Genomic DNA, 51,514 nt, shown 5'->3' with positions numbered 1-51,514 from the left:
GGCGAGCATTGGGACGGGGTGGATGCGTTGTTCGCCAGGCCTTCATGCCTGGCGAACAACGCATCCACCCCGTCCCAATGCTCGCCATCCACCACGCCCGGGGCAATGGCGTTGACGTTGATGCCCTGCTTGATCAGGTTGAGCCCCGCCGATTGCGTCAGGCTGATCACTGCCGCCTTGGTCGCGCAATAGATCGCCACCAACGGCTCGCCACGCCGCCCGGCCTGGCTGGCCATGTTGATGATCTTGCCGCCGTGACCCTGGCGGATCATCTGCCGGGCGGCGGCTTGCAGGGTGAACAGCGTGCCGGCGACGTTGATCGAGAACAGCCGATCAAAGCTGTCGCGGGTGATATCGACGATGGGCGCCAGGTCGAACAGCGCCGCGTTGTTGACCAGGATGTCGAGCTTGCCGACCTGGGCGACCACGGCGGCAATCGCGCTGTCGATGGAAGCCTGGTCGGTGACGTCCATCGCTACCGCGTAGGCCTGTGGGCCAAGCTCGGCGGCAGTGGCTTGGGCCCGTTGCAGGTTGATGTCGGCGATGGCGACGGTCGCGCCTTCAGCGATATAGGCCTGGGCAAACGCGCGGCCAATCCCGCGCGCCGATCCGGTGATCAGCGCGCTCTTACCTTCGAGTCGTTTCATAAGGCAGGTGTCCTTTGAACATTATTTGGGATAGCCGGCGCGTTTCATTTCGCGCTCGGTGGTGGACTGCGCCTGGAGCAACGCCTGCTCGACCGACATGCCGCCCGTCAGCGCCGCCGAGAACAGCTTGCCGACGGACGTGCCGATGGCCTGGAACTCGGGGATGGTCACGTACTGGATGCCCACGTACGGCACGGGTTTGGCCGACGGGTGCGCGGGGTCGGCGTGCCGCATCATCTCCAGGGTCACCTGGGCAAACGGTGCGGCCTGGAGGTACGACGCGTTATAGGTGGACTGGCGGGTGCCAGGCGGTACGTTGGTGATGCCTTCTTTATCGGCGACCAACTGGATGTAGTCCTTGGACGTGGCCCAGGCGATAAAGGCCTTGGCGGCGTCCTTGTGCGTGGACGTGGCCGGGATGGCCAGCGACCAGGCGTACAGCCAGGAGGAGCCTTTGTCGGTGACTTCGGTGGGGGCCGCGGCGAAGCCTACGCTGTCGGCGACCTTGCTCTGGCTCTTGTCGGTGGTGAAGGAGCCGGCGACGCTGGCATCGACCCAGATCGCGCACTTGCCGCTGTTGAACAACGCCAGGGTTTCGTTGAAGCCGTTGCTGGACACGCCGGGCGGGCCGTATTGCTTGAGGGTGTTGACGTAGAAGTTGGCGGCGGCGGTCCATTCGGGACTGGTCAACTCAGGCTTCCACTGCTCATCGAACCAACGCGCACCGAAGGCGTTGGCCATGGTGCTCAGCAACGCGATGTTCTCGCCCCAACCGGCCTTGCCGCGCAGGCACATGCCGTATTGGCCGTTGTTCTTGTCGGTGAGCTTGGCGGCGAATTCACCGAGCTGCGTCCAGGTCGGGTGCGCCGGCATGCTCAGGCCGGCCTGCTTGAACAGGTCGGTGCGGTAGTAGGTGACGGTGCTTTCCCCGTAGAACGGCAAGGCATACAGGGTGCCGTTGACCGACAGGCCCTGGCGCACCGAGGGGAAGATATCGTCGGCGTCGTAATCGGCCGGCAATTGGGTCAGTGGTTCCAGCCAGCGCTTGGCGCCCCACAGCGGGGTTTCGTAGGTGCCGATGGTGAGCACATCGAACTGGCCGCCCTGGGTGGCGATATCGGTGGTGAGGCGCTGGCGCAGCACGTTTTCTTCCAGCACCACCCAGTTGAGCTGGATGTCCGGGTGCTGCTGCTCGAACACCTTGGAGAGGCGTTGCATGCGGATCATGTCGCTGTTATTGACAGTAGCGATGGTCACGGTGTCGGCTGCCTGGCTGGGCAAAGCCAAGGCCAGGCCGGAAAGCAGGAACAACGCTTGCGGAATCTTGGACATAGCGGTTTCCACCTGTTGTTTTTGTTGTTGAGGGCCGATTACAGCAGCTTGGGCCTAGCCCTCACAAACGCATGGCGCATGCGCGGCTGATACTTTTTTAACCGCTGGCTCAGGATCAAAAAAGTATCAGTGCCGGGCGAAACCTGGGGTAGCGCAGGTAGTGCCACCCGCGTATTTTGAGGCGACTGCACCCATAGAAGAGGCATCACCATGCCCGTCAGTCGCGCCAAGCTGTTCGAACACCGCCCCGCCGAGCTTGAGGTGATCCTGCCCGAGCCGCAGCACTGCTTTCGCTGGTTCGAGCACGACTACCCTTACGATCTGGCGCGCTGGAACCACCACCCCGAATTCGAAATCCACCTGATTCGCCAGGGCAGCGGCAAGTTGGTGGCGGGCGACTATATCGGTGCGTTCAGTGCCGGGCATGTGGCGCTGATCGGCCCGGACCTGCCCCACGACTGGATCGGCGAACTGGCGCCCGGCGAACACCTGGCCGGCCGTGACGTGGTGCTGCAATTCGACGGCGCCGCCCTCCTCGCCCTGCGCGACACCCTGCCGGAACTCGGCGACTTGCACGCGCTGTTCGAACAGGCCCGGCGCGGCCTGGAATTCAGCGGCGACACCGCCGTGCAGGCCGCACGCTTGATGGAGGCCATCGGCAACGCCCACGGCCTGCAACGGCTGACCCTGTTCCTGCAACTGCTCGACAGCCTGAAAAACGCTCCGGCGCAGCAGGTAAAGGCCCTGGCCAGCCCCTGTTACGCCCCGACCCTGGACGCACGCAGCGCCGAGCGCATCAACAAGGCCTTCGACTACCTGATGCGCGAACTCACCGGCGACGTGCGCCTCTCGGTCATCGCCCAACAGTTGGACATGAGCGAACCGGGCTTCTCACGTTTCTTCAAGCGCAACACGGGCCATGGGTTTATCGACCTGATGCGCAAATTCCGCGTGCAACGCGCCTGTCGGTTATTGCTGCAAAGCGAGATGTCGGTGGCGGATATTTGTTTTGAAGTGGGCTACGCCAACCTGTCCAACTTCAACCGGCACTTTCGGATCGAGATGCACCAGACGCCCAGTGAATATCGCCGCGAACCGCCGATACACCTGTTCAACCCCATCGAGAAAATGACACCCAGTCATTTCTGATCAAAAGGTCGAGTAATTCGGCTTTTTTCCATGACATTCAATCCATTAAGCAAAGTTGGTACAGCCTGTGCAACCGTTTGCGGTACGAACTTGACCGCCAAGTTCACCACGACCCGATGAATCGGGTTCAAACCGCGTACGAATAGGGACTTTCAATGCACCCCACCTCAAAGCCCCGTGCCTGCTTTGGTGTTTCCTTTCTACTGGCCGCCGTAACGGGAGTACTCAGCGCGCCCATTTTGGCGCAGGAAAAATCCGTGGATGACTCAGCACAGGGCGAAACCCTGAGCCCTGAGGCCAGCCCGGCGAAAAAAGGCGTCTATCTGTCGGAATGGTTCAACCAGGATCTGACACTGATCGGCAGTAAAGACATCAGCTTCGGCCCCAAGCCCCAGAATGATGTCTACCTGGAATACGAGTACTTCGGCCGCAAGGGGCCCTTCGAGTTGTACGGCTACATCGACGTGCCGAAGATCCTCGGCATCGGCAACAGTAACGACAAAGGCGCGTGGGACCATGGCTCGCCGGTCTTCATGGAGCACGAGCCGCGTATCTCCATCGACTACCTGGCCGGACGCAGCCTGGCCATCGGCCCGTTCAAGGAATGGTATGTGGCGTTCGACTGGATCTACGACCACGGCAGCAATAAGGCCAACCGCGCCAACACCCTGTACAGCGGCCTCGGTACGGACATCGACACCCATTCGCGAGTCAACTTGTCGGCGAACTTCTACGGGCGTTACCAGTGGGAAAACTACGGCGCCAGCAATGAGTATTCCTGGGATGGCTACCGCGCGCAGATGAAATACATCGTGCCCATCGGCAAGTTCGACAACGGTGCGTCGCTGACCTATATCGGTTTCACCAACTACGATTTCGGCTCGGACCTGCACAAGGACAACCCGGCGCGCACCGCCAACGCCCTGGTGGCAACCAACGTGCTGCTGTATTCCTTCACCCACCTGCGCTTCACCCTGGTCGGTCGTTATTTTCATAACGGCGGCAACTGGGAAGATGGCAGTGAGTTGAACTTCGGCGAGGGTAACTTCCGCGCCCGCTCCGACGGCTGGGGTTATTACGCCGGCGTGGGCTACCAATTCTGATCAAGGAGTATTAGATGAATACATTTACCCGTCTTTCGCTGGCCGTCGGCCTTGCCCTGCTGCCCCATGTAGTGCTGGCTGATTCTGCTGCCCCCATCAAGCCCAAGGTGATGCTGATCACCATGTTCGCCCCCGAGGCGCAAACCTGGATCGACCGCCTGGAACTCAAGCAGGAAGTGCCCGTGCCGGGCCTGTCCGCCGAATACCCGGTGATCCGCTGCAACACCCGGGACGTGTGCCTGCTGGTGACCGGCATGGGCCAGACCAACGCCGCCGCGTCCACCCTGGCCCTGGCGTTGTCGCCCAAGTTCGACCTGCGCCAGAGCTATTTCCTGATCGCCGGGATTGCCGGGATCAGCCCGAAACACGGCACCATCGGCACTGCCGCCTGGGCCCACTACCTGGTGGAGTTCGGCACCCAGTGGGAGCTGGATTCGCGGGATGCGCCCAAGGATTGGCCGACCGGCTACCTTGGTATCAACACCAAGGGGCCCAACGAAAAGCCGCCGCTGGACTACAAGACCGAAGTGTTTGAACTGAACCCCAAGCTGCAGGCCAAGGCGTTCGCCCTGTCGCACACAGTCGAACTTACGGAAAGCAAAGAGTCCGCCGCCTGGCGCAAACACTACCCCGCCGCGCCCGCCAACCAGCCGCCGCAAGTCACCCGCTGCGACACCCTGGCGGGCAATACCTGGTTCTCCGGTACGCGCCTGAGCGAACGCGCCGAGGTGTGGACCAAGTTGCTCACGGATAACAAAGGCGAGTACTGCACCACCCAACAGGAAGACAACTCCACGTACGAAGCCTTGCTGCGCGCCAGCCGCGAGGGGTTGGTGGACATCCAGCGCCTGGCCGTCGTACGTGCCGGTTCGGACTTCGACCGCCCATACCCCGGCTACAGCGAAGTCGACAACCTGCTCAAATACGCCGACCAGGGCGGGTTCGTACCGGCGCTGGAAAACCTGTACCGCACGGGGAACCCGCTGGTACAGGCGATCCTCAACAACTGGTCGGCCTGGAAAAAAGGCGTTCCAGAAGCCTAGTGCCGCTCAAAAAGTGTCAAGGCAGGAAGATGATTTTGTCCGCGCTGCCTTGGTTCACCTCCCCATAGCATTGCACCCCATCGACCAGCGCCACCTCGCGCAGGCCGGTGGGCAGCGGCAACAAGCCTTCGTCGAAAAAACGTCCGAACTGCTCCAGCATCACCGCGCACTGCTCACAGTTGTAGAGCAATGAATTGATCCCCACCACCGAGCCGCCCTTGCGATACAGGGCCAGGGCCGGCAGTTGTACGTGACCGTCCACCGGCGCGGCAATGATCGCGATGCGACCGAACGGCGCCAGGCCTGCCACGGCCGCCGGCAGCCAGAAACCGGTGGTGTCGAAGATCACATCGGCGCCGCCCTTGAACACCGCATTGACCTGCGCGCCCAGCGCCTCGGGCTTGCCCAACGCAATCGCGTCGAACCCTTGCCCCTGCAATACCTCGACCTGATCAGCCTTGCGCACCGCTGCCAACACCTGCGCACCCAGGACCCTCCCCAAGGCTAATGCCGCGCTGCCCACCGCCCCATTGGCGCCGATCACCAGCAAGCACGTGCCTTTGTCCACGCCACTGCGCTGCAGCGCATCCCAGGCCGTGGTGTAGGGCACACCCAGGCTGGCGGCCTGGGCAAAACTCAGGTGGGCAGGTTTGTGCGCCACGCCTTTGGCCGACACGGTGAGGTATTGGGCGTGGGAACCGTCGGCGAAAAAGCCCAGGTCGCGACCGGTGCCCCAGACCTCCTGCCCCACCAGCGCCTGCGGACCTTGCACCACCACGCCGGCGAAGTCGCGGCCAGGTATGCGCGGCACGGTGGTGTAGGGGAAACGCCCGAGTACGTTCTTCACGTCGCTGGGGTTGAGGCCCGCCGCCTTGATCCGTACCAGCACTTGATCGGCGGCCGGCACCGGCGTCGCGACGTCGACGAAGCTCAGGGCGGCAAGGTCGCCAGTGGTGGAAAATTGCAGTGCTTTCATTGCCAGTATCCATCGAAGGGAGAAAAGGAATCAGGACAACCAACCGCTGACCAACTGCCGGCCCATGGGCCAGAGTTTTTCGCCGAGCAGCATGCCCATCAGGCCCACCAGCGCAATGGCAGGCGGTGCGGGCGAACGGAAGTCCAGCGCGCCGTAGATCACGCCGACAAAGAGGCCAATGGCAAGGGAGATCAGGTAACTCATGGGGGCGACGCCTGTTGGGTTGATGGGCTTAGTGTAGGGAGCCCATCCCGGCAGCATCGGCCAAGGGCTTCAGGATTTCGGCCAACTCACGTACTGGGAAGGCGCCATCCCCAGTTCACGCCGGAACATGTCGCTGAAACTGCTCGGCGAATAGCCCAGGGAACGCGCGACAGCACTGACCGACTGGCCCTGGATCAGCTCGGCCACCGCCGTGGCCAATTGCACCTGGCGGCGCCATTCGGCAAAGCCCATGCCCAGGTGGTGCTGGAACAGTCGCGCCAAGGTGCGCACGCTGGCACCTGCCGCTTCCGCATGCTGCTCGAAAGGAATCTCCAGGGACGGCGCCGCCATGACCGCCTGGCACGCGCTGATCAGCCGGCGATCGGCCTCCACCGGCATGGCGATACGGATCTGCGAGCGGCGTGCCCGTTGCAACTCCAGCAGGGCCAGGCCGACCAAGGCGGCGTAATATCCCTCGTCACCGCTGTCGCCCTGTTCCACCAGCGTGACGATCAACTCACGCAGCAGCCCACCGACTTCAATCACTTGCACCTGGCTGTCCAATGTCGCCGCCAAGGCCGGACGCAAGTAGATATTGCGCATCTGCAAATCCGACACCACCCGGATGCCGTGCTCCACGCCCGGCGGCAGCCAGACCGCGCGCTGGGGCGGTACCACCAGGGCTTCACGAGGCGTCTCGACCCACATCACGCCGCTCATGGCATAGAGCAATTGGCCCCAGTCGTGGCGATGGGGCTCCACGTACAGGCCACGCGGGTAGGTGCGCGCCAAGGGTTGCACGGGGACGGCGTGATCACTGAGGTCGGGGGGTGCGGCCAGGGCCATGGGGAGCACATCTATCGGGAGTCAGCCGCCATGGTAATGACCACCGCCGGACAATCCGAGTGAATTTTTGCTGCCGAGGGCGATCACTTGCTTACACCACCAGGGTTGAGGGGCCAATGAATAACGCAAAACTGTTTGTGATCGACTACACCCTTCATGAGGAAGCCAAGTCATTCATTATTCGTCTGGAAAAGCTGGATACCTTGGAGGCCTGGCATTGGGCAAGCTGTGACGCCGGCGTGGGCCGTATCGGCCGTTTCGCCCGCGAGCGGGTGAAGAAAACCAGCCAGGAACAGGCCGAGAAATTCGGCATAAAAAACGTTCAATGGCGCCGCTCGGATGCGCGCGCCCAGGCTTGATCAAGGAGAAATGAGCATGGATTCAATCAACGGCAAGGCGCGCATCGATTACACCCGGGACACGTTGTTCGGGCCATTGGCCAAGCATGTCGAGTGCCAGGTGAGCGTGCAGCATAAGCCCGGCTGGCTGGTGCTGAAGGTGTTCCAGCCGCTGCCGGACGATTTGCATGATGCGCAGACCCTGGTGCTGGCCCTCGAAGGTCGACGAACCAGCGGCGTGGTAAAAGACAGCCGGCGCTTGTCCGACCACAGCCTGCGCCTGGAGCTGGAACCCCAGTAATCGATACGCAGGGAGCCCGCTATTCAGGCTCCCTGCGAACGTATTCAGCCTTTAGCCGACTTGGCGCACTCGCACCCCGTCGCCGCCGCACAAGGCTCGCCATGGGCATGGTGCTCGGCGCAGCCCTGGCAGCAATAGCCCTTACCGTCCTTCATTACCGCATCGACGCCCAGCACACACTTGCAATGTGGGCAGGCACAGGTTTGATCAGGCATGGCCAGACTCCTTCTTCATGGTCGTCCGGTGCGGCGGTTGCCGGCACCTTAAGCAGTGACTGCCAGGCCTCGGCGATGGTTCAAACCATCAGTCGGTGCGCGTATTGCTGCGGTACATGAACACCAAGGCCAGAGCCAGACACACCATCGCCAGGATGCGGCTGCTCGACAGTTCGACAGCCGGGTTGCCCAGCCAACCGAAGTTATCGATCAGCATGCCCATGCCCAATTGCCCTGTGATCACGGCCACGGTTGCCACTGCAGTACCGACCACCGGCACGGCCCCGACCATCACCATCATGTACACCACGCCGAACAATGCACCGGTCAGTTGCCATTTGGGCACGTCCAGCAGGCTGAGGACCTGGGCCGGTTCGAAGAAGAAAATCAGCAGCGCGGTGGTGAGCGCGCCCACTGCGAACGTCAGCAGACTGCTGCGCAACACGCCCACCGCCTGGCCGAGACGACCATTGATTGCCGCCTGCACACTCAGCACCGCACCGGCAGCAATCACCAGCACCAATAACAGAATCAGATTCATCGCCTTACCCTCGTGCAATCAGAACAAGTGCCGCCACAATCAACGCCAGGGCTATCCAGCGCTCGCCATTGACCCGTTTGCGTGCGGTGCCGAACCAGCCGAAATGGTCGATCAGCACGCTCTTGCCCACCTGGCCGGACAAAATCGCGATCATGGTCATGGCAATACCGATGTGCGGCGTGGCCAGGGTCAGCACCACCACATACATCGGCCCCAGGAACCCACCGATCAGTTGCCAGCGCGGCAACTCGGACAACGCCGGGCCCTTCTGCGGGCCGCTGAACAGCAGCAGCAAAAACAGAATCGCCGAGCCGACGCCGAAGATGCTCAAGGTTGCCCATAAATGCCCCACCTGGACGCCCAATGGCCCGAGCAACCCGGCCTCCACCGACAGGCCCATGCCCGCCAGGATCACCAGCGGCAACAACAGCAACCGTAAAAGGCTGTTTTTTGGCCTGGCTTGCGCCACACCCTCGATAGAACTGGCCTGCATACATCACCTGCGCGTCAATAAAGGAAACATGGCGCGCATTATCCGGTGGCCTGCCTGTGCGATAAATGGGAGTATGCCGACAACACCTTTGCGCACTACGCACAACCCGGAGGCCTGATGCAGGGCTTGAATGAATTGAGTTTCAAGGCGCTGCGCCTGTTCGTCGCGGTGCTGGATCACGACAGCTTTTCCGAAGTGGCTCGCCGCGAAGGCCTGGCGCCCTCCTCCATCTCCCGGCAGATCCAACTGATGGAACAGGCCCTCGGCCAGCAGTTGCTCTACCGCCACACCCGCGCGGTGAGCCCCACCGAAGCCGGGCGCCTGCTGGGGCGACACGCGCGCTTGATGCTCGAACAGCTGGAAGCCGCCGGCCAGGCCCTGCAGGAACAGGAAAGCGAACCCAGCGGCCTGGTGCGCATCAACGCGCCGATGGTGTTCGGCCAGCGTCACCTGTCACCGTGGCTGGGCGAGTTATGCCGGCGCTACCCGAAGCTGCAACTGGACATCCAGCAAACCGACACCTTCGTCGACCCGCTGCAAGACGGCACCGACCTGCTGTTCCGTATCGGCGTGCTCAACGACTCCAGCATGCAGGCACGCATCTTCGCCCCCCAGCGCTTTCGCCTCGCCGCCAGCCCCGCCTACCTGGCCCGCCAGGGCACGCCCCAGCACCCCGAGGAACTGCTCCATCACCAGTGCCTGGCCTACAAGGGCATCACCGGCCAGCAACGCTGGTTCTTCCGCAAAGGCCAGGGCGACTGGACACCCTACAGCGTCAAGGGCCCGATCACCGGCAACCACGCCGACACCCTCACCCACGCCGCCGAACAAGGCCTGGGCCTGGTGGTGTTTCCGTCCTGGCTGATCGGCGAAGGCCTGCGTGCTGGCACCCTGCAAGCGGTACTGACGGAATATGAAGTGGCGACCACGCTGGAGCCGCAGCAGATCGCTGCGCTGTGGCCGGGGAGCCGACGACTGTCCCTGAAGGTGCGCACGGTGATCGATTATTTTGTGGAGTGTTTTGGGACGGTGCCGTATTGGGATCGATGAGCGGTTGAGGAATTTTCCGAGTAGTAAAAGTAGGCTCGGTCTGATTTAACGGGCCACTCTATTTTGAACCGGGTGCATTGGGGCAGACTTTGGCGATGTCTTTTTGGAGAGATGCCATGGTTTTCATGTACCCAAAGCCGTCGCGCGCTGAACGTGTGGCGGCAACCAGCGGTCGGCTCGTCTTGGATAGCTCACCCAGTTTTGGCTATATTTGGCCAAAATACGCGGAGCACCTCATGATTACCGTACCCTTGGGCGAAGCAAAGAATAACCTGTCAAAACTGGTGGATGACGCCGCCGCCGGCAAAATTATCACCATTGCCAAGCATGGACGTGCGATGGCGCAACTCGTCCCCGTGGGGAAATCCAAAGGTCAGCGAATTGGCGCGATGAAAGGAAAGCTCGTTGTCCCCGAGGACTTTGATGCGCCCCTGCCAGCCGATCTGCTGGATGCGTTTGAGGGCAGCCATCCATGAGGGTGCTGCTGGATACCCATGTTCTGCTCTGGGCACTGACTGACGACCCGAAGCTATCCAGCAAAGCCCGACGACTGATCGAGAATGCCGCAGAGATCTACGTCAGCGCGGCAACCTTCTGGGAAATGGCGATCAAGGTCGGCCTTGGAAAACTCGATGCAGACCTGGACGAAATCCGGGAATACTGCCTTGAAAGCGGTTTCGTCGAACTGCCCATCACCTCGGAACACGCGATTGCCGTCAAGGATCTTGAGCCTCATCACAAAGACCCTTTTGATCGGCTTATCGTAGCGACAGCCATCAGTGAACCGATGAGACTATTGACCGCCGATACGCAGATTGCCCAGTACACATCCTTGGCAATCCTGGTATAGCCCGCACCCACGGCCTGGAACTCAGAACACCCACTGCCCAATCAACCACGCATTGGCGCCACTGATCAGCGCAAACAGAAACCACGCCAACACCCGAGTGTGCAGGCGATTGACGAACGGCCCCATCAGCTGCTTGTCGCCGGTCATGCGGATCAACGGGTACAACGCAAACGGCAACTGCAGGCTGAGCACCACCTGGCTGAGGATCAGCAGCTTGCCAATGGCCTGGTCGCCCATCAACCACACCCCGAGAAACGCCGGGATCAGCGCCAGCCCACGGGTGATCAGGCGGCGTTGCCAGCAGGGAATGCGCAGGTTGAGGTAGCCCTCCATGATCACTTGCCCGGCGATGGTGCCGGTAAAGGTCGAGCTTTGCCCGGACGCCAGCAAGGCGATGCCGAACAGGATGCTGGCAAAGGCGCCGCCCACCAGCGGGTCGAGCAAGCGGTAGGCGTCCTGGATCTCCACCACCTCAGTGTGCCCCGTCTTGTAGAAGGCGGAGGCGGCGAGTATCAGGATCGCGGCGTTGACCAGCAGTGCCAGGGCCAGGGAGCCAATGGTGTCGATCCGGGCCAGCTTGACCGCGTCCTGTTTGCTGGCGAGGTCTTTGCCGATCAGGCGGGTTTGCACGATCGAGCTGTGCAGGTAGAGGTTATGGGGCATCACCGTGGCGCCGAGAATACCGATGGCCAGGTACAACGGCGCGGCATCGCTGATGGCCGACAGGGATGGGGTGAAGCCACTGAACACATCCGGCCAATACGGTTTGATCAGCACCAGCTCAATGAAGAAACACACGCCGATGGTCGCCACCAGCGCCAGCATGATCGCCTCCAGGCGGCGAAAACCACGGTTTTGCAGGGCCAGGACCAACAGCGTATCGAAGGCGGTGATGACAATACCGGTGGTCAGGGAAACGCCCAGCAGCAGGTGAAACGCCAGGGCGCAGCCGAGTACTTCGGCGAGGTCGGTGGCGATGATGGAGATTTCCGCCAGCACCCACTGGGTGCGTGCGGAGCGTTTGCTGTAGCGCTCACGGCACAGTTGCGCCAAGTCCTTGCCGGTAGCGATACCCAACCGCGAGCACAGGCACTGCACCGCCATCCCCGCCAGGCTGGCGAGCAATACCACGAACAACAGGCTGTAGCCGTAGCGCGACCCGGCTTCGATGGCCGTGGCCCAGTTGCCTGGGTCCATGTAGCCGATGGAGATCAGCAGGCCGGGGCCGGCGAACATCAGGATGCGCTTGAAGAAGGACGCCTTGGGGTCAACGGCAACGGAGCCGGCCACTTCCGGCGGGCAGAATGGAGCGGTAGCGATTTTCGGCAGGCTGAATTTCACGCGGTATCCCAGGCAAACATACTCGACAGGGGCTCAGCTTATCAGTCGGACGCAACCGTGCGCATCACCGTCTCCCGAGGCAGGTCAAACGCCTCCACGACCTGTACCACCAGGTCCATCTCCTGGTTCAAGGCTTCACGCTCCATGCGCTGGCGAATCACCCCGATCACCAGCACGGCCAGGGTGGTGATCGAGTACGCCGGGCCGGAAAACGCCCGTACACCGCTCACCAGCAACATCGCCGCCGCCAACGCCTGGCCGACCACCGGGATCGCGGAGGCCGCACCACGACGCAGGATAAACCCGGTCAACCCGGCCAGCGCCGTGCCGCTCAACGCCGTAGTGGCTGTTCGGCCGACATCGAAACGGCTGAACAGACCCAGCTCCTTTTGCGCCGCCGCCTTGAGTTCAGCGTCGAATACCTGGCGGTCGGCGTGGCTGAGTTTGTCCTTGTACTGCTCGAGCAGTTTTTCCGCGACCTGGGCTTCGAGGTCAGCCAGTGCCACCGTTTCAACGGGCTCGGCAAACTTGATTCCCAGTCGCTGCGCCACCTCTTCGGCAATCTGCCGATAGTTCACGCCATGGCCACGGGCAAGGTTCATAAAGCTGTCGCCGCCCATGCGCTGCAACTCGATGGCCAGCTTGAGCGGCTCGCGTACCGTGGCGTCAATCGACGCACTGCGCTTTTGCGCCATCAATTCGGCCAGGAACGCCAGCTCCTCCGGCCGCGCCTGCACCAGGGCCGCAAGCAAGTCGGTGTCCTCTTCGGCAAAGCGTACCTCGCTGCTGCGCTGGTCGGCGCGGATCACGCCGCGCCGCTCATGCAAGAGGTCGGTGTACTGCACCACGGTCTGCAACTGCGGCCAGTACGCGGCATGATCAAAGGTAGCCAGGTGCACATTGGTAACCTTGGCCTTGAGTGCCGGCGTCACCGGGATCGCATACCGGCCGATGCACCGCTCGGTGTCCGGCTTCATGGCCAGGGCCCAGTCCTTGCTGGAGTGGCAATTGATCACCCGCCCCTTGAGCGGCGCACACACCTCATCCCAAGGGCTGGACGTACAGATCGCTCCGCCCATCAACAGCAGGTTGTCCAACGGCAGTTCCCGTGCGGTATCCGGGCTGGCAAGCAGGCTCTTGACCAGAATCCGCGCCCCCAGGGAATGCCCGATCAGGTTGATACGCCGCACCTGCAGCGTCTCGCCATGCAGGTAGCTGGCCAGCTCCGGCAGTAAGCTCCTGGCCACTTCCTCCACCCGCGCCTCGACGCTTTTGTAGTGGTCGAGAAAATAGGCAATCGCCTTGCCCACGCCGACGGTCGCGGCACCGATGCTGCCACCACCCAGCATCGCGGCGATCACCTCCTTGAAGGGCGCAAACAGGTTTTCCAGAAAATGCCCCGCCGGCCAGAACAGCATCAGGTTGGTCGAACCCTCGATACCCGCCAGCTGTTGCTTGAAATTGCCCAGCTGTTGCCGGTTAAAGAACGCCGAGTAACCGTGAACATAGAGATTGAGCACATCGCCCTGAGGCTCGCCGCACAATACGAACGTGGGCTTGCGGGTGCGGTGCATTTCATCCCACTGGTGCTGCATGGGCCGGTGACTCCTGGTAACGAGGGACGGCGATAATAACAAAGGGAGGCCTGTAGAACGGTGAATCCTGACCGGCGTGGCGGTCGCGAAGGCTCAGAACTGCGCCGCAGCCTTTGATTTGGCCAGGTAGCGCGCCGGCGAATCCCCCAGGTTGCGCCGGAACACGGAGGTGAATGCACTGGAACTGCTGAACCCCAATTCGAACGCGACATCGGTGATGGACGTGCCATGGCTTAGCCGTGCGGTGGCTTCCAATAGGCACACCTGCTGGCGCCAGGACACGAACGTCATCCCCGTGCCCTCGTAGAAATGGCGGGTGAAGGTGCGCCGACTCATGTTCGACCAATCAGCCATCTCGTCGAGGGTGATTTTCTGCGTGGGCGCATCCAGGAAGCGCTGACACGCTCGCGCCAGCCGCGGCTCGCACGGCAATGGCGCGCTGAGTGGCAGCTCGGGCATGGCTCCGATTTCATCAATCAACAGCGTCAGCACGCAGTGATGCCTCACGCTGGGTAATGCCGAGGAGTCGATAGCCAGCGCCGCCTCCAGTAAATGCCTGAGCAGGGGCGACACTTCAAACACCTGGCAGCGGTCCTGCAACCGCGCCCGCTTAGCGGCATCGGTGTCCAGGTAGGTATTGAGCATCACCACATCCCCGCGCATATGCATTTCATGGGGCACACCACCCGGCACCCAGATCGCCCGTTGCGGCGGTACCACCCAGTTGCCGAGATCGGTGAACATTTTCAGCGCGCCGGTGGAGGCATAGGCGAACTGCCCACGTGAGTGCGTGTGCCGCTCAAAGACGGTGCCGCAAGGGTATTCGCGCAGCGTTACCACGGCTTCTGGGCTGGCGGAATCAAAGGTCGGAATCATGGCCCGATTCTGTCAAAAGATGGCCTTGCATAGCAAGCGGGCCAACCCGCCACTCCCCTAACATCAACGCCCTCGAAAAAGCGTCATGACCAAGGGAACATTCCATGCTGAAAAAACACCTGGCGCTAGCCGTGCTCGTCACCCTGGTATGGGGGGTGAATTTCCCCATCACCAAACTCGGCCTGCGCTCGGTCGACCCTTTTGTCCTCACGGGCATCCGCTTTTCCCTCGCCGCCCTGCCGCTGGTGTTCTTCATCAAGCGCCCCGCCGTCAAATTCAGCTACGTAGCCGCCTACGGCGTCATCTTCGGGCTGGGTATGTGGGGCGTGATCAACTATGGCATCGAGAGGGGTGTGAGCCCCGGCATCGCGTCATTGATCATTCAACTCAGCGTATTTTTCACCATGGGCTGGGGTTGCGTGTTGTTCAGGGAAACACTCCGCGGGACGCAAATGGCGGGGGCATTTATGGCCCTGATCGGCCTGGCAGCTATCATCTCCACCCGAGAAGGCAGCCACGCAGTGCTGGGTGTGATGTTGATCGTACTCAGTGCGCTGGCCTGGAGCGTGGGTAACGTCATCATCAAGAAGTCGGGGGTCACTGAGGTCTTCTCGTTCATGGTGTGGGCCAGCCTGTTTCCGCCGATCCCGTTATTTCTCATGGCTTGGCTGATGCATGGCAGCGCGCCGTTCGAAGGCTTGCAATCCAGCCTCGACATCATGGCGATCCTGTCCATTCTGTTTCAGGTGTACCTGGCGACGCACTTTGCCTACTGGGGCTGGAACTCGCTGCTCAAGCTGTACCCGGTGTCCACGGTGGCGCCACTGTCGTTGTTGATTCCGGTGTTCGGGATCAGCAGTTCGATGCTGCTGATTGGCGAGCGCGTTCCCGCGCCAGACCTGATCTCGATTGCGATCATCATCGTCGGCCTGGCCGTGGGTTTATACCGCAAGCCGGTGTGAACCGCCCGCCGCCAGACACACACTGGCGTGTTGTCCCCTCAAACGCAGCAAAAACACAATTTTCGAAAGGTAAAAAGCGCTCTAATACCCTCCTGTCGATTGGTTTTAAAGATCCTGGAGTTCGCAATGCCCCATGAAGGCAATCTGTTACAAGCAGCCGTGGTGTTCCTGCTCGCCGCCGTGCTGACCGTGCCCCTGGCCAAGCGCCTGCAATTGGGCGCGGTGCTGGGCTATCTGTTTGCCGGCGTGATCATCGGTCCGTCGGTGTTGGGCCTGATTGGCAACCCGCAAAGCGTCGCGCAGTTCTCCGAACTGGGCGTGGTGTTGCTGCTGTTTATCATCGGCCTGGAGCTGTCGCCCAAGCGTTTATGGGTGATGCGCAAGGCGGTATTTGGCGTCGGCCTGGCCCAGGTGCTGCTCACCGGCCTGGTCATGGGAGCGGTGGCGTTGTGGCTGTTTGGCCAGTCGTGGAACAGCGCAATCGTGCTCGGCCTTGGCCTGGCGCTGTCGTCCACCGCGTTCGGCCTGCAAAGCCTGGCCGAGCGCAAGGAGCTGAACCAGCCCCACGGGCGCCTGGCGTTTGCGATCCTGCTGTTCCAGGATATCGCCGCGATCCCGTTGATTGCCATGGTGCCGCTGCTGGCCGGCAGCGATCATCCGACCACCGAAGCCCAGGGCCTGCAACACGTCCTGCAGATCCTCGGCAGTATTGCCGTGGTGATCATCGGCGGCCGCTACCTTCTGCGGCCGGTGTTTCGCATCGTCGCCAAGACCGGCCTGCGCGAAGTGTCCACCGCCACCGCCCTGTTGGTGGTGATCGGCACCGCCTGGCTGATGGAACTGGTGGGTGTGTCCATGGCCCTCGGCGCCTTCCTCGCCGGCCTGCTGCTGGCGGACTCGGAGTACCGCCACGAACTGGAATCCCAGATCGAGCCGTTCAAGGGCCTGCTGCTGGGGCTGTTCTTTATCAGCGTGGGCATGGGCGCCAACCTCAGCCTGCTGCTCAGATCACCGCTGGTGGTGATCGGCCTGACCCTGCTGTTGATCGGTTTGAAGCTGCCGCTGCTGTACGCCGTGGGCCGCATGGTAGGTGATCTCAACCGCGAAAGCGCCCTGCGCCTGGGTGTGGTGCTGGCGGCGGGCGGTGAGTTCGCCTTTGTGGTGTTCAAGATCGGCCGCGACCAGGGCCTGTTCGAACCGCACCTCTACGACGTGCTAGTGCTGACCATCACCCTGTCCATGGCCGTCACCCCGCTGTTGCTGCTGGTCTGCCCCAAGCTGTTCAAGCCCAAGGTCAAGCCGGTGGAAGTACCGGAGGAATACCGCACCATCGAAAGCGATGCGCCGCGCGTGGTGATCGCCGGCATGGGCCCGTCGCGCGGATCCTGCGCGCGCAGAACATCTCCTTCATCGCCCTCGACACCTCGGTGGAAACCATCGAGCTGACCCGCAGTTTCGGCGGCATGCCGGTGTTCTACGGTGATCCGCAACGTCCGGAGATCCTGCACGCCGCCAAGGTCGACCAGGCCGAGTTCTTCGTGATCGCCATGGACGACCCGGAGATCAACATCAAGACCGCCGAACTGGTGCGCAACCTCTACCCGCACATGCAGATCATCGCCCGTGCGCGTAACCGCCAGCACGTGCACCGCCTGGTGGACCTCGACGCCTCGCCGGTTCGCGAGACCTTCTACTCCAGTCTGGAAATGAGCCGTCGCACCCTGGTGGGCCTTGGGTTGACCCAGGCCCAGGCCGATGCCCGCATCACCCGCTTCAAGCACCACGACCTGCAAGTGCTCGCCGCCCAGCACGCGGTGTACGACGATGCGGCCAAGGTGATGCAAACCGCCCAGGAAGCCCGGGCGGAACTGGCGCGACTGTTTGAGATGGATCGGCTTGAGGAAGAGTCCGACAAGGTGTGAGGCTAAGGGCGAACGATATTGCGAATTTTCTGACAGAATGTGCCGCAATCTCGTTCACCCCTGGAGCGCTTCATGGCCACGTTCACCAAGACCGCTATCCTGCTGGCCCTCGCGCTGACCGCCGGCAGCGTCTTCGCCGCCGCCAAGCCGGCCACGCAAACCATTTCCACCTTGGGCGGTAAGTTCAACTTCAATCTGCCCAAGGCTTACGCCGCCGACACCCTCCCGGCCGGCAAGGCCGAGGACGGCACCGCTGATACCCAAGGCACGATGTACGCCAACCAGACCACGAAAAGCGTGGTGATCGTCGCCGAAACCGTGCGTAACGACGGGGTGAGCATCAAGGACAACGACCCGCAGTTCCTCGATGGCGCCGTGGCCGGCTTCGTCAAGGACCAGAGCGCTGCCCTGCCCGACTTCAAGAAGCTGAGCGAGAAGAAACTGACCTTCAAGGGCCTCGGCCTGCGCCAGGTGGACAGCACCGCCACCCAGGGCGGTGGCAAGACCTTGAACTCCACGTTTCTCGGCGGCTCCGGCAACCACTTGCTGGTAATCCAGGCGATCTCGCGGGCCGATGATACGAAGGGGCATGCAGAGCTGGTTAAGCAGATTACCGGCGGCAAATAACAAAGAGTCCTGACAACGCCCATCAAATGTGGGAGGGGGCTTGCCCTAATGCCAGTCAGTTAAGCGTACATCGCCTCCTGTAGGAGCGAGCTTGCTCGCGAAAAACGTCAACGATAACGCGTGCTTCCTGAATGAACGCGGCGTCTGTGAGTTTTTCGCGAGCAAGCTCGCTCCTACAAAAAGCCTTAGCTGACTGGCATTAGGGCAAGCCCCCTCCCACCTTCATTCAGCGCGCTCACTTCAAATTTGTTTCCAGCCACGCTTTCAAGTCCTGCACTTCCGCCTCACTGACGGTGTGGTTCATCCCCGGATAGCCATGAAACTCCGGCTTCAACCCAAGCCCCACCAACACCTCATTCGCCCGCGTCGCCGACGCATACGGCAGTGCCTGGTCCAGGGTGCCGTGGCCGATAAAGATCGCCAATTTGTTCAAGCGCTCATCCGGCTTCAGCTCAGCCTTGAGCACCGGCAGCACGCTGCCACTCAATGCCGCAATGCCGCGCACCAGCTGCGGGTCGCGCAAGGCCACCTCATACGACATGATCGCGCCCTGGCTGAACCCCACCAGGAACACCCGGTCAGGCCGGGTGTGATACTTGGCGGTGGCTTTGCCGACAAAGTCCTCGATCAGCTTGGCGCTGCTCTGCAAATCAGCGGTCACACCATCGTAGTCACCGTCACCCGGCGCCTTGGTAAACCAGCGAAAGCCATTCGGCTGCACCGGCGTCGGCGCACGGGCCGACAGGTAGGTCCAGGTGGACGGCAGCGCGTCCTTGATGCCAAACAGATCTTCCTCATTGCTACCGAACCCGTGCAGGAAAATCACCAGCGGCTCGTTGCGCGCATCGCCCTGGGTCTGTTCCAGGTACGCCAGCGGCAAATCGGTGTGCAGCTCGGAATCAGCGTGGGCAACGCCGGCCACCAGGGTCAGTGCGAGGGCAAGCAGTTTGAGCATGGGACGTTACCTCAGGGTTTGCGCAACAAGTAAGTGTCCATGATCCAGCCATTCTCCAGGCGCGCCGCCTTGCGCACCCGTTCGATCTCTTCAGCCACTTCACTGACTTTGCCGCTGATCAGGATCTCGTCTGGCGTGCCCAGGTAAGCACCCCAGTAAATATCCAGGTCCTGATCGGCCACCGTACGGTAGGAATCTTCCGCATCGAGCATGACCACCAGGGTATCGGCATCGCTGGCCTGCCCCGCCGCCAATCGACGCCCGGTGGTGATCTCGATGGACTTGCCGATACGGTTCAACGCCACCTTATGCTGGGCCGCCAGGGCCTGCACGCTGGTGATACCGGGGATCACTTCGAATTCAAAGGCGCAGCGGCCACTGGCCAGGATCGCCTGCAAGATGCGGATAGTGCTGTCGTACAGCGCCGGGTCGCCCCAGGCCAGGAACGCACCGACTTCACCGTCGGCCATTTCCTCGTTGATCATGCGCTCGAAAGTTGCCTGCTTGTCGCGGTTGAGGTCCTGCACAGCAGTCGTGTAGTCGATCTCGCCACGTACGCGCTCGGGGCACTCGGCCTCGACAAAGCGGTAGCCAGGTTCGGTGATGTAGGTCTCGCAGATCTCGCGGCGCAGGTCGATCAACTTGTCCTTGCTCTGGCCCTTGTCCATCAGGAAAAACACGTCGGTGCGGTTCAGCGCTTTCACGGCCTGCATCGTGATGTAGTCAGGGTTGCCGGCGCCAATGCCGATGATCAGGATGCGTTTCATGGGTTGCTCTCATTGCGGGGCGTGGATTTTGCCATGTTCACGCACTCAGGCGTGAGTTTCCAGGCGCAGGCGCCACACCGTGTTGAAGCGCAGTTCGGTAGCGGACAGGGGCTCGACATCGATCCGGTAGAACATCGACACCGGAAACTGCATGACGTGCAACATCGCCGCGCGGATCACAAAGGGATGGGTAATGGCCACCACGTGCCCGGGTTGCGCCTCAAGCGTTTTCATCCACGCCGCGACCCGCGCGCAAATCTGCTCGACCGACTCGCCACCGTGGGGCGCACGGGTGCTGTGGGTCATCCAGTCCATTAACGCATCGCTGCGTAACTGACTGATGGCCTGGCCCTTCCAGTCGCCAAAGTCGCCATCGCGCAAGGCCTCTTCAATCACCGCCTGACTGCCGAACAACCCTGCCGTTTGCCAGGCGCGTGCCTCGGGCGCGCACAGCAGACGCGTTTTCTTCTTATAGCGCCCGGCCAGGGACAGCGCCGCCGCTTGCCAATCCATGACCACGGACTCGTTATCGGGAAAACGCCCGTACTTTTGAGCGGGTGTGGCGGCATGGCAAATGAGGCTCAAGCGGGAGGCCTGCATCACTGCTCACTCTGCATCGGGATAGCGCCTCGTATAAACCTGATACACACGTGCGGAACCGCCGAGTTTAACCATACCACTCCCTACAAGCCACGCGTCATACGTCGGACGCAGCAAAGTGCAATTACGGTGTCGTTATTTCCCTGCCCATTACGAGAAAACCTCATGATTATCACGCCCCAGGCGATTGTCGTACAGCCGCACCCGGTCTCACAGGAGGCCGGTCAGAACAATGGCGCGTCAGAACATCCAAGAGCCAAACGATCACTTACTCAAACTGTCACACAGTGGCCTGTGAATCCGCAGCCCTCCCCAACGGATGCACGTTTTCAACGCATCCAGAAACAAAGCAAACACCTTGTGGAGAAAAGCGACAGTGAAATGGCAAGCTAGTATTGCGCCGCATTGATGTTGCTGGAAAGTCGCAAAAAGTCTGTGATAAAAAACGGTGATCAACTTCCAACGATCACTGACATTCCACCATTTTCCACCTTCGGCCAGGCGTGGGCACTCTTCACTCAAGCACTCACTCAAGAGCCGTTTGCACGCTATGCCAGGGAAAATAACATCGATATTTCCACGATCAGATGGTTCCCCCACGCGGATGATATGGAATGCAGTATCAATGGCAAAATTCAACTCTTCTCGAGCAATACGCCCGGCTGGAAAGAAGCCAGCGCAGGTGTTGCAGCGGCGGCAAAAGAAGTAGCCGCCGGTCGACTTGAATCGTTTCTGTACACCGGCGCACGCAACGCGCCCATTGACGTGGTGAGCAACTTCTATGGCGAAGCCTTCTCGAACTTTCCAAACGACCTGCCCAGTGCGATACGCGACTTGCAGTACAACAATAAATTCAAAACCCTGATGCCCTTAAACGGCCCACTTACGCCGCAAGCCACGCGCGTCAGGACGGCACAAGCCGAAGTAGAGAACGCCATCGCCATGGCAACCTATAACCACACCAGGGGGGTAGCTGACGCAAACCGCACACCGACACCTTCGGAACGTGTCGAGGAAGCCGACCGGGAACTGGCGCGCATGCTCAGCAGGCTGGTGACAGTCAAAGCCATGGACCCCCGCGCCGACGCGACCAAGGGGGTCCTCATCGGTACCCCTGAAGATTCGTCCTATGTACAGGCAGCACAAGCCTATAAAGAGGCGCTCTCCAGCGACGCGTTCAAGCGCTTCATGCAAGCACACAGCCTGGATATCGAAAGTGTAGTGATCCATTCGGATGGGCGTCTGTCTGCCTGGGGGCCAGACTCAGACGGCCGCATCAAATGGCTCACACTTCCCGCTGAACATAAACAGTGGGCAGCCCTTCAACCTGCCATCTTGAAAGTGGCCCGCGAGATAGGAGGTAGCGGGCCGATGGCCTTGCCGAACTACAACTACGGAGACTATCTCTACCCGATAACGGGCATTATGGAATTTTACGGCGTACGCGAGCATTACGGCTCACCGCAGTGGGCCGAACAAAACGCGGGGCTCATTCGCGAGGGTTTCCCTGCCCTGGTCAAAAACAATCCTCCGAACGACGGCCCCTCCCTTGTGGTTCGCGAACGCCAACAGGCAGCCAAACAACGCTTGGCGCGCAGTTCAGGACTCCGATCCCCAAGCGTCCCGACGCCCACGTCGCCGTTCAGACGCAACCTGGTCGACTCGGCTATACCCGCGCCACCACCCGTTGGGCCCGTGAACATCATCAGCCAGCGTTTGTTTGAAGGGGAACCAAACAGGCAAGCAGTGGTAGCCGGATTGCTCAAGGACGCCATCAGCAAGGCATCGCCTGCACTGAATGTGGATGTCCAGCAGTTGGCCTTCGCCGTCCCCGATCCGGCAAATCCCGGTCGTTTCCTGGAAACACCGCTGATGGAGTTGGCCATTAACCACGTCGACGGCGCTGATGTTCCCGTGTTCAGCAATGACGGCAAGTTTGTCGACACCCGCGCGGACGCACAGGCGCTTACCGGCGAACCTGCTGGCACCGCGCTCGACATCGATAAAGCGGCTGTCCAACAGGCTATCAGCCAGTTGCCAGGCAAACTGGAAGACGCACTTCAGACAGCTAAGCTCGATTATTGGGGCCGGCCACCGTTCAATGACCCCATCCCTGGTTTTGGCACCGACACTTCGGTCAGTAACACCCCCATTTTCGCCGGAGACCGCCGGTTGATGCTCAGTGACCTGGTGCGTAACAACCTGCGCCTGGCCAGTTTCAAGCATCCAGGGCTGGATGACTTGCAAAGAGAAACCCTGGACATGCTCGTGAGGTACCCCCAGGGCTCAACACGCCCCAAACTGGCGGATGACTCCGAAGTGGTCGTGCACGTACTTGCCAGCACCGAGAATAACCATTCAAGCTCCACGAAGCTTCAAACCCCCAACCTGGTTATCGAACGCAAGGTCGCAGAGCGCACGATCGTGCTGGTCTGCGAACCGAGCGGCAAGGTAACCCCTTATGCCTCCCTGGCTGCGGTCAAGGATAAATGGGACGAAAACCTCAAACAGGCCAGGCCGCAAGAAACATTCAGCACCCGCTTGACCAAGGTCGACGTCGATGCGTTCTATATCCAGGCGAACATCATCATCACCGGACATGAAGCACAAGCGGCGGCAACCGAGCCAACACTGCTCAACACACCGCAACCGAATCGTTCCCAGCACCCATTACCCGACTGGATAAAAAACACCTCCGACGTCAATCACTTCATCTTGCACGACCTTGCCCTGGAACTGGCAAGTTATATGTACCGCCACAAAGAGCACACCTATAACAGCGGCATCCCGGACATCCGTACTTTTATCCAGAACCAATTAAACGCGCTCTCACCGCCTCCCGTCCCCTATGACATCAATGACGTGGAAGTGGTATTTCACACGCCGTATGGCGGCACGGGGGCCGGGTTCGGATTCGGAGCCGTCCAAACCAGCCGGATGTCCCTCAGCGACGCCTTCATTCAAAACCTTGCAGGACTACCAGGCGGTCGCATAGAGGTTCGTCACAAACCAACGGGGGCGCTGATACCCGCGCTGGGGCGAGAGGGTGCCCTCAAAGCGCTGATTCAGAAAATCGATGTCGGCAAAAACTATCCCGAGCTGCTCAAAGGCGAGTTGCTTGACGACCCCGTCAAAAAAACAGAGCGTCAGTTACGCTTTGCGCAACAAGTGCCCATTGAGCTGAAGATGAAGGCCCTGGAACTGACTGCCAAAGGCGCTGAAGGTTTCGATAACGCCATGGGTTACCGCTACCTCCAGGCAATACTTGACCCCACGCCAGGACACAAGTATGTCAATGGCAACGAGATCACGATGCGCCCATTGGCGTTCGTACGCGAGCCGGGCGCTGCACCCGATGTCGTCGAAAACATGTACTTGATTGAACCCAAGGACAGCACGGTCGGCCCGCATATTCTCTACCGCCCCTTGATGGCTGATGAGCCGTTGCTGCAATTTCCTTCGCGCCAGGCATTGATGGAGACACTGCGTAAAACACCGTCGCTTCAAGAGCAGGTTATTGCCTGGCTGCCTGATGAAGCGACCCGCGTCATCTATGATCACGGTGGCTTCAGCAAGCCCCACCTGCCGAGACTCCGAGTATTTCTCGATGAGTTCTCGATACCGCGCGCACCAGTTGCGCCTACACTGGCCGTCGACGGCGATGCCATCGACAGCCTGGCGGCGAAGCTGCAAACCGGGCAGTTGATGAACCACCTCTACGATGCCAACGCCAAGGCCCTGACGACATTGGCCGAGCAGCAGTCGGTCTCCAATTCGCAAAGCCGTTGGACGACTTTCAAAGAAGGCAGCTTCCTGCTACTCAACGCAATACTGCCGGCACTTCGCGGACCTGCGGCCGTTATCGGCCTGGCGCTGCAGACCCAGGGCATCCTCGGCGATCTTAAAACCTTGGCCAATGAAAAGGATGGCAACAAGGAAGCGGCCATGGCGGATCTGTTGGCCAACCTGGCATCGTTGGTGCTTCATACCAGTGTGCGGCGGCAATCCAAACCGGCAAGCATTACCCCACCGAGGCAGGTGCCAGGCAAACCGCCCATCACGGTCGTCGAAGACAACCATTTGCCCACCACGCAGGTAATAGCCTCAACCGAAACAGGTGGTACGCTCTATCGCCCCATCATTGAAGCCTTCGAAAAAGATGGATTACTGATCAGAACCCTTCAGCTCAGAAACGCGCATCTGGAATTTCATAACACCGGTGAGAACCTTGACAGCATTCGCGCGCAGGGCGATGCCAACAGAGGACATGGAGGGCTGCGCAAATGGAGCCTGGCTCAAGCAGACTTGCTGCCCAACTACTACAAAATGGGTGACAACGCTGGAGCCCTGCCGCGAAACATGGCCATCCTGGCGCTGCCGGAAAAACTCCAGGACAACATCACGGCCATACATGAAAAAGACGCCTTCTCTGGGAACATCCAGGCCGACACGCGATACCTGGGGCGGGAGAAGGCCCGTGAAGGCATGCAAGGCTTATTGAATGACCTGAAGAACCAACAAGGCGAGCACCCCGGCAGCGCGCTTGAAAACAGCGAAATACAGACGGTAGGCGTGCCACCCGATGCATTGGTCGGCCTGGTTTTCTATGGTTCGAACGGTCAGACCTGGGAGGCCGCCAAGCCACAGTTTCAGAAAGCCATTAACCGAGCCGGCCCCGAGTTCGATGGCAAGTCATACCCTGTCTTTACCTACAAGGTAGAGGGCGGAAAAACCCAACTGGAATACCTCGAAACATTGGAGGTCGATACCAAGGCCGGCTAGCGATACCCTTTTGCGCCCAATGCCTCGCTAATCAAACCACTCCCGCCGCCCCTCGAACGTACCGACGATCAACTCGACGATCATCTGCACCGCCTCGGGGTGGCGCACCTGCGCATTCACCGCCAGCCACACCTGGCGCTGCATGCTGTCCTCGGCCAACAACCCCGGCAACGCCACCAGCCCCCGGTCGAAGCTGCTCATGTAGTGCGGCAGCAAACCGATGCAGGCGCCGCAGCGGATCATCTCCAGCATCAGCGAATAGGCATGCACCTGCACCACCGCCGCCAGGCGCTGTTGCACCACCTGGTTCCATGGCTGCAGGGCCTCGACCTGGGCGTCCGGCTGCCATTGCACCAGCATGTAGTCAGCCAGGTCTTCCACGCTGTCCGGGCGCGTGGTCAGGCGTGAATAGCGCTTGGCGATATGCGGCAGGTACCGCAATCGCGCCAGCGCCCGCGGCGGTTCGGTGACAAAGCTCGGGCCGGGCACCGGGCCGTCGGTGTCCGCCAGCCACAGCACCACATCCACGTCCACCGCCTGCAGGGACAGGTGGCTGTCGAGGGAGATGATCTCCAGGCGCACGCTGGCATTGCGGCGCAGCAAGGCGATCAGGTCGCGGCCGAGGATGTCGTGCAGGATCGGCTCGGCCACCGCCAGGCGAATCAGCGGCTGTTCCAGTACCGGCAGGCGCCGTTCATGGGCCAGGGCGATCAGTTGGGCCTGCAATTGCTGGCCGTCGCGGCTGAGCACCAGGCCGTTGCCCTGGTAGCTGAACAGCGCATGGCGCAGGTGTTCCTCCAGCTGGGCCAGGCGCTTGCGCAACAGGGTTGCCTTGATATTCAGGCTGCGCGCGGCCTGCATGAAACAGCCGCAGCGCGCACTCACCAGAAAGTAGCGGGCCACCTCCGGGTCGATCTCGCTGGCCAGGGCCAGCCAGGCACTGCGTGGCTCGGTAGGTGCACGGTAAGCAGTGGGCCCCTGTGGGGCAGACGGTTCGAGAAATGCCATGGGAGACTCCCTGTCTGGTTGGTCTGTGCATCCAATGCGGGTTGAGGCGTGTTACTCCAGCACTTTGTTCAACTCGGCGCCGTCGATACTCAAGGTCGCGGTGTTGAGCATGCCTTCCAGGTAGGCCTTGGCGATCTGTTCCTGGCGCTGGGCGCGCAGGGCCTGGGTCAGGCGTTCACGCAGCTCGTCCAGGGTGGCGGTGCGCGCCGGTTGCTGGCCGATGAGCTTGAGCACATGAAACCCGGCCGGGCTCTGCACCACGTCCGAGACCGCACCGACCTTGAGCCGCGCCACCGCGCCGCGCACCTCCGGCACCAGTTGCTGCAACGGCTGCATCCCCGAATCGCCACCGCGCGCGGCGCTGTCGGGGTCCTGGGAAAACTGCGTGGCCAGGGCGGCAAAATCAGCCGGTGCGGCCTGGGCCTTGCGGCTCAGTTCCTGGGCCTGGCGCCGTACGGCATCGAGGTTTTGCGGGTCATTCACCGCGAGGAAAATCTGGCTCACCTGGTACAACGGCGGCGTCACCCATTGCGCCTTGCCGCTGTCGTAGGCCTGTTGCAACTCGGCGGCGCTGGGGTAGTCGGCCGGTACCTGGCTGACCGACAGCATGTAGTCGCGAAACACGATCTGCTCGGCGGCGGCGCGGGTCTGCTGCTCCACCTCCGGGCGCTGGCGCCAGCCCTGGGCATCGGCCTGTTCAAGCACGGCTTTTTGCGCCAGGCGTGAGCGGATCCAGGTTTCCAGGGCGCCACGGTTGCCGCGCAGTTGCTCGCGGGATTCGGCCGGCAGGCTGGCCAGCACGCTTTTCAGCTCCGCCAGGTCGATCTGCTGGTTGCCCAGGCGCGCCACCGCTGGCCCGCTCGGCGCGGGATTGATCACCGGCGCCGGTTGCTGCGCCGCCACCGGGTCGCTGCCCGGTCGCAGGCTCAACGCCACGGCCACCACCAGCACAGCCAGCGCCCCCGCGCCGAGCATCAGGGTTGGCTTTTTCACAGCACCGCCGCCTCTTCACCCACCGCGGCAGCCTGCAACTGCGCGGCCTGCTGGCTGTACTCACGCAGGTAGACGATAAACTCCTGCAACAGGCGATCCCACAATTCCAGCTGGCTGCGCAGGTGCGTGACGCCAACGCCGGCCACCACCACGTCCATTTCCATCAACAGGAACTCGCCCTGCACCGACAACCGTGCAAAGCGCCGCGAGGCGTTCCATACCGGGGCCAGGCCCTCGGGCAACTCGCCCTGTACCCGCAGCGCGCAGCTGTAGGTGAAGTCCACATAGCTGCCCTGCTCCGCCGCCGGGTTACCGAAGCGCACGGCAAAGCCGATGCCCTGGCTGGCGCTGAGCAACTGCACGATGCCGTTCTGTTCGCTCTGGTTAACCCGGTAGCCGGCGTCCTGCAACAGGTCGGTGAGGCTCTGGACGGTGACGCTGGTGATCAATTCGCTCATGGTGATCTCTTCCTTGTCTATCAGTGATTGGCGGCTGCCTGGGGCGCATCAAAACGGCTCTTGTACAGATCGTCGCCAAAACCCTGGGCCAGTTCCTCGAACTTGACCCGTGCGCTGCTTGCGAACGGCTGGCGAATGCTCATCACCTCGGCCACATCGATTTTTTCGTAGGCTGCGAGCAACTGCTGGGCCACGCCGTACATCTGTTGATTCTTGACTGAACATTGCTGCACTTGTGTGTCACGTTCGCTTAAGGCCGCCTGCAGGCGCGCGCGCTCGACTTCTTTACCCTTGGCCAGCACCAGCAATTCGTCATAGGCCTTCTTGAACTTGCCGATCTGCTCGTTGCTCGCCGCCACCTGGGCTTGCGCCTGGCTGTGCAGGCTCTGTTGCTGGCCGGCCAGTTGCTCAGCCATGCCACGGGCCTTTTCCAGCTCGGCGGTCAATTGCTTGATGTGCGCCTGGGCCTGTTTGGCCTGGTTTTCGGCGGCCAGCCGTGCGGCACTGGCCTGGGCCTGTTCGCTTTGCAGCGCCTGCAATTGCTGGGTGGTGCTGCGCAGTTGCGTACGCAGGCGCTCCTCCATGCCTTCGGCCGACGCGCCGGTACTCACCAGCAGCAGTAACAGCGCGCAGATTCGTGTGTTCATGTGGCGTCTCCCTGCGCATCAAAAGCGCGTGTTGAGTTCCAGTTGCATCACATCGACTTCGAACGGCTGGCCATACACTTCGGAGGCGCTCAACCAACGCGCACTGGCGTAGATGTTCTTGTCGATACCGTAGTTGCCGCCAATGAAATAGCCCTTGGCGTTGGTGCCGCCCAGGTGGAACGACGAGTCGTTGAAGCCGTCGGGCAAGGCGTCGGGCTGGATGTACTTGTAGCCGGCCAACACATTCCAGTCGCCGCGCTTGCGCATCTCCAGGGCGCTGCCGAGGGTGAACGAGACCATCAGCGCATTGCCGCCACTTTCAAACTGGCCGTTGCTGTTGATGTTGTTGACGATCTCGCCTTCGCTGCGCTTGAGCATCTCGCCCTTGTCGTAGGCCAGGTTGTGGATGAAGTTGGCCTGGCTGCGCAGCTTGAAGTCGCTGGGCAGTTCGCTGTCCCAGACCAGGTTGAGGTCCAGCACATCGAACTTGGACGCCAGGCCTACGTACTGCGGGTCGGGTGTGCGCGCAGGATCCGCCGGGTTGGTGGTGTTGTTGCGCAGGTTGAATACCGTGTTGCCTTTCTGCATGAAGGCCACGCGCGTGCCGTCGGTGTCGCAACCTGCCGCGCCCTGCCAGGTGGAGCAAGGGCTGGAGCGCTCGCCTTCGATGTCCTGGAACTGGTAGTAAGCCGCGGCGAGTTTGAGGCGGTTGCTGCGGTTGATCTTCCAATCCGCGCCGATCTGCCCGCCAAACAGCCATTTGGTGTCGCTGTCTTCCTTGTCGATACCATTGGTGCTGGCGGTGTCGGAGGTGTACTCCACCGGGAAGGCGCCGAGGGTACCGAACAGGCCCCACTCGCTGTTGAGGCTGTGGTTGAAGACCGCCGCCACGCCGTCGAAGTTGAGGTCGTTGGAATACATCATGTCGGTGGAATAGAACGGGTTGCCGATGCGCCCGGCGGTCAACGTCATGTAGTCGGTGGTTTTCCAGCTCAGGTAACCCTGGTCGAGCCAGATGTCCTTTTTGCCGAAGCCGCCGCCCAGGGTCTGGGTGGTGGACACCGGGTTATTGTCGGAGCCGGTAGCGATGCGAATGCCGGCGGTCCATTCCGGCGAGATCACCGCTTTCATGCCCAGGCGTGCCCGCAGGCGGAACAGGTTCTCGCGGTCCTCGCGGGTGTTGATCAGCGGTGGGAACTTGGTGTTGGAGTTTTTGTTGACGTCGTACGGGCCGGTGTCATTGAGCTTGGCAAAATCGGTGATGTTGTTGCTGTTATTGCCCGAGAAGTAGCGCGACTCGTCGCGCAGACGAATATCGCCATCAAAGCTGATGCGCGAGATCCAGTCGGGGAACGTATTGGGCTGCGCCCAGTTTTCCTGCTTGGCGGTGGACATGACTTCGGCCTTGACCTGGTCACGGATCTGGTCGCGCACCGCCTGCGGCACGTACTGCACGCGCACATCCCCAGGCGCGGTCGCCGGGCCGCTGGCAACCACCGGCGCGGCGTTGGCCTGGCGGGCCTGCTGGGCTTCCTTTTCGGCCTGGGCGATCAGCCCATTGGCGGTGTTCTGGGTCAGCACACCTTGCTGCACCAGCAGGCGAATCAGGTTGATGGTGACGTTTTCCGAAGGCGCAACCGGGGCTGCCGCGGCTTGCCCGACCAGGGTCGCGATGACCATGCCAACCGCCAGGGTCAGTCGATTCACGGGGGAAATCATGTGTACGCAACTCCTGTAAAAAACCGTAGGTAAGAGGTTTCGTGCAATCAATCCGGACGCCGGCCCTTGAGGGACAGGCGCATGGGCAGCGTCAGCGACGCCGGAGGTTTCTGGGTGGCGCGCGGCGCACGGATCAACGCCAGCATCTGGGCGTCGGTGTCGGCATCCCCGCTGGACTTGGCCACCAGAGCCTTCGTCACCTGGCCGTCGGCGCCCAACCACAGGTCTATCTGTATCGCAAAGGCCTTCTTGCGCAGCTCCGGGTCTTCGCGCATCAGGCGCTGATAGGTACCGGCCAGGTACTGCTTGTACGTGCCGGTCCCCAACCCGCCGCCGCCACTGCCGGCCATGCCGCCGCCCTTGCCGGCGCCGATGTTGAAACCGTCGTTACCGGACTGCGCATCGCCGTCGATCTGCATCGGGTTGGCCAGGTCTTCATTCGGTGAAGGCGGTGCTTCCTCGGCCGGCTTGACCTCTTCGGGTTCAGGGCTGGGCACCGGCTCCGGGACTTTCTCTTCAACCTGGGGCTCGGGCTCCTTGGGTTTTTCCGGGGGTGGCGGCGGCGGCGGTGGCAACGGAATAATCGTCGGCACCTTCGGCGCTTCACGGCGTACGCCACTCATGTCATTGGCCCACTGCCAGAGAAACCAGGCCGCCACGGCGCCCAGCAACAGGCCGGCGCCCCATTTCAATGGGCGCAACGGCGGTTTGTTCTTCACCGGCAATGGCGTGATCGGGATCTGTGCGGTCATCACTCAGCCCTGGCTCGGTTTGCCGGTGACCAGGCCGACCTGGGACAGCTCCAGCCGGCGCAGCAGGTCGAGCACCTCGATGACTTTCTGGTACTGCACCATGGCGTCACCGCGCACGATCACCGGGAAGTCCGGGTTCAGCGCTTTCTCGATGCGCAGGCGTTCTTCCAGCTCGCCGAGGGTCACCGGGTACGCGTCGAGGAACACCTGGCCGCCGTCGTTCACGGAGATGGCCTTGGTCTTGGCCTCCGACAGCGACACCGAGGCGCTGGCCTTGGGCAGGTGGATCTGGATCCCCGAGACCTGGGCGGTGGCGGTGAGGATAAACATCACCAGCACCACCATCAGCACGTCCACCAGGGGCGTGATGTTGATGCTGTCGACGGCGGCATCATCGTCATCGTCGTGGGAGGCATTTACGGAAGCCATGGCGATTCTCCTCAGGCCGGAACCGATGCGTGATGGTCGCGGCGGTGCGCGGTTTCACTGTGCTGGCTCTCGCCGTGCATCTCCGCCAGGCGAGTGATGAACTCGTCGACGAATACGCGCATGTCGGCGCTGACTTCCTTGTTGCGCGTGATCAGGCGGTTGTAGCCAAACAACGCGGGGATCGCGACGAACAGGCCCATGGCCGTGGCCAGCAAGGCCGCCGCCATGCCCGGAGCGATGGCGTTGATGTTCACGTCGCCGGCCATGGCCGTGCCGAGGAACACCACCATGATCCCCAGCACCGTACCGAGCAGGCCGATATACGGGCCGCCGGCGATGGCGTTGGACAGGGTCGACAATTTGGAACTCAGGGCCTGGTTCTCACGGGTACGTACACCGTCCATGGAGCAGCGGATCGCTTCGATGGTGGCCGCCGACACCGACGACGTGTCGGCGCCCTGGGCACGCCGGGTACGGATCTCCTTGACCGCCACCAGGTACAGGCGCCACAGCGACGAATGGGTCAAGCGATCAGCCAGTTGTGCGTCGTCGGCATACATCTCCAGGCGCGTGCCGATCTGGGCGAAGTGCTCGCGGAATACTTCGTTGGCACTGCTGAGGCGGCTGACCTGGCGGTTCTTGCGCAGCATGATGACCCACGACTGGAACATCATCGCCACCAGCACCAGGATGATCACCCAGGCGTCCACCGGCACGGCGTTGAGCAAAAAGCCCAGGCTGCCGAAGCCGAAGCCGGACTGTTCTTCATCCACGCCGTAGGCCACCAGTTTCGACTCGGCGCCCTGGGCACTCGCATCGGCCAGCAACAGCGCGGCCGGGCGCGCCACCTTGGACAGGCGCAGCTCATCCATGGCCCCGGCGAACGGCAGGTGCGCGCTGCCGGCTTCCGGCAGGTCGGCGCCGACCGCCAGCTGCGTGTTGAACCCAGGCATGGCCACGGCGAGCGTGGCGCTTTCACGGCCATTCACATACAGCGTGACCTTGTCGCCCTCGGCGGTGAACGCCAGGTGCTGCCATTGGCCAGGGTTCAGCGGTTGGGTCGACACCGCGCGCTGGCCGTCGATCTCCACAAACGGCGAGCCCTGGTTCAGGCCCAGCAACAGGCTGTGGGCACCGTCACGTCGGGCCAGTACGATTTGCTCACCGCTGGCCTGGTCCAGGCGCAGCCAGGCGCTGAAGGTGAAGGCAGCGCCGGCGGCGTGTTGCAGCGACGGGCTGGCCGGCAACAGCAGCGGCTGGCCGCCGAACTGCAAGGCGCGGCCGATCACGCCGTCGATGCTCGCGCCGGTGGCGTTCAACGCGGTGTTGGCGTAGGCCGTGGTGTCCCGTGGCGGCGTCGCGTTGGCGCCATCGAAGTGATAGAGCGCGGTGTAATTCGGATCGAACGTCAGCTGGCCATTGGCGGTGGCCGGGGCCTTCTGGTTGCCGTAGTACATCCAGATGTCCTGGCGCTGGCCGCCTTCGACCTTGGGCACATCGACCCAGATCAACGCCATGCCCATCAACGGGTCGAAGCTTTCGATCTGGTGATTGAACACGGTCTTGTCATCGGCACTCACAAAGCGCAGGTCGGCGCCGTCGTCCTTGACCCCGTCAAAGGTGAAGTTGCCGGTGTGCAGGCGCACCAACAGTGCGGTGCGGCCCAGGGCCTGGCTGATCGCGGCGCCCTGGGAGGTGGTGTCCACCGAAATCTGTTTGCGGTAGTGCCAATCGTCCTGCCACCAGGCATGGGCAGTGGCCGGGAGCGCGAAGCCCAGGCAGATCAACAGGCTCAGGAATAGGCGTTGCATGGGTGAAGTCTCCGGAAGAAAAAGTCAGAAAGTCGCCTGCACACTGAAGTGCAGTCGCGAGTCCTGTTTCTGGGTGTTCGGTCCATCGAGCAGCGGGTAACCCCAATCCAGGCTGCCGGACAACCACTTGCTCAAACTGGCGCGGGTGCCCAGGCCGATACTGGCCAGGCTGTATTCGTCTTCCTGCTCGGGCAGCGGGTCGTGCAGGCGCATGCGCGCGCCTTCGGCGAACGCATAGAAGCGCCACTCCTGCACATAACTGCCGAGGAACTTGGCCAGGGACGGCGTGCGCAGTTCCTGGGAGAGCAAATAGCCCTCGTCCCCGGTGCGCTCGGCCGCCAGGTAGCCGCGCACCGAGGTGGCGCCGCCGGCGGAATACTGCTCGTTGGACACCAGCGGCCCGGAGGCCAGCTGGAAAGCGCCCTTGGAGGCCGACTGCCAATCGTTGGCGAAGGTATAGGTGTAATTCAGGTCGCCCTTGAGCACGGCAAAACTGGCACTGGCCTTGTAGCGCTTGTAATCGAACTCTTCGGCGTCGCTGCCGTAGCCAAAGAATGCACGGGTGCCGACCACCAGGTTCAAGCCCAACCCCAGTTGGGATTGCTCGGTGTAGCGATAGCCGTTGTAGCCCAGGGTGAACGGCGCGTACTTGAGCGGCACCTGGTCGCTGCTGGCGCCGAACTTCATCTGCTCGTCGAAGTCCTTGAAGTCCACCCCGAACGAGAACGAGTTGGCCCAGTTGCCCGCCGCCGGCAAGCTATAGATGGCGGATACGCCATAGGAATGGCCCTTGCCCAAGACGTTGCTGCCGCCGATGGTGGCGATGTTGCTGTCGGACTGGTAACCGGAGAACTGCAAGGTCCAGCGTTCGTTCAGCGGCGCACTGTAGGAGCCCGACCAGACCTTGGCATTCTCGGTGTCCTGGGGCGCGGTGAAGTAGGTCAGGGAAATGCTGTGGCCCAGTTGCCAGAGGTTGTCGTAGCCCAGGGTGGCGACCGAGCGCAGCTTTTCGGTGTCGGCGCTGTAGTCGTTGTTCAGGCCGAGGCTGGCGTGCCAGGGGTTCTGGTCCTCGACCTGCAGATCCACATCCATGGTGCCGGGGCGCTGGCCTTCACGGACCAGTGGCGTGACCTGCCGGCCGGCACTGCGGTTGAGCCCGGCCAACTGGGTTTGCACCGTGGTGAAATCCGGTACCGCGCCTTCCTTGAGCCCCGGCACTTCCTCGCGGATCTCCACCGGCGAATAGTGCTTGGCGCCGACCACACGCACGCGGCCGACCTTGGTTTCGCTGACCTGCAGATAGACGATGCCGTCATCGACCTTCTGTTCCGGCAGCTCGACAAACACCGACTGGTAGCCACGCGCCTGGTAGATCTTCTGCAACGCATCGCGCGCGCCTTCGATATCGTCCAGGGTCTTTTGCGGGCCAAGGAACGGGTACACCGCCTCCTCGATCGTCGCCGCATCGAGCACGGTATTGCCGCGCACGAAGTACTCATTGACGTCCACCTTGCGCGCCGGGGCCTCACCACCCTCCTCGGCCCACACCGGTTGCGCCAGGACGCCCAGCGTCAGGCAGCACAACGCCAGCGTTGATTTGAACAGATGCTCCACACCGCCCCCTAACTGTCTAAGATTTTGCGCCGTCGCCGATTGCACGGCGTCTGGCCTGCTCAATTGCTGCTGGTCGAAAGATGGCTGTGCCGCGCCAGCCAGGTGTGCAGCAAAGCGAAGTTCAGGGAGAACTCCGGCATGTGCAGCAAGGCGCCACAGAACACTTCACCGATGATGGTCTGGATCAACTGCACGGCCTGCGGGTTGTTCAACAGGCTGGCGATGTCGCGCTGCAAAGCGTGGATGCTCCACACCTTCTGGTTCAGCTCCAGGCCGACGAACCAGCGGAACAGCAGGTTGTAGTTCAGTTGCTCGTGCAACTGCTGTTCGCTGGGCACCGAATACAGCAGTTGCAGCAGCAGGATCTGCACCACGGTCTGCGGCGCGATCGACATACCCGGCGCGGCCTGGAGCAGGTCGCGATGCTGCTCGAGCACCTCGTCGATCTGCGGGCGCAACAGCACCAGCGAATGCCCCGCCGGGATGTAGCTGGACACTTCCTTCAAGGCGCCCTGCCAGTCGTCCTGGGAGACGATCCACACCCACGGCGCGCCGTAGCGGTACACCGAAACCGGCTTCTTGCGCGCAGCCTCGACGATCTTCGACAGGCGCTGGTCGAGCTCTTGCATGCCTACTTTCGAGTAACGTTCCATAGTTCCCATTGCCCCACTCCTGGCGTCCCGCTGACGGCTGGGGAAGCGGCTTGTGGCGGCCTCCAGCGCGTTACATAGGCAAGACGGAAGTGGCTGTGAGCTACCGAACTTTTGTCATGAAAGCTTCATTTTGGATTGTGAGGGGGGCAATTTTTCTGGGTCGGCATGTGTGGCCGTACTCGGTGGGAAATGTGGGAGGGGCGGTGCGACGATTCGACTTGCCCCGATGGCGGCCTCTGGGCCGACCATTTGCTGGGGTTGGAATGAGTACATATCCGTTGCTGCGGTAACGGCTGCCTATGGTTCCGCTCTTACAGCGGGTCACTTTTGGAAGAGCGCCAAAAGTAACCAAAAACGCTTCGCCCCACCACTCGGCACCTCGCCCAGGCTCGGTGTGCCCGTAATCCGACGTGATTTGGGGGGCCGCCGCCCCGCGCCATCCATGGCGCGGGGCGGCTAAACCGGCATCCCTGCCGGTTTACCCCCCAAATCACTATCAAATTCCGGCCAGCGTGGTTAACGGGGCGCCTAAGATCAAGATCAAAAGCAAGATCAAGAGCAGCTCGCTTCGCATCGTGGTGACCGTTGGGGCTACACAACAGTGTGGATGGCGCTGACACCCCCTGTTGTATCGCGAGCTGTTGCTGTTGCTGTGGCTGTTGCTCTGTTTTTGATTTTGATCTTAGGCGCCCCGTTAACCACGCTGGCCGAACGCAGGCTTGAATCCGTGGGTAACCCGGCAGGACGCCGGGTTAGCCGTCCTGGGCCAGGGATGGCCCATGACGGCGGCCCACGGATTCAAGCCTGCGTTCGGGCATGCCGAGCCTAGGCGAGGCACCGAGTGGTGGGGCAAGACCTTTTGGTTACTTTTGGGGCGTTTGCCAAAAGTGACCCGCTGTAAGAGCGGAACCATAGGTGGCCGTTACCGCAGCAACGGATATGTACTCATTCCAACCCCAACCAATGGTCGGCCCAAAGGCCGCCATCGGGAGCAAATCGAATCGTCGCACCCACAGTTTTAACCGAGTCCCCCCAATACCGCTCGGCTATAAGCTCGCCGCCCTTCTGATTCCCCCAAAAAAATGGGGCGATCACTGATCGCCCCGAACGGTACATCGAGAGGTCCTTCTGAAACGCTACAAACTGATCTGCTTACGCTCCTCATCCGTCAACCGCGCCCGCGCCTGCTCACTCAGCGGCCCCGCGCCCAGCACCTGCACCGGGCTGTCGGGGTTGTAGCCCGAGGTTTTCCGAGGTTCCGGTTCACGCGACAGCGGCTCGGTGCCCAGGCTCAGCACCTCCACGGTCATGATCGACGGCCGGCCCTGTTTGGCCGCCGCCTGCTGGCTGCGCGCCGCGTCTTCTGCGGCCTGGGACGCCGCCGCCCCCGCTGCGCTGGCCGAGCTCATGGCGCCGGTGTTGACGGTGGCCGACACCGGCACCCCGGACGACTTGCCCTGGGTCTGGATGTTCGCCGCGTTCACCACCCGCAGGGCGGCGATGTTGACGTTACCCGACACCCGAATCCCCGCCTCGCCCGCATCGATGGTGCCCATCGGCGCGATCAGGTCGATATCCCCCGCCGGCACTTCCGGGATCGGGTTGAGCGTGGCGATCCCCGCACCGGTGCTCGGTACCGACGGCGACAGGCTCACGTTGCCCCAGTTGTCATAGACGCGCTTGGGCGGCGTGTACACCACGGTGGTCTTGGAGCCACGACCGGCGTTGATGTCGCCCTCGCTGGTCCAGGCCATGATCGAGCCGCCGAAGGTGGTCATGATGCGGCTCTGGCCAAGCAGGATGCTGCCCAGGGAGTACAGTTGGATATCTCCAGCGCCCTGGGTGATCACCCCAGCCGTGGACGGCGGTGCGGCGCCTTCGATGCCGAACGTCTGGCGGCCACCCGGCGTGAGCATCTGGATCGAGCCACCAAAGTTGGTGTGCACGCCCGCGCCGCCGAACATCGTGATGTCGCCTTTGTAGGTGATCGGGTTGCCGGCCACGTCGGTCTCGGGGAACAACCGGGCAATCGCGGCACGACCACGCACATAGCTGCCCTGGCGCACACTGCCGTCCTGGTTGTACTCACGGCCGGCGGCCTTGAGTTCGGCAAAGTACACGTCGCGGGCGAAGATCCGTTGTTGTTCGGCGGGCAGTGCGGCGTAGTAGGTCCGGGCCTGTTCGCTGTCGCCGGCGAAGCCGAAGCGTTCGGTGAGCCAGGTAACCAGCTCGTTTTCGTAAGTCTTGGCCACCTTGGCGCCTTGCAGGGATTCACCCGCTTGCGCCAGGTTGGCGGGGTTCAGGTAGGCCTCGACGAAGCGGCGGTAATCCGGGCCATTGGGGCCCATGCCGGCTTGCATGACGATGCTTGCGCCAGGGCGGCTGTCGCCCGCCGCCACAGCACCCAGGCTGTTCACAGCGACTTTGTCTTCCATCTGGATGTTGCGCCCCGCCGTCAGTTCCAGGGTACCGGGGCCGGCAACGTTAAAGCTGCTGTAGAGGATGTCGCGGCCAGCGCTGGCGATGGAGATATCGGTGGGGCTGTTGTGCACGAACAGGTTGCCGGTAAAGGTGTATTGCCCCGTATCCGTGACACCTGCGCTGGCACCGCTCAAGCGCGTGCCGCTGCCGACAATATCGCGTCCGGCTTGCATCCATACCGGGCCTGCGCCTTCGTAAAAGGTTTGCCCGAACCGAGCGTCACCCACCCCCGTGATCGTGAGGGCGCGCCCACTATTGACGCCCAGCAGGTCCCCGTTCAGCGCATAGAAACGCGCGGGCTCCAGGGCATCACCCCAAGCTATGCTGGCGGTGTTGGGGCCAAAGGCAAACAGCGGGGAAACCGTCAAGGTTGCAATGTTGCCATCGCTGGAAAGATTGCCACTGCCCGCTATTGCCGTTTTTTGATCCGTCAGGAAACCGGCGAAGGCCGGACGCAGAATAGTCGCCAGGCTATTGGGTGCTGCACTGGAGCGGCTGATCGTCAGATCGCCGCCGGAGATCGAATCCCCGGCCAGCAATTCCAGTTGTCCATTGGACGAAGGTGCGAGTACCAACGCCCTGAGCGGCTGCACGGTGCCAGGATTACTGGTCGAGGCGCTGCCGTAATAGAGACTGCCGTTAGCCGCAACCGCACGCAATGTCGCGGGATAGACCGCCGCCATATCGGTTTCCAGGGTCTGGGTCAGCGGCGTGAGGTTGCCCCCGGCAGAGAACAGGTCCACTGCTGTGCGGTCGGTCCACAAGCTGAACCAGCTTTGTCCGATCCCGTTGACCCCCTTATTGACGAAGGTCAAGGCGTTCATCTGCGGCGCGCGCCCAGGGTCGGCGACGTCCTGCAACACCAGGTCGCCACGGGTGGACAGGCCGAAAGTGGCGTCGCCCGGCAACAGGCTCAAACCACCCGAGGCCATGGCCGAAGTGGAACGCAAAGGATCGTAGGCGCGCACTTCGCTGGGGCTCTGGTCTGTGAACCGGTTGCCATAACGCAGCGTCAGGCTGCCCAGGGCGCCACCGGTCAATTGCACGTGCCCACGCAGGTTCACCAGCGCACCATTGAGGTGGTCTGCGAAGGTCTGGCTGGCGGGGTTAACCGCTCCGCCGACCCGCAGGTTCAGATCACCGCCACCCGTCAGTTGCACACTGCCATCGGCCCCGACCCGACCGGTGCTGCCGACTGCCAGTACCAGGCCTTGGCTGCGGCGACTGACGTTCAGAGCTGTTGACGAGACAGGGCTGATGAGTCCTGCATCGCCACCCACATCAACATTCAGGTTGCCGCCTCCCAGGGTGCCAAACCCGGTGAACCCGACCATCTGGTCCGAACGGTCGCTGGCGACGTAGGAACCAAAATTGATCCACCAGGCGGTGGCTTGCGCCTGGCTCCCACTGAGCCCATTGCCCTGACGCCACAGCCAGTTGCCGACGTTGGCGGAATCCTGACCCTGGTCGCTGGGTACCGGACGACCAACGCCATTCTGCGCCGGGCTGGTGATATTGCCCGTCAGGTTGCCGCCCACTTTAAGCAGCAAGTTGCCGCCAGTGTCCGGATACCAGGCACGGTACAGGCTGCCCGTTCCACCATCGACCAGCTTCTCGTTGCCCCCCGCGTTACCCAGCACCTTGTTGTTGCTGCCCACGGCGCGCTTGAGGTTATAAGGATCGTTGGCCGAGGTGCCGGTGGACGAACTGCCCGCGGTATAGACCCCGAACAGCGACTCCATGCTCAGGTTGCCGGCGGCCAGCAGGTCAAGGTCTGCAGCGCCGGTGCGGATTACGCTGAAGCGAGTGCTGCCGCCCACCAGCAGCGTGTAGGCCTCACCACTGATAGCGCAGTATTCCGGGAGGTCGTCACAGAGGCCCGGGTAGTCTATTGCGACGAAATCAATCGGTTGGCCCACCATGCTGTCATCGCCGAACCACCCCATGGAGCCCTCCTCGGTCCAGACCTGGGCTCCTTTCCCGAACGTCCCATAGTGACTGTCCGCCAAGCGCAGATTGCCGCTTACCGGATGCGGTTGCAGCAGGCGACTGTCGGCTGCCTCAGTATCGGCCCCCGCGACCAGGCGAATCGACCACGACTGCGCACCCTCCTCCAGCAGGGGTGCAATGGCCCAGTTCTTGCCCGGATGGCCGGCGTCACGCAACGTCACCGACTCCACGCCGCCCGGCAGCTTCACGTCTGTTCCCGACGGCAACAGGGCGCCCCGGGGCAGCACTTGGCTGGCGGCCAGGGTCACCTTGGTGGCCAATGGCACGCCCTTGGGCCAGATCAAGCCGTCGACACTGGCTGACGTGCTCAACAGGCTGCCGGCATCCAGGACACTGCCGATGGCGAGGGTCTGGCTCTGAGTCAGCAACGTGCCCGCCGCGAACAGCACATTGCCCGAGGCATCCCGAACAGCCGCCGCCAACACCGTACCCGCCGGGAGTACCAACGGTTGTTTGAGCGTAGCCGCGACGGGCAATCGGGTGCCCGGCGGCAGAAATAGGGGGTTGGTCAGTACATCGAAATTAAGCGCAGCGCCCGCGGGGAACACGGTGCCCACCTCCAGGGTCACGCCGCTGCCCGGCACCACCACCGCGCCGCCGGTGTAGTCGATACCGGCGCGCAGCACCCAGCCACTGTCATCGTCGGTGGCCGGTGGCGTGGCAAAGCCGTCGTTGATGCTGCCATAGATATTCAGGTCGCCACCGGCGCGCAGGGTCAGGCTGCCGGACTCGGTCTTGGCCGTTGATTTGAGGCTGGCGTAACGATAGCTGGAGAGGTCCAGGTCGCCCTGCACTACAAGGTCGCCATCCGGGGTTTTGCTGATGATCTCTACGCCGGGGCGCAGGTGGAACACATCGCCGTACGTGGCGTTGTTCAAGCCGGCGAGCTTGCGCAGCAAGTTGTCGTTAACGCGCGCAGCGTCGATGAATGTCGTATTCGCGTCATTGACGCCCTGGAGGTAGGTCTGATCAATCACTTGGTACGGGCGCCCATTGGGCGTTTCATCGGTGTTGGTCGGGGCATCGTCGTAGGTTCTCATGCCATTGAGCGCAATCGAACGCGCGCCCTGGATAGTCAACGGCCCACGGGCGTCAATGGCGATGTCATTGCCGCCCACTCGCGGCGCGTTGAGCTCCAGCGTGCCACGGTTGCGGCCGTCATTGCCGGTCGCGGCAGCAGTACCGTGACGCAGGTCGATGCGCGCCCCCTCGGCCAGGGTCAACTGGCCCTGGCCAGAGCCGAGGACCACGATGGCGCGGTTAGGCGAATCGATGATCTTGCCGTAGCTGTCCACCCGCAGTTGGCTGCCATGGGCATCGAGCACCGCCGTGCCGTCCAGGCTCAGGCCGTTCTTGGCGGCCAGGTTTATGCTGCCCACGCGCTCGCCGCTGGCATCCACCAGGCCGGTCACGCGCAGGCTGCCATTGTCGATCGAGACGTTGACGCTGTTGGCCTTGACGTCATTGCCGATGGTCAGGTCGCCCTGCTTGAGCTGGAAGCTGCGCGCACCGTAGACCTGGCCTTGATTGAGGCGTTGGTTGAGCGCTGCGAACTGGTCGCTGAGCGTACCGCTGCCGCCCAGGCGCTGGGCCTGGATCTCCACCGCACCCGCGAGGTATGGCACCCGCGTGCCACCGGCATCGTAGTCACCGCTGCTGCCGGCGATAATCTTGCCTGCCAGGTCGACGATCCCCGCAGCGCCGTCCACCGCCACCGCGCGCAACTTGCCCGCCTGGTTGTGCTGCGCCGACAGGTCGATGCTCGAACCGGCGGCCTGCTGCACATTGCCGGCACGGCTCTCCAGCAAAACCTCGCCGCCTGCGCTGTATTTGGTCAAGTCATTGAAGGCAATGGCCCGGCCGGACACATCAATCGAGGCGGCATCGGTCAACACCACGTCGCCCCGCGCGCCCAAGGTCACCTTGCCGCTGGGCAGTACCACGGCAGTGGCCAGGCGAAGGCTATCGCCTTGCAATGACAATTCGCCGCCGATGCCGTCCACCTTGCCTACTGCGCCAGCCGAGGCGCTGACATCAATCGCGCCACCGGCGGTAATACGGTTGACCGAACCGGCCTCACCGGTCATCAGCGGCGTGAGGATATTCAGGTTGCCGCCGCTGTAGGCAAAGCCCTTGATCGCATCAAACGCGCCCTGGCTCTGGTACACCGAGAGGCTGCCCTTGTGGTTGGCGGTGATGCGCTCACTGGCATTGAGGTTGACGTTGGCAAAGCCCAGGGCGAGGCGGTCGAAGGTATTGGTCGTGCTCGGCTGGGCAAAATCCCCATAGCCGAATTCGATACGCTCGGCATTGATGTCCAGGCGCCCGCTGCCGCTGCCGGCACCGCCGGTCACCGCCGCCACAGGCGGCGCGACGGCACCTTGCCAGATCAGGTTGGCGGTGTGGATAGTCGCCACGTCGTTCAAGCCGCCAGAGCCGTAGATCGCCGGCGCGGACAGCATCAGGTTGCTCAGCAACGACTTGCCGGTCACGGCGTCATAAGTGTCCAGGGTGGTGGTGCCGTAGAAGTTAAAGCTGTCACGCGCCGACAGTTGCAGAGTTTCCAGGGCCGGGGCGCCGAATTGGGTGTCGCCGCGCAGCAGGCGCTCCAGCACTTGCTGGTTGAGGGTCATGCCCACCGGCAGGCGATTGTTGGCGGCTGCAGCGGCCAAGGCTTCGGGGCTGCCGACGTTGATGCTGGACACGCCCAGGTTCAGGTGGCGAGTGCCATAGCGCACCTCATCGCCCATCTGCAGGGTGCTGTCGGTCAAGGTAACGATGCTGCCTTCGGAATACAGGGCTGTCTGGCCGCTGCAGGGCGCGCTGTCGCACACGCCTAACTGGATGCCTCCACTGATGAGTCCACCCAATGACGGCGCGGCAATTACGTTGAGCAAACCGTTGGACACCGCCAGCACATTGCTCAGGTTGTAGATAAAACCGTCACGTGCGTCGTAGCTGGCCTTGCCCTGGCCTATCGTGTTGATCGAGGCGCCTTGTTCGAGCGTAATTTTTCCGGTGGAGGTCACCAGTAATACCTCCGGTGCCGCCAGTTTCGCGCCGTCGCGCAGGATGATGGAACTGATGATGCTGCTGGGGAGGTTGATGTAGTTGCCACCCTGGCCGTACGTGACATAGGTCATTCCACCGATCAGCAGGCGAGCCGCGCCCATTGCATTCAGGCTGTCCGCATCCACCGTAATGCCTTTGAAATTGGCGGTAGCCGCGTTGCCTGCCGCGACAATTTCGATGTCCCTTCCCAAGCTGCCCTTTTCTTCGTTTATCAGCGATACGGTACCGCCGTAACCGCCGTCAGCGGCCTCGAAGCGGCCGATCCCCTGGAACGAAAAGGCATCCGCACCTGCGCCTGGCCGCAGGGCCAGTTGCAGGGTCTTGGCATCCACCGGCAGCAGTGCCCGAGGTACACCAAGCCTGGTGGCGTCGGCCACGGCGAACTGTGCGTAGCCGGTTTCGTTGTATTGGGAGTAACGACGCAACCTATCGGCCGACGTGAGAATTACCTGGCTGGCCGTACTGTTGCTGATCCCGGTATTGGCGATGGACAAGCGCCCTGCCGTGGCCCATGAGCCATTGCGCAACGCCTGGGTCACACCGTCGGTGCCCAACCCGGCCAGGCCGTTGATCTCGAGCCGGAAAGCCCCAGGCATCAACGCATAGGTGGACGGCATCAGGGTATAGGTGCCGGCCGCCAGGCCCGGCACGCCGGCGCCGATTGTGATCTGCTGGCCGATCAACGGATCGACCGCGCCACCTTCCGGCGCCACCGGGGCATAGCCCGGTTGCACGCCCGGCACAATCGCATAGATCGGGTTGGTGCTCAGACCCGGCAGTACAAACCCGCCGTTCGCACCGAACTGTACCAATGGGTTGTAACGTGCATCGGTAGAGCCCCCGCGCCCGGAAATAAATCCGGCGCCGAGCAGTTCGCCACCGCCGGACAGATCCACCGTCGCCTGCGGCAGCACCGTCAACTGCTGGCCACCGAGAATCACCCCAACGTTCAGGCTGCCCGCACTGTTGCCGCCACCCTGGCCGATAAACGTCACTGCCTTGCCGTTGTACTTGTAGATCTGGCCATCCACGGTACCGCCGTAAGGCAATACCAGGCCCTTGCCACTCACCGAAGTGAGGCTGCCCGGCAGCAGTTGCACGTTGGTAGAGCCCAGGTTGCCAATCTCGATCAGCCCCAGTGGCGCACGCACCACCCCGCCCTGCTTGATGGTGGGCCCGCCCAATTGCAGACGACCAAAGGCCGAGTAAGGCATGGCGGCATTGCTATTGGCGGTGCGTGCGATGGTCAGGGTGCGTGTCGGATCGTAATTGAAGCCTGTGTCATTGCTGGCAGCATTATTCAGATAGCCCGCCAGTACCCGGGCGCCGACCTCAGTCGCCGGATACAACTGCGCCGCGCGCAGGGTCATGTCACCACTGGTCACTAATTGCGTGCTGATGCCCTGGGCAATCACATCTGCCCCCGCCCCCGCCAGGAAGCGCAAGTCGCCCTGGCTGGTCAGTTGCACATCATCAAACCCCCGCCGTTCGAGGCTGGCCTGGCTGTTGTCGGGCCGCAACAGATAGCTCTTGTTGCCGAACACCACATTGCCACGCACGTCGATCAGGTTGGCGTTGGCGTTGAACTGCGCCGTGGTGGCCAGCGCGGAGGGATTGGGCAACACCGGCACCGCGCGGGTATAGGCTTCCTTGCCGGATTCTGCCGGCGCGAGGATGCCGGCCAACAGCAGGTATGGCGCCGACAGGTTGACCCGCGAACTGGCCGCCGCGTTTTCACTGAGGTTATAGCTGCCACCGTACAGGCGCAGGCTCTGGCCCATGTTCAACGACACGTCACCGTCGAAACTCAGCAAGCCGTTGCTGAGCAGCGCCAGGTTGTCAAAGCCGCCGGCGCTGACCTGGTCCACGCCGAGGCGGCCATGGCCGTACTCGAGGCTGGAAGTCGGGCTGGCTTGATGGGTCTGGCTGAGCACCAGTTCACGCACCTTGAGCACACTGTCGTTGACGCCGGCCTTGAGGTAATACGGGCTTTCCAGGGCCAGGGCCAGGCTACCGCCCGCAGCACCTGCGCCACCCGCGCGGGCAACAAAGCTGCCGTCCAGGTACAGGCCGTTGTTCGACGCAAAGCTGATGCTGCCGCCATTGCTGGCCATCGGCACGCGGCCCTGGCCGGGAACATCCAGCATCGCCTGGGCACCGGACGCGTCCAGGCGCGCGCCGTCGCGCACCACCACAAACAGGTCACTGGCCTTGGCGATGCCGGTGGCCAGGTTGATATCGCCGCCGATGCTGATGGTGCCACCATTGCGCACCTGGCCGTAGACATTGCCACGGTTGCTCACCGCCGTGACCGCACGCGACGCCACGTCGATCAGCGCGTTTTCACCCACCCAGATCGAACGGCTATGGCCGGCGGCGTTGGCCGCTTCCGAGCCCGTCGCCGTCAGGCCGCCCAGGCTGACGCTGCCGCCCCAGGCGTTGAGGCTGCCGTTCATGGTCAACTGGCCGACGCTGCGCAGGTTGATGGCCTGGCCTGGGTCGACAGTGATCACCGCGCCCTGCCCCACGCTCAAGGCCGTGGTGGCCAGTTCAGCCGCCGTGGAATTCAGATTGCCGGCGGTCAAGGTCAGGCTGGCGCCACGGCGCTGGGTCAGTACGCCTTTGGCGGCGTCTTCCTGGTACAGCGCCGGCGTCCAGCGTTCAAGGGCGGTGGCCGGGTCGCTGCCCGTGGCAGCGGCCGAGGTCTGCTCGCCAATACGGTAGACCGGCGTCGTGACGTCGACCTGGGTACCGTCCGTGACCAGCAGCCCTTCATTGCCGGTGATGTCATAGGCCGAGAAGCCCTTGTTGAAAAAATCCCCCGCCAGTTGCACGGTGCCAACATCGGGCGCCGTGGCGCTGTCGCCGATCTGTACTTTGCGCGCCTGCAACGCCAGGGTGCCGCCACCGCTCACGCCATAACCGCGAATCTCGCCGTCCAAACCCAGGGTACCGAGAGACGCCAAGGTCACGTCGCCGCCCTTGCCACCGTTGAGCTTGCCATCCAAGCCGAGGGTGCCACCGGAGGAAGTGTCCACCACGCTGCCGGCCGCCAGGTTCACACCGCCAGTGCTGCGCAGCGACACCTTGCCGCCGTTCACATAGGCCAAGCCGCTGCTGTTGGCCGGATCCAGCAGCAGATTGTTCCAGCGCCCGGTGGCATCCAGCGTGACCCCGCTGGCCACGTTCAGCGTGCCGCTGCCGTTGAGGATGCTGTCGCCCACCGCACCGCCTTTAAGCGGGTCGACCTGGCTGAGGATATTGCCCGCGTTGAGGCTGCCGCCGTGGGCCGTGAGGTGGGCGTTGATGTCGACCCTTGGCCCGAACAGGGTGATATCGCCGCCATCGGCCACCTTGAGCGCTCCGTTGACGGTGACCTGCTGCTTGGCCGCGACCTTGATCGCGCCCAACTGATAGCTATTGAGTTGGTCGCTGTCGAGTACCATCTTGCCCTGGCGGTCCGCGGGCAGCGCGGTGGTGAGGTCCAGGCCATCGGCGATTTTTTGCGTACCGCCCTCGATCAACACCTCGTCCGCGTTTGCGCCCAAGGCATAGCGCAGGGTGCCGGTGGTCTTGTTGTAGATAGGCGTGTAGCCGCCAATGATCAATTGCGCGCGCTGGGCCATGGCCTTCTGCGACTGCTGGTAACCGTCGAGGTTGATGTTCGGCGCCTGGGTCTGGCGATCGCCCTGGAACACGTCACTGATCACCTGGCCCTCGAGCACCGCGCTGGTGGTACCGATCACCAGCTTGCCGGCATCGCGGCCCACCGTGTAACCGCTCTCATAACGACGCTGCTTGGCGATCATCGGGTTGTAGTAGTAATCGGTCTGGCCCCAGCGCTTGCTGGTGTCTTCATACCCCTTGTAGAACCCGGAATAGAGAATGTCGCCCGGCGCGTTGGACAGCTCATACAAGCGCCCATCCGGGCCCTTGAGCCAGGTCTGCTGGATATAACCGGCCTGCACATCCACGGTGCCGCCCGACAGGTTGATCTGCGCGTCCTTCTGGGTCACCACGTCCTTGCCGGTAAACGTCACGGTACCGCCCTGGGCCATCCACTCGCCCACCGAGTGGCCTTGGGTGCCCAGGTAGCCGCCCACTTCCAGCAAGCCGCCAGCGGTGTACCAGCGATCCGTCGCATAGCCGTTGGTGCCTGCGGGCACAAACACCAGCTCGCGCAGGTCGACCCACACATCGTTATTGATCAACTGCCCATCGTCACGGTTGACCGGTGCGTCGCGCTGCTCGTTGCCCTGTACGTTGATCTTGATGTTGTTGGATTCCATCGACACCTTGACACCGACCGCCCCGGAGACATCGATCATCGCCCCGTCGCGTACCAGGCTGCGCCCGGTGGCACTGACCGCGACCTGCCCACCGGTAGCCAGGGTGATCGAGCCTTTCTGGAAGTCCACCGTGCCGCCGCTGACGATCTCGATGCGTGATTGGTCGGTGCGGTCGGCCACGGCGCTGAGGTTGTTGAACTGGCCGGTGATCAGGTTGGCGGGCGTGCCGTCGAGCTTGATCAGGCCGTTGTCCTTCTGGCCGTTGAGCGCGGTGCTGCCGCTGCTGTCGAGCAGGATCGCGGTGGTGCTGCCCTCCCCAAGGGTCACGCTGCCGGTGGTGTCGGTAGCGGAATTTAGCAAATGGATGGTGCCACGGGTGTCCACTGACGTGCTGGCCAAGGCCACGCCATTTTGCTGCACCTGGTGCCCGGTCAGGGTGATGTCACCGGTGGACGCCATGATCAGGCCCGTGTTGCTGACCTTGCCTGCGCTGCTGCCGGCCTTGAGGCTGGTGGCCACTTCATTGCCACGGGTGGTGGAGCGGTCATTGCCGGTGGTGCCGACACCCTTGCGGATGTAAAAGCTGTCGCCGGCGGCCAGGGTGGTCTGGCCCTTGGCGGTAGTGAGGGTACCGGCATTTTCCACTTCCGAGCCCAGCAGCAAGGCATAGCCGCCGGCGTCGGTGGAGGTGGCGGGGTTGTGGGTCTGGATCAATGCGCCGCGCTGCACCTCGACCTTGCCGGCCGCGTCAGTGAAGGTCGGCTGGGTGCCGGTGGCGTCCACGTAGATACCGCGCTGGGTGAACTGCTCATCGGTGATGTTCGCCGCCGCCGCCACCAGATTGCGCACGTTGACCTGGCTGGTGCCACTGAACACCACGCCGTTGCGGTTCACGATCATCACCGTACCGGCGCCGTTGATCTGGCCCTGGATTTCGCTCGGGCGCGCATTCGGGTCGTTGACGCGGTTGAGCACGGCCCAGCTCGACTGCTGCTGGAAGTCGACGCTGGTGTTGCGCCCGACGTTGAAGGTTTCCCAATTGAGGATGGCCTTGTCGGCGGTCTGTTCGATGGTCACCGTGGTCTTGCCGCCGGCCTGGGTCTGCACCGGGCCCTTGGCGTTGGTCCAGCCCTGGGTCAGGCTGTTATCCACCTGCAGGCCACCTTTGCCGAGGCCGTCTGGAATCGTCGAGACTTGGCCAAACGCCGCCTGACGCCCCGCCGCTTGTGCTGCCTGCTGTGCCGCAATCGCCGCGACGCTGGTGTTCAAAGTGCTGATGGAACGCGCCAACTGCTGGTTGACCCGCGCCTGCTGGTTCAGCGAAGGAATCCCCTGCACCTGCCCGGCACTGATCCGCGCCGCCGTCGCCGCCTGGGTCGCACCTTTATCGGCAAACCAGCTGGAACTGAACGCCGTGGCCGCATGGGCATTGCCCGCCACCATCAACAAGGCGATGGCCTGGGCCAGGGGCTTGAGGCGCAGCACAGTTTCTTGGGCTTTCAGGTTAACCGGCGATTTGCAGCGGACCATCGGGGATCTTCCTTCTTTGTTATCACGCAGGGAGCAAGACAGGCTCACGTATGAGGGTTAGGCGGTTGGCGAGGGACGGGACTGAACTTCTGTCACGCAAAGTTCATATAGGGCTGTTAACGGCTCGAAAAACCGCACAAACGCAAAAATCAGCAACGGCACAGGCCGTTGCTGATCAGGTGGTGCAGGTCGTTGAAAGCGAGGGTTACAGCGGGCGACCGATACCGTTGCAGACGTTGGTGTTGCCGATGCTCAGGGCGTTGCTCGCGGTCAGGAAGCTGGCGCGAACGGTGGCTTTCCAAGCGGTTGGCAGCGGAACGAAAGCGTTGGCGGTGATGGCTGCATCGTTGTTGTTGGAGGCGCCGTAGTGCTTGGTGAAGAAATCACGCACTTGGCTGGTCTGGGTGGCATCGGCGTAGCACTGGCTGAAGATCAGGTTGGTAAAGCCCAGGATCGGGTAGCCCGAGGTTGGGTAAGGCTGTACACCGGCGGTGTTGTCCGGACCGAAGACTGGAACCCAGGCGTCCGGGTTGGAACGATCAGCGGCAGCCGGTACCGGTACTGCGCCGATGGCGGCAGACACGTTGGCGGCGGCAGGCGAAACGCCCTGGGTGTTGGTGGCGACGTTTTTGCCCACGCGAGCCACTTTGGTGGCGTCGTCCAGGCCGGCCAATGTCGGGGCGGCGAAGTCCGGGCTCATGTAGGTGATGCGGCCATCGCCGGCGGCCAGGGCAGTCATTACACCTTGGCTGCCAGTAGCAGCAACGGCGCCGGCAGGCAAGCCACCGGAGAAACTGGTGCCGAAGGTGGTGGTGACGGCGAAGTTGCCTGTTTCTGCGTTGCACTTGGCATTCAGGAAACGGGTGAACAGCTCAGTGGTGCCACTGCTTTCGCTGCGATAAACCACAACGATCGGACCGGTACGGCCAGAACCGGAAATCCCGTCCCAGGTATTGATACGGCCCGAGAACACGCCGCACAACTCTTGAACGCTCAGGTCTACAGCGGCGGAACCGCTTTTATTGAAAGGAATGGCAACCGAAGTCCCCACCGATGGCACCTGGATCAACTTGCCCCAGGTCGGTTGCTTGGCAGAGGCGTAGGTCGACAACTCAGTGGCGCTCAGCTTGGAGTCGCTGCCGGCCCAGTGCACGTTCTTGTTCGTCACGCCCGCCTGGAACTTGGTGTAGTCATTGTTCAGGAAGGCTGCCTTGCCGTTGCCGCTGCCGACACCGATGTACTGGGCGAAACCGGCCGTCAGCACGCCGGAGGTCTGGTACAGCGCTTGTGGCAGGGTGGCACCGCCGCCGTTGATGTCAGCCATTGCAGCCTGTGCCGAGCACAGTGCGGCGAGGGTCATGGATACCGCGAGAACGTTGCGCTTAAACATGAAGAATCTCCTTTCGTCGTGTTTGTACGTTGGGGTAGATGGCTCTTGCATGACGCCATGGCTTCGGTCCCAGGCCGTGTCTCGGGGGTGGCGAGGGGTGAGGCCATGGGTAGGAAATTTCGCAGTTTCCGATGACAGCAAAAGGAAAAAACCTCGGGAGGAAGGGCTTGATTTTTAAAAAGATTCTCGGGTGTTTTGGTCATGGTTTTGAGCGGTTTGGCGGCAGGTGACAGCGAGGTTTCAGCGTGGGTTTAGTCAAGGCGGCGCGGGCTGTGGCGCAGGGCCTGGATGTGACGGAATGAGGAACCCGAGGTTGGGAGCCGGCGATATCGGCCTGCCCCAAAACCAGCCTCAGCAGAGTTTCTGATACACCGCATTCTGCTTTACTGGGGCTGCTTCGCAGCACGGCGCGGGGCAAGCCCGCTCACCACAGAGGAACTCACCCGTCTCTGAAAGTTGTGTAAATATCCATGGCTATCAGGGGCAAGCCCCCTCCCACATTGGTTTTTTGGTGTGTTCAGGTCACCAGTTGGTTGATCTCGATGATCGGCAACAGCACCGCCATCACAATCACCAACACCACCGCGCCCATCACTACGATCATCAACGGTTCCAGCAACGCGGTCATGCCCATGGCCCGCCGTTCGATATCCCGCGACAAGGTCTGCGCCGCCCGCTCCAGCATCGGTGGCAGCGAGCCGGTTTTTTCGCCACTGGCGATCAGGTGGATCAGCACCGGCGGGAAGACTTTTTCCACCGCCAGTGCCGGGGCCAGGTTGACGCCCTCACGCACCTTGGCCGTGGCATCGTTGACGCATTGGCTCAGGCGCTCATTGGAGAGGGTTTGCCGCGCCGCTTCCAGGGCCCGCAGCAACGGCACCCCGGCACCGCCGAGAATCGCCAGGGTCGAGGCAAAGCGCGCGGTGTTCAGGCCCAGCACAAAGCGCCCGATCAGCGGCAGGCGCAGCACGCGGCTGTGCCAGTTCAAGCGCGCCACCGGGTTACGCAGGTACAGGCGCCAGCCCCAGAAACCCGCGATTAAAGCACTGAGGCACAGCCAACCCCAACCGCGAATGAAATCACTGGCATTGAGCATCGCCAATGTCAGCCCGGGCAGATCCTGGCGCGCCTGGGAAAACGCGC

38 protein-coding genes and 1 pseudogene are annotated in these 51,514 nt (G+C 62.4%); 12 read left to right on the top strand and 27 right to left on the bottom strand.

The genetic code is table 11. The features are described 5' to 3' along the window. Together Q8X51_RS30130 and Q8X51_RS30125 are read right to left on the bottom strand one after the other, a co-directional pair. Positions 1-647: SDR family NAD(P)-dependent oxidoreductase (locus Q8X51_RS30130; protein ID WP_407694994.1), on the bottom strand; the 647-nt coding region annotated here is incomplete at its 3' end. Positions 648-668: 21 nt separating this feature from the next. After that, complete coding sequence (locus Q8X51_RS30125) at positions 669-1,979, bottom strand: ABC transporter substrate-binding protein (RefSeq protein WP_065924394.1); 1,311 nt, start codon at positions 1,977-1,979, stop codon at positions 669-671. Positions 1,980-2,189: 210 nt separating this feature from the next. Here Q8X51_RS30125 and Q8X51_RS30120 point away from each other — a divergent pair, with 210 nt between their 5' ends. From Q8X51_RS30120 to Q8X51_RS30110, 3 genes are all read left to right on the top strand, one after another. Beyond that, positions 2,190-3,128: an AraC family transcriptional regulator gene (locus tag Q8X51_RS30120; protein ID WP_065924393.1), complete on the top strand. Its 939-nt coding sequence runs from the start codon at positions 2,190-2,192 to the stop codon at positions 3,126-3,128. 155 nt (positions 3,129-3,283) lie between these two features. Next, the gene (locus Q8X51_RS30115) at positions 3,284-4,231 is read left to right on the top strand and encodes a nucleoside-specific channel-forming protein Tsx (protein ID WP_407694794.1); all 948 of its coding nucleotides are present in this window, start codon (positions 3,284-3,286) and stop codon (positions 4,229-4,231) included. A 14-nt stretch (positions 4,232-4,245) separates the two neighbouring features. Then, positions 4,246-5,274, top strand: a complete 1,029-nt coding sequence (locus Q8X51_RS30110; protein ID WP_407694795.1) for a purine-nucleoside phosphorylase — start codon at positions 4,246-4,248, stop codon at positions 5,272-5,274. 16 nt (positions 5,275-5,290) lie between these two features. Here the strand turns inward: Q8X51_RS30110 and Q8X51_RS30105 are convergent, their stop codons facing one another. The 3 genes from Q8X51_RS30105 to Q8X51_RS30095 form a co-directional block, all read right to left on the bottom strand. Next, a complete protein-coding gene (locus Q8X51_RS30105) occupies positions 5,291-6,250 on the bottom strand; it encodes a quinone oxidoreductase family protein (RefSeq protein WP_065949038.1) in 960 nt (319 codons plus the stop codon). Positions 6,251-6,280: 30 nt separating this feature from the next. After that, positions 6,281-6,454, bottom strand: coding sequence for a DUF1427 family protein (locus Q8X51_RS30100; protein ID WP_017849167.1), 174 nt, complete (start codon positions 6,452-6,454; stop codon positions 6,281-6,283). Positions 6,455-6,523: 69 nt separating this feature from the next. Further along, positions 6,524-7,300, bottom strand: a complete 777-nt coding sequence (locus tag Q8X51_RS30095) for an AraC family transcriptional regulator (RefSeq protein WP_065924389.1) — start codon at positions 7,298-7,300, stop codon at positions 6,524-6,526. Positions 7,301-7,416: 116 nt separating this feature from the next. Here Q8X51_RS30095 and Q8X51_RS30090 point away from each other — a divergent pair, with 116 nt between their 5' ends. Beyond that, positions 7,417-7,659, top strand: a complete 243-nt coding sequence (locus Q8X51_RS30090) for a DUF6555 family protein (protein ID WP_065924388.1) — start codon at positions 7,417-7,419, stop codon at positions 7,657-7,659. Between the two features lie 16 nt (positions 7,660-7,675). After that, entirely contained in the window at positions 7,676-7,939 is a 264-nt protein-coding gene (locus tag Q8X51_RS30085) for a hypothetical protein (RefSeq protein ID WP_027607511.1), read from the top strand. Positions 7,940-7,983: 44 nt separating this feature from the next. Here Q8X51_RS30085 and Q8X51_RS30080 read toward each other — a convergent pair whose 3' ends face one another. The 3 genes from Q8X51_RS30080 to Q8X51_RS30070 form a co-directional block, all read right to left on the bottom strand. Next, positions 7,984-8,154, bottom strand: coding sequence for a metallothionein (locus Q8X51_RS30080; protein WP_074846300.1), 171 nt, complete (start codon positions 8,152-8,154; stop codon positions 7,984-7,986). 88 nt (positions 8,155-8,242) lie between these two features. Next, positions 8,243-8,695, bottom strand: a complete 453-nt coding sequence (locus tag Q8X51_RS30075) for a DMT family transporter (RefSeq protein ID WP_065924387.1) — start codon at positions 8,693-8,695, stop codon at positions 8,243-8,245. 4 nt (positions 8,696-8,699) lie between these two features. Continuing rightward, on the bottom strand, positions 8,700-9,188 hold the full coding sequence (locus Q8X51_RS30070; protein ID WP_027607513.1) for a DMT family transporter: 489 nt from the start codon (positions 9,186-9,188) through the stop codon (positions 8,700-8,702). A 117-nt stretch (positions 9,189-9,305) separates the two neighbouring features. Between Q8X51_RS30070 and Q8X51_RS30065 the strand changes: the two genes are divergently transcribed. The 3 genes from Q8X51_RS30065 (at position 9,306) to Q8X51_RS30055 (ending at position 11,088) form a co-directional block, all read left to right on the top strand. Then, positions 9,306-10,238: a LysR family transcriptional regulator gene (locus Q8X51_RS30065; RefSeq protein ID WP_407694796.1), complete on the top strand. Its 933-nt coding sequence runs from the start codon at positions 9,306-9,308 to the stop codon at positions 10,236-10,238. A 116-nt stretch (positions 10,239-10,354) separates the two neighbouring features. Then, positions 10,355-10,714, top strand: a complete 360-nt coding sequence (locus Q8X51_RS30060) for a type II toxin-antitoxin system Phd/YefM family antitoxin (protein ID WP_235865582.1) — start codon at positions 10,355-10,357, stop codon at positions 10,712-10,714. Continuing rightward, complete coding sequence (locus Q8X51_RS30055; protein ID WP_065924386.1) at positions 10,711-11,088, top strand: type II toxin-antitoxin system VapC family toxin; 378 nt, start codon at positions 10,711-10,713, stop codon at positions 11,086-11,088. The genes Q8X51_RS30060 and Q8X51_RS30055 overlap by 4 nt, the downstream gene beginning before the upstream one ends. Before the next feature lie 21 nt (positions 11,089-11,109). Here Q8X51_RS30055 and Q8X51_RS30050 read toward each other — a convergent pair whose 3' ends face one another. From Q8X51_RS30050 to Q8X51_RS30040, 3 genes are all read right to left on the bottom strand, one after another. After that, entirely contained in the window at positions 11,110-12,429 is a 1,320-nt protein-coding gene (locus tag Q8X51_RS30050; protein ID WP_065924385.1) for an Nramp family divalent metal transporter, read from the bottom strand. Positions 12,430-12,470: 41 nt separating this feature from the next. After that, on the bottom strand, positions 12,471-14,024 hold the full coding sequence (locus tag Q8X51_RS30045) for a DUF726 domain-containing protein (protein ID WP_407694797.1): 1,554 nt from the start codon (positions 14,022-14,024) through the stop codon (positions 12,471-12,473). Between the two features lie 93 nt (positions 14,025-14,117). Then, positions 14,118-14,900, bottom strand: a complete 783-nt coding sequence (locus tag Q8X51_RS30040) for an AraC family transcriptional regulator (protein ID WP_065924383.1) — start codon at positions 14,898-14,900, stop codon at positions 14,118-14,120. A 104-nt stretch (positions 14,901-15,004) separates the two neighbouring features. Here Q8X51_RS30040 and Q8X51_RS30035 point away from each other — a divergent pair, with 104 nt between their 5' ends. From Q8X51_RS30035 to Q8X51_RS30025, 3 genes and pseudogenes are all read left to right on the top strand, one after another. After that, positions 15,005-15,862, top strand: coding sequence for an EamA family transporter (locus tag Q8X51_RS30035; protein WP_407694798.1), 858 nt, complete (start codon positions 15,005-15,007; stop codon positions 15,860-15,862). A gap of 126 nt (positions 15,863-15,988) precedes the next feature. After that, positions 15,989-17,784, top strand: a pseudogene (locus Q8X51_RS30030) (monovalent cation:proton antiporter-2 (CPA2) family protein). A gap of 72 nt (positions 17,785-17,856) precedes the next feature. Then, a complete protein-coding gene (locus Q8X51_RS30025; RefSeq protein ID WP_065924380.1) occupies positions 17,857-18,411 on the top strand; it encodes a hypothetical protein in 555 nt (184 codons plus the stop codon). A gap of 235 nt (positions 18,412-18,646) precedes the next feature. Here Q8X51_RS30025 and Q8X51_RS30020 read toward each other — a convergent pair whose 3' ends face one another. The 3 genes from Q8X51_RS30020 to Q8X51_RS30010 are packed head-to-tail and all read right to left on the bottom strand — an operon-like array spanning position 18,647 to position 20,733. Continuing rightward, complete coding sequence (locus tag Q8X51_RS30020; RefSeq protein WP_407694800.1) at positions 18,647-19,366, bottom strand: alpha/beta hydrolase; 720 nt, start codon at positions 19,364-19,366, stop codon at positions 18,647-18,649. An 11-nt stretch (positions 19,367-19,377) separates the two neighbouring features. Further along, positions 19,378-20,133, bottom strand: coding sequence for a precorrin-6A synthase (deacetylating) (gene cobF / locus Q8X51_RS30015; protein ID WP_065924378.1), 756 nt, complete (start codon positions 20,131-20,133; stop codon positions 19,378-19,380). Between the two features lie 45 nt (positions 20,134-20,178). Next, the gene (locus tag Q8X51_RS30010) at positions 20,179-20,733 is read right to left on the bottom strand and encodes a histidine phosphatase family protein (RefSeq protein WP_065924377.1); all 555 of its coding nucleotides are present in this window, start codon (positions 20,731-20,733) and stop codon (positions 20,179-20,181) included. 408 nt (positions 20,734-21,141) lie between these two features. Between Q8X51_RS30010 and Q8X51_RS30005 the strand changes: the two genes are divergently transcribed. After that, positions 21,142-25,515, top strand: coding sequence for a dermonecrotic toxin domain-containing protein (locus tag Q8X51_RS30005; RefSeq protein WP_407694802.1), 4,374 nt, complete (start codon positions 21,142-21,144; stop codon positions 25,513-25,515). A gap of 27 nt (positions 25,516-25,542) precedes the next feature. On the opposite strand, the gene Q8X51_RS30000 is transcribed toward Q8X51_RS30005, so the two are convergent. The 13 genes from Q8X51_RS30000 to Q8X51_RS29940 form a co-directional block, all read right to left on the bottom strand. Beyond that, the gene (locus tag Q8X51_RS30000; RefSeq protein WP_323147274.1) at positions 25,543-26,523 is read right to left on the bottom strand and encodes a LysR family transcriptional regulator; all 981 of its coding nucleotides are present in this window, start codon (positions 26,521-26,523) and stop codon (positions 25,543-25,545) included. A gap of 51 nt (positions 26,524-26,574) precedes the next feature. Next, a complete protein-coding gene (locus tag Q8X51_RS29995; RefSeq protein ID WP_065949044.1) occupies positions 26,575-27,516 on the bottom strand; it encodes a peptidylprolyl isomerase in 942 nt (313 codons plus the stop codon). Further along, a complete protein-coding gene (locus Q8X51_RS29990; protein ID WP_065924373.1) occupies positions 27,513-27,974 on the bottom strand; it encodes a YbjN domain-containing protein in 462 nt (153 codons plus the stop codon). Before Q8X51_RS29990 ends, Q8X51_RS29995 begins: the two co-directional genes overlap by 4 nt. 20 nt (positions 27,975-27,994) lie before the next feature. Next, on the bottom strand, positions 27,995-28,621 hold the full coding sequence (locus Q8X51_RS29985) for a DNA repair protein (RefSeq protein WP_065924372.1): 627 nt from the start codon (positions 28,619-28,621) through the stop codon (positions 27,995-27,997). Positions 28,622-28,639: 18 nt separating this feature from the next. Next, positions 28,640-30,340: a putative porin gene (locus Q8X51_RS29980; RefSeq protein ID WP_407694803.1), complete on the bottom strand. Its 1,701-nt coding sequence runs from the start codon at positions 30,338-30,340 to the stop codon at positions 28,640-28,642. A 47-nt stretch (positions 30,341-30,387) separates the two neighbouring features. Next, entirely contained in the window at positions 30,388-31,092 is a 705-nt protein-coding gene (locus Q8X51_RS29975) for an energy transducer TonB family protein (RefSeq protein WP_065939819.1), read from the bottom strand. Positions 31,093-31,095: 3 nt separating this feature from the next. Next, positions 31,096-31,521: an ExbD/TolR family protein gene (locus tag Q8X51_RS29970; protein WP_010211136.1), complete on the bottom strand. Its 426-nt coding sequence runs from the start codon at positions 31,519-31,521 to the stop codon at positions 31,096-31,098. An 11-nt stretch (positions 31,522-31,532) separates the two neighbouring features. After that, entirely contained in the window at positions 31,533-33,332 is a 1,800-nt protein-coding gene (locus Q8X51_RS29965; protein ID WP_407694804.1) for a DUF2341 domain-containing protein, read from the bottom strand. A gap of 24 nt (positions 33,333-33,356) precedes the next feature. Next, the gene (locus tag Q8X51_RS29960; protein WP_323147276.1) at positions 33,357-34,946 is read right to left on the bottom strand and encodes a ShlB/FhaC/HecB family hemolysin secretion/activation protein; all 1,590 of its coding nucleotides are present in this window, start codon (positions 34,944-34,946) and stop codon (positions 33,357-33,359) included. A 59-nt stretch (positions 34,947-35,005) separates the two neighbouring features. After that, positions 35,006-35,599 (bottom strand): transposase, encoded by a 594-nt coding sequence (locus Q8X51_RS29955; RefSeq protein ID WP_065926276.1) that lies wholly within the window; start codon positions 35,597-35,599, stop codon positions 35,006-35,008. A 1,136-nt stretch (positions 35,600-36,735) separates the two neighbouring features. Then, positions 36,736-48,981, bottom strand: a complete 12,246-nt coding sequence (locus Q8X51_RS29950) for a filamentous haemagglutinin family protein (protein ID WP_407694805.1) — start codon at positions 48,979-48,981, stop codon at positions 36,736-36,738. Between the two features lie 205 nt (positions 48,982-49,186). Beyond that, the gene (locus tag Q8X51_RS29945; protein WP_027607538.1) at positions 49,187-50,371 is read right to left on the bottom strand and encodes a substrate-binding domain-containing protein; all 1,185 of its coding nucleotides are present in this window, start codon (positions 50,369-50,371) and stop codon (positions 49,187-49,189) included. 517 nt (positions 50,372-50,888) lie between these two features. Further along, on the bottom strand, positions 50,889-51,514 hold a 626-nt coding region (locus Q8X51_RS29940; protein ID WP_407694806.1), incomplete at its 5' end, for a type II secretion system F family protein.

It is taken from the genome of Pseudomonas sp. Yb2C2, from assembly GCF_052112325.1.
Lineage (GTDB): Bacteria > Pseudomonadota > Gammaproteobacteria > Pseudomonadales > Pseudomonadaceae > Aquipseudomonas > Aquipseudomonas marginalis.
Note: the sequence above shows the minus strand (reverse complement) of the source record. Positions and strands in the feature narration are given on the sequence as shown.

What these genes read in the sequence shown, in the direction of transcription:
- Q8X51_RS30070 (WP_027607513.1), bottom strand. Translation starts at nt 9,188, where the DNA reads ATGCAGGCCAGTTCTATCGAGGGTGTGGCGCAAGCCAGGCCAAAAAAC.
- Q8X51_RS29975 (WP_065939819.1), bottom strand. Translation starts at nt 31,092, where the DNA reads ATGACCGCACAGATCCCGATCACGCCATTGCCGGTGAAGAACAAACCG.
- Q8X51_RS30075 (WP_065924387.1), bottom strand. Translation starts at nt 8,695, where the DNA reads ATGAATCTGATTCTGTTATTGGTGCTGGTGATTGCTGCCGGTGCGGTG.
- Q8X51_RS30000 (WP_323147274.1), bottom strand. Translation starts at nt 26,523, where the DNA reads ATGGCATTTCTCGAACCGTCTGCCCCACAGGGGCCCACTGCTTACCGT.
- Q8X51_RS30120 (WP_065924393.1), top strand. Translation starts at nt 2,190, where the DNA reads ATGCCCGTCAGTCGCGCCAAGCTGTTCGAACACCGCCCCGCCGAGCTT.
- Q8X51_RS30125 (WP_065924394.1), bottom strand. Translation starts at nt 1,979, where the DNA reads ATGTCCAAGATTCCGCAAGCGTTGTTCCTGCTTTCCGGCCTGGCCTTG.
- Q8X51_RS29945 (WP_027607538.1), bottom strand. Translation starts at nt 50,371, where the DNA reads ATGTTTAAGCGCAACGTTCTCGCGGTATCCATGACCCTCGCCGCACTG.
- Q8X51_RS29965 (WP_407694804.1), bottom strand. Translation starts at nt 33,332, where the DNA reads ATGCAACGCCTATTCCTGAGCCTGTTGATCTGCCTGGGCTTCGCGCTC.
- Q8X51_RS29980 (WP_407694803.1), bottom strand. Translation starts at nt 30,340, where the DNA reads ATGATTTCCCCCGTGAATCGACTGACCCTGGCGGTTGGCATGGTCATC.
- Q8X51_RS30040 (WP_065924383.1), bottom strand. Translation starts at nt 14,900, where the DNA reads ATGATTCCGACCTTTGATTCCGCCAGCCCAGAAGCCGTGGTAACGCTG.
- cobF (WP_065924378.1), bottom strand. Translation starts at nt 20,133, where the DNA reads ATGAAACGCATCCTGATCATCGGCATTGGCGCCGGCAACCCTGACTAC.
- Q8X51_RS30055 (WP_065924386.1), top strand. Translation starts at nt 10,711, where the DNA reads ATGAGGGTGCTGCTGGATACCCATGTTCTGCTCTGGGCACTGACTGAC.
- Q8X51_RS30110 (WP_407694795.1), top strand. Translation starts at nt 4,246, where the DNA reads ATGAATACATTTACCCGTCTTTCGCTGGCCGTCGGCCTTGCCCTGCTG.
- Q8X51_RS29985 (WP_065924372.1), bottom strand. Translation starts at nt 28,621, where the DNA reads ATGAACACACGAATCTGCGCGCTGTTACTGCTGCTGGTGAGTACCGGC.
- Q8X51_RS30100 (WP_017849167.1), bottom strand. Translation starts at nt 6,454, where the DNA reads ATGAGTTACCTGATCTCCCTTGCCATTGGCCTCTTTGTCGGCGTGATC.
- Q8X51_RS30095 (WP_065924389.1), bottom strand. Translation starts at nt 7,300, where the DNA reads ATGGCCCTGGCCGCACCCCCCGACCTCAGTGATCACGCCGTCCCCGTG.
- Q8X51_RS30090 (WP_065924388.1), top strand. Translation starts at nt 7,417, where the DNA reads ATGAATAACGCAAAACTGTTTGTGATCGACTACACCCTTCATGAGGAA.
- Q8X51_RS30010 (WP_065924377.1), bottom strand. Translation starts at nt 20,733, where the DNA reads ATGCAGGCCTCCCGCTTGAGCCTCATTTGCCATGCCGCCACACCCGCT.
- Q8X51_RS29950 (WP_407694805.1), bottom strand. Translation starts at nt 48,981, where the DNA reads ATGGTCCGCTGCAAATCGCCGGTTAACCTGAAAGCCCAAGAAACTGTG.
- Q8X51_RS29955 (WP_065926276.1), bottom strand. Translation starts at nt 35,599, where the DNA reads ATGGAACGTTACTCGAAAGTAGGCATGCAAGAGCTCGACCAGCGCCTG.
- Q8X51_RS30060 (WP_235865582.1), top strand. Translation starts at nt 10,355, where the DNA reads ATGGTTTTCATGTACCCAAAGCCGTCGCGCGCTGAACGTGTGGCGGCA.
- Q8X51_RS30045 (WP_407694797.1), bottom strand. Translation starts at nt 14,024, where the DNA reads ATGCAGCACCAGTGGGATGAAATGCACCGCACCCGCAAGCCCACGTTC.
- Q8X51_RS30020 (WP_407694800.1), bottom strand. Translation starts at nt 19,366, where the DNA reads ATGCTCAAACTGCTTGCCCTCGCACTGACCCTGGTGGCCGGCGTTGCC.
- Q8X51_RS29970 (WP_010211136.1), bottom strand. Translation starts at nt 31,521, where the DNA reads ATGGCTTCCGTAAATGCCTCCCACGACGATGACGATGATGCCGCCGTC.
- Q8X51_RS30005 (WP_407694802.1), top strand. Translation starts at nt 21,142, where the DNA reads ATGTTGCTGGAAAGTCGCAAAAAGTCTGTGATAAAAAACGGTGATCAA.
- Q8X51_RS30025 (WP_065924380.1), top strand. Translation starts at nt 17,857, where the DNA reads ATGGCCACGTTCACCAAGACCGCTATCCTGCTGGCCCTCGCGCTGACC.
- Q8X51_RS30115 (WP_407694794.1), top strand. Translation starts at nt 3,284, where the DNA reads ATGCACCCCACCTCAAAGCCCCGTGCCTGCTTTGGTGTTTCCTTTCTA.
- Q8X51_RS30080 (WP_074846300.1), bottom strand. Translation starts at nt 8,154, where the DNA reads ATGCCTGATCAAACCTGTGCCTGCCCACATTGCAAGTGTGTGCTGGGC.
- Q8X51_RS30085 (WP_027607511.1), top strand. Translation starts at nt 7,676, where the DNA reads ATGGATTCAATCAACGGCAAGGCGCGCATCGATTACACCCGGGACACG.
- Q8X51_RS29990 (WP_065924373.1), bottom strand. Translation starts at nt 27,974, where the DNA reads ATGAGCGAATTGATCACCAGCGTCACCGTCCAGAGCCTCACCGACCTG.
- Q8X51_RS30065 (WP_407694796.1), top strand. Translation starts at nt 9,306, where the DNA reads ATGCAGGGCTTGAATGAATTGAGTTTCAAGGCGCTGCGCCTGTTCGTC.
- Q8X51_RS30035 (WP_407694798.1), top strand. Translation starts at nt 15,005, where the DNA reads ATGCTGAAAAAACACCTGGCGCTAGCCGTGCTCGTCACCCTGGTATGG.
- Q8X51_RS30105 (WP_065949038.1), bottom strand. Translation starts at nt 6,250, where the DNA reads ATGAAAGCACTGCAATTTTCCACCACTGGCGACCTTGCCGCCCTGAGC.